Raw genomic sequence first — 54,122 nt, 5'->3', positions numbered from 1 at the left:
ACGGCACCCGGTCGAGCTGTTCGGCGGGGTGCGCTTCCCGGCCGTCGGCGACCTGCCCTACCTGCTGACCCTCGGGGGCCACGGCTTCTACTGGTTCCGATTGCGGCACAACGAGACACGAGAGCACGGTGAGCAGTGATGCGGTTACGCCGCCCTGGTGAACGGGGTCCGAACCCGCCATGGGGGCGCCTCCCAGGCCCTTGAGGTCCTGGGGGAGGCCGCCTCGGTCATCAACTGCGCGCTTGTCGCGTGAGACCTTTCCGAGTGATCGGCAAGGACACGCTCCCGCCTCGGGCTGCGTGAACGCCCATGGTTCCGGCTCCGCATCCGCCGGTGAGGCCTCTGGCCGCCATCAGGGCGGGACGGTTTCCTCCGTCCCGCCCTGGGCACCCTTCACGCAACCCGACGCCCCTCCGCACCCGACGCGGAAAGGACGCGACGCCATGTCGGAAGCCGTCACACGCACCGTCACGACCCCGCCCGGCCTCCTTGCGTCACTGGATCCACTGCTGAGGGAATGGCTGCCGCGACAGCGCTGGTTCGCGGGCAAGGGCCGCCCCGTCACGGGGTTCTCCCTGGTGGCGGCCACCGAACTGCTGCCGCCCACCGCCAAGCTGGGCCTGTACCACCTGCTGGTGCGCGCGCACCAGCCGCTCCAGCCGGGCCACGGCGGCCCCGAACAGCCCGGCGACTGCTACCAGCTGCTCATAGGCGTGCGCGAGGCGTTGCCGCCCCGGCTGGCGCCCGCGCTGATCGGTCATGTGACGCGGGGCCCGCTGGCCGGGCTGACGGTCTACGAGGCCCTGCACGACACCCGGCCCGCCGAACTCCTCCTGGAGGCCCTGCGCACCCAGGCCCGGATCGGCGGGCTTCGCTTCGAGCGGGACCCGCGCCAGGAGATCCGGTCCGGTCTGGTGCCGCGCCTGATGACCGCCGAGCAGTCGAACTCGTCGGTCGTCTACGGAGACACGTTCATCCTGAAGCTGCTGCGCCGGGTGCTGCCCGGGATCAACCCCGATCTGGAGCTGCCGCTGGCGCTGGCCCGCGAGGGCTGCCCCCGGGTGCCCCCGCCGACGGCCTGGCTGGTCGCGGAGCCCGATGAGGCGGCGCCCGGCCCGCCGTCGGCCGAGCCGTACGTCCTGGGGGTGCTCCAGCCGTTCGTGCGGGGCGCGACCGACGGCTGGGAGCTGGCGCTGCGGGGGCTGGCCAAGGGGGAGGACTTCGTCGCCGAGGCGCGGGCCCTCGGGCGGGCCACCGCCGAGGTGCACACCGCGCTGGCCCGCGCGCTGCCCACGGTCACGCTGGGGCACGTCCAGCTCCGCACCATGGTCGTCGGCATGACCGAGCGGCTCGAGGCGGCCGTGCACGCGGTGCCCGCGCTGCGGCCGTACGCGGACGGGCTGCGCTCGGCGTTCACGGCGCTGGACGACCTGGCCGCCGAGGGCCGTGTCTGGACCGCCCAGCGGGTGCACGGCGACCTGCACCTCGGGCAGTGCCTGCGTTCCCCGGCCGGTGACTGGTCGCTGATCGACTTCGAGGGGGAACCGGCCCGGCCGCTGGCCGAGCGGCGGATGCCGCAGCCGGCGGTGCGGGACGTGGCCGGCATGCTGCGGTCCTTCGACTACGCGGCGCGTTCGGTGGTCCCGGCGCAGCCGGACTGGGCCGTGCGGTGCCGGGCGGCGTACTGCTCCGGCTACGCGGAGGCGGCCGGCCGGGACCCGCGCACCGATCCGGTGCTGCTGCGCGCGTACGAGACCGACAAGGCGGTCTACGAGGTGGTCTACGAGGCCCGGCACCGCCCCGAGTGGCTGCCCGTGCCGCTGGCCGCCGTGCACCGGCTCGCCACGACCGATCTGATCTGACCCATCCGTTCCGCGTCCAGGAGGCTTCGCCCGTGACCCCCCGCCCCGAGTCCAGCGGTTCGCATCCGGAGCAGCCGGCCGAGCGACGGCCCGCGGCGGCCGAGCCGGCGAAGAAGGCCGCGAAGAAGACGGCCGCGGCGTCGAAGAAGACCACGGCCGAGAAGACCACGGCCGAGAAGACGGCGGCCAAGAAGACAGCAGTGAAGAAGACAGCGGTGAAGAAGGCGGTGGCCAAGAAAGCCGCGGCCCCGAGGACGGCGGTGAAGAAGGCGGTGGCCAAGAGCCCGGCCGGGGGGTCCCCGGCGGCGAGGAAGGCCGTGCGGGAGGTCGCCGCCCCGCGGTCCGCCCCGCCCGAGAGGGAGATCGCCGTCTCCCCCGCCGTGGACGCCGCCGACCGGGAGCGGCTGCTGAGCGGGACGCACCACGCCCCGCACTCCGTGCTCGGCGCGCATCCGGTGCCCGGCGGGGTCGCCTTCCGGGCGCTGCGGCCGTACGCCCTCGCGGTGACCGTCGTCTCCGGGGACCTCACCGTCGAGCTGCACGACGACGGCGACGGCTTCTTCTCGGGACTGCTGCCGCTGGGCGAGGTGCCGGCGTACCGGCTGCTCGTCACGTACGAGGGGACGGTGCACGAGACGGAGGACGCGTACCGCTTCCTGCCCACGCTGGGCGAGCTCGACCTGCACCTGATCGGCGAGGGCCGGCACGAGGAGCTGTGGACGGTCCTCGGCGCGCACCCGATGACCCACCAGGGCGTCACCGGCACCCGGTTCTCGGTGTGGGCGCCGAACGCGCGCGGGGTGCGGGTGGCCGGCACCTTCAACTTCTGGGACGGCGCCGGCTTCCCCCTGCGCTCGCTGGGCTCGACGGGGGTGTGGGAACTGTTCGTGCCGGGGATCGGCGAGGGCGAGCTGTACAAGTTCGAGATCACCCGCCCCGACGGCTCGAAGACCCTGCGCGCCGACCCGATGGCCCGCCGTACGGAGGTGCCGCCGGCCACGTCGTCGATCGTCACGTCCTCGGCGTACGAGTGGGGCGACTCCGCGTGGCTGGAGCGCCGGGCCGAGGCGCCCGCGCACCGGGCGCCGTTCTCCGTGTACGAGGTGCACCTGCCGTCCTGGCGGCCAGGACTGACGTACCGCCAACTGGCCGAGCAGCTGCCCGCGTACGTCAAGGACCTCGGCTTCACCCACGTCGAGCTGATGCCGGTCGCCGAGCACCCCTTCGGCGGCTCCTGGGGGTACCAGGTCACCGGGTTCTACGCGCCCACGGCCCGCCTGGGCGCCCCGGACGACTTCCGGTACCTGGTCGACGCCCTGCACCGGGCCGGGATCGGCGTGATCATGGACTGGGTGCCGGCGCACTTCCCGCGCGACGAGTGGGCGCTGGCCGAGTTCGACGGGCGTCCGCTGTACGAGCACGAGGATCCGCTGCGGGCCGCGCACCCCGACTGGGGCACCCTGGAGTTCGACTTCGGGCGGCGTGAGGTGCGCAACTTCCTGGTGGCCAACGCCCTGTACTGGTGCGAGGAGTTCCACATCGACGGGCTGCGGGTGGACGCGGTCGCCTCGATGCTCTACCTGGACTACTCGCGCGAGCCGGGCCAGTGGACGCCGAACGAGCACGGCGGCCGGGAGAACCTGGACGCGGTGGCGTTCCTGCAGGAGATGAACGCGACCGTGTACCGCAGGGCGCCGGGGGTCGTGACGATCGCGGAGGAGTCCACGGCCTGGGACGGCGTCACCCGGGCCACCCACCACAAGGGCCCCAGCGGCTTCGGCGGGCTCGGGTTCGGGCTGAAGTGGAACATGGGCTGGATGCACGACTCGCTCCAGTACATGAGCCACGAGCCGGTCCACCGCCGGTACCACCACGGCGAGATGACGTTCTCGATGGTGTACGCCTACAGCGAGAACTACGTGCTGCCGATCTCCCACGACGAGGTGGTGCACGGCAAGCGGTCCCTGGTGTCGAAGATGCCCGGCGACTGGTGGCAGCAGCGCGCCAACCTGCGCGCCTACCTGGGCTTCATGTGGGCCCACCCGGGCAAGCAGCTCCTCTTCATGGGGCAGGAGTTCGCACAGGGCGCCGAGTGGTCGGAGGTGCACGGTCCGGACTGGTGGCTCCTCGACCCGCACTACGGCGCGGAGGCCGACCACCGCGGGGTGCGCGACCTGGTGCGCGACCTCAACACCGTGTACCGGAACACTCCGGCGCTGTGGCGGTGCGACACCGAGCCGTCCGGTTTCCGGTGGGTGACCGGGGACGCGGCCGAGGACAACGTGTTCGCGTTCCTGCGGTACGACGGCGACGGCTCCCCGCTGCTCGCGGTGTCCCACTTCGCGCCCGTGGTCAGGCAGGACTACCGGATCGGCGTCCCCGACGACGTGCCCGCCTGGCACGAGGTGGTGAACACCGACGCCGGCCGCTACGGCGGCGGTGACGTCACCCGCCCGGACCCGGTCAAGCCGGAGCCGCAGGGGCGGCACGGGTTCCCGGCGAGCGTCCGGCTGACCCTGCCGCCCCTGGCGACGGTGTGGCTGCGCCCGGCCTGAACCCCGGGCCCCCGCTCAGTCCAGGGCGTCGGCCAGCGGCTTCGGCAGCGGCTCGGTGTGCAGGACCCCGAGCCGCTGGGTGGCGCGGGTGAGCGCCACGTACAGGTCGCTGGTGCCGTAGCGGGCCGGCTCGACCACGAGGACCGAGTCGAACTCCAGCCCCTTGGCCTGGCGCGGGTCGAGCAGCACGACGTCGTGCGCCAGATCGGGTTCGGCGCCCGCCGTCACCCCGTCGAGGCGGGCGGCCAGGGCGCGGTGCAGCGCGCGCGGTGCGATGACGGCGAGGCGGCCCTCGTGGGGGGTGAGCTCCGCGACGGCCTTGGCGACGGCGCCGGGCAGGTCGTCGGTGACGCGGGCCCAGGGCCGTACGCCCGTGGAGCGCACCGATCCGGGCGGCTCGAAGCCGGGGTGCTCCGCGCGGACCACGGCCGCGGCGACGTCCATGATCTCGGCGGGGGTGCGGTAGTTGACGCCGAGCCGGGTGTGCTCCCAGCGGTCCTCGACGAACGGGGTGAGGATGTCCGCCCAGGAGCCGACACCGCCCGCCTCGGAGGTCTGCGCCGGGTCGCCGACCAGGGTCATCGAGCGGGTGGGGCTGCGTCGCATCAGCAGCCGCCATGCCATGGGGGTGAGTTCCTGCGCCTCGTCGACGATGATGTGCCCGAACGCCCAGGTGCGGTCGGCGGCGGCGCGTTCGGCGGCGCTGCGGTGGTCGTCCTCCTCGTGCCGTTCGGCGAAGCGTTCGGCGTCGATGATGTCGTGCGCGGACAGCACCTCGGAGGAGTCCGGGTCGTCCTCCTCCTTGTCCTCGAACTCGTAGGTGCGGGAGGCGTACGAGACGTCCAGGACGCCCTGCGCGAAGGCGATCTGCGTCTGCCGCTCGCGTTCGGCCCGGGCGCGTGCGAGGCGGTCGTCCTCGCCGAGGAGTTCGGCGGCCTCGTCGAGCAGGGGCACGTCGGAGATCGTCCAGTGCCGGGTGACCGGGCGGCGGACGGCGGCGGCGTCCTCGTCGGGGAGGTACCCCTCGGGGGCGGCGAGGAAGTCGGCGACCAGCCGCTGCGGGGTGATCCGGGGCCACAGCCGGTCGATGGCGGACCAGACCTCGGGGTTGTCTGCGAGTTCGTCGCGGATCTGGGTGATGTCGCTGGGGTCGAGCAGGTTGCTTCCGTCGTAGGGGTCGGTGCCGATGCGTTCGGCGACCATGTCGGTGAGCGCGTTGAGAATGTGGCCCTCGAAGTGCTCGCGGGCCGCGTTGTGCGGCAGCTTCGCGGCGCGGGTGCGTTCGCGGGCGACGTTCACCAGGCCGTCGTCGAGCATGAGGACCTCGCGGTCGTGCTCGATGGCGATCACCGGGTCGGGCAGCGCCTGCCGGTCGCGCACGACGGCGGCGAGGACGTCGGCCATCTCGGCGCGGCCCTTGACGGCGGCGGCCTCGGGGGTGTCGGTCCGGGTGGTCCGTACGCCGGGGTACAGCTCGCCGACGGTCGCCAGGAGCACGCCGGTCTCGCCGAGGCTGGGCAGCACCTCGCCGATGTAGCCGAGGAACGCCGGGTTGGGGCCGACGATCAGGACGGCGCGGCGGGCCAGCAGCTCGCGGTGCTCGTAGAGGAGGTAGGCGGCGCGGTGCAGGGCGACGGCGGTCTTGCCGGTGCCGGGGCCGCCCTCGACGACCATGACCCCGCGGTGCGGGGCGCGGATGATGCGGTCCTGGTCGGCCTGGATGGTGCGCACGATGTCGCCCATGCGGCCGGTGCGCGCGGAGTTCAGGGCGGCGAGCAGCACGGCGTCGCCGGTCGGGTCCTCGTGGCCGGTGCGGGTCTCGTCGCCGAGGTCGAGGACCTCGTCGTGCAGGGCGGTGACCCGGCGGCCCTCGGTGGAGATGTGCCGGCGGCGCCTGAGCCCCATCGTGGTGTGGCCGGTGGCCAGGTAGAACGGGCGGGCCACGTCGGCGCGCCAGTCGATGAGGACGGGCGTGCGTTCGGCGTCGTCGGCGCGCAGGCCGATCCGGCCGATGTGGTGGGTGTCGCCGGAGGCGAGGTCGATCCGGCCGAAGCAGAGGGAGCCGTCCACCGCGTTCAGCGCGGCGAGCAGTCCGGAGCGCTCGGCGACGAGGATGTCCCGCTCCAGCCTGGCCTGCCGGGGGGTGTGGCCCAGGGCGAGCGCCTCCGTGACGGACACCTCGGCGTCGCCGCGCAGGGCGTCCACGCGTGCGTACAGTCCGTCGACGAATTGCTGCTCCTGCCGCAATTCGTCGTCCGGAAATTCGGTGTTTGACAATTCCACTCCCGCCCGGATATACTGTGGTCACTGAACTTCACTGCGACTTCCTTCATGATTTCCTCGAGAATGAAGTCGCGAATCAATGAATATACGCAAAGAAAACCCCCGGGCGCAATTGCCCGGGGGTTTTCTCGTGCCGTATGCCAGGTCGTACGAGGTCAGAGCACGTCCGCCAGCTCCTCGAGCAGCCGCCGCTTGGGCCTGGCCCCCACCATCGACCGCAGCGGCTCCCCGTCGCGGAACACCATGAAGGTCGGCATCGACAGCACCTTGTAGGCGTTGGTCGTCTCCGGATTGGCGTCCACGTTCAGCTGGACGACCTTCAGCCGGCCGTCCTCCTCGGCGGCCAGCGCGCTCAGCACCGGGGCCATCTGCCGGCACGGCGGACACCAGTCGGCCGTGAACTCCACCAGCACCGGCAGCTCCGACCCGATCACCTCCGCCGCGAAGTCCGCGTCGCCCACCTCGGGCACACCTCTCACCGCAGTTCCCCTCCCAGTTCGCACACCGGTTCCGGACCGCCCGGAACCGCCGCCTCGGCGGCCAGCCCGTCCCGCGCCGACTCCGCCCGCGCCAGCTGCGCGCCGACCTTCGCCCGCACCGCTCGCAGCTCGCCGATCAGCGCGTCCAGCTCGTCCAGCTTGCGCCGGTAGACCTGGAGCGAGGCGGGGCAGGAGTCGCCCTCGGGGTGCCCGGCCCGCAGGCACTCCACGAACGGCCGGGTCTCCTCCAGGTCGAACCCGAAGTCCCGGAGCGTGCGGATCTGCCGCAGCAGCCTCAGGTCGCCCTCGTCGTAGGCCCGGTGTCCGTTGGCCGTCCGCCGCGCGGACAGCAGCCCGCGCGACTCGTAGTACCGCAGCGTCCGCGTGGTGGTCCCGGCCCGCGCGGCCAGCTCGCCGATTCGCATGGGGACGAACGTAAGCCTTGACGTCGGCGTCAAGGCAAGGGTGGAGCCGGGACGGAAAAGGGCCGAGCGGCCGGGCTCACGGGGGCGGAGCCTGGCCGCTCGGCGGCTGCGGAGGCCCGGATACGGGTGACGGGCCTCCGGCGACCGGGCGGCTGAGCAACGGGGGGAGTGTCCCAGCCGCCCGGGTCCGTGGGGTGTGCGGCGTCGGCCGTCAGGCCTTGGCCAGCTCCTTCTCGCCGCCCTTCTCGGGCAGCTCGGCGCGGGGGTCGTCGTCGGCGTCGCCGTCGGCGCCGTGGTCGTCCAGCAGCGTCTTCTCGTCGAAGGGGGCGCGGCCGGCCAGGACCTCGTCCACCCGCTCCCGGTCGATCTCCTTGGTCCAGGTGCCGATCAGGACGGTGGCGACGGCGTTGCCCGCGAAGTTGGTGAGGGCGCGGGCCTCGCTCATGAAGCGGTCGATGCCGACGATCAGGCCGATGCCGTCCACCAGGGCCGGCTTGTGCGACTGGAGGCCACCGGCCAGCGTGGCGAGACCGGCGCCGGAGACACCCGCGGCGCCCTTGGAGGCCACCAGGAGGAAGAGCAGCAGCGGGATCTGCTCGCCGATCGACATCGGCGTGCCCATGGCGTCGGCGATGAACAGCGAGGCCATGGTCATGTAGATCATGGTGCCGTCGAGGTTGAAGGAGTAGCCGGTCGGGACGGTGATGCCGACCACCGGCTTGCTGACGCCCAGGTGCTCCATCTTCGCGATGAGGCGCGGCAGCGCCGACTCCGACGAGGAGGTGGAGAGGATCAGCAGGAACTCGCGGCCCAGGTACTTGAAGAGCGAGAAGACGTTCACGCCCGCGATGACGCGCAGCATCGTGCCCAGCACCAGGAAGATGAACAGGACGCAGGTGACGTAGAAGCCGAGCATCAGCACGGCCAGGCTCTTGAGGGCGTCGACGCCGGCCGAGCCGGTGACCGCGGCGATGGCGCCGAAGGCGCCGACCGGGGCCGCCCACATGATCATCGCCAGGACGCGGAAGACCAGCCGCTGGATGTGCTCGATGCCGCGCAGGACCGGCTGGCCGGCGTTGCCCATGGCCTGCAGGGCGAAGCCGCAGAGCAGGGCGACCAGCAGGGTCTGCAGGACCTCGCCGGCGGTGAACGCGGAGACGATCGTGGTCGGGATGATGCCCATCAGGAAGTCGACGGTGCTCTTGGCCTCCGCGTCGACCTGCGCCTGACCGGTCTCCTTGACGGCGTCGGTGACCGCGAGGCCCGTGCCCGGGTCCAGGATGTTGCCGACGACCAGGCCGATGGCCAGCGCGACGACCGACATCACCAGGAAGTAGCCCAGGGCGATGCCGCCGACGGCGCCGACCTTGGCGGCCTTCCGCACGGAGCCGATGCCCAGCACGATGGTGCAGAAGATGATCGGCGAGATCATCATCTTGATCAGGTTCACGAAGCCGGTGCCCAGTGGCTTCAGCTCGGTCGCGAAGTCGGGCGCGAGCAGACCGACGGCGATACCGAGGGCGACCGCGATGATCACCGCGATGTAGAGATAGTGCGTGCGGTCCCGCTTGGCCTTGGGTGCGGCAGGTGCCGTAGCGGATGTGCTGGTCACGGCGGCCCTCCTTGACGACGTCGTCGGCATCACCGGCGTGCGGCTCACGTCCGGGGGATGGGTTTTCGGGGAACGCCGTGACTATGTCGTGCCTTGTGAGCGCGGTCACCCTTCCGTTCATTTAGTTCACCGTGGACCGCGGATGCAGACTGGCGGCATGCGCATCCCCCTCCCCCGGCCCCGCAGCCTCGCGGGCCAGCTCTTCGCCATGCAGGCCGTGCTCATCGCGGTGGTCGTGGCCGGGTACGCGCTGTTCACGTACGTCAGCAACCGCAGCCAGGCCGAGGAGGCGGCGGGCCGCCAGGTCACCGCGGTGGCCCGCTCGGTCGCCGACTCCCCTTCCGTACGGCAGGCGATCCGCTCCTCCGCCCCCTCGGCCCGGCTCCAGCCGTACGCGGTGGAGGTGGTGCGCGACACCGACGTCGACTTCGTCACGATCATGAATCCCCGGGGCATCCGCTGGACCCACCCCAACCCGGACCAGATCGGCCTGGTCTTCCAGGGGAACACGGCCCCGGCGCTCCGGGGCCGCACCTTCACCGAGACCTACACCGGCACCCTCGGCCCGTCGGTCCGGGCGGTCACCCCGGTCCGGGACGGCGACCGGATCGTCGGCCTGGTCAGCGCCGGCATAAGGGTCGAGGAGATCAGCCAGCGCGCCCAGGAACAGCTGACGGCGCTGCTCGCGGTCGCGGCCGGCGCCCTCGGACTCGGCGCGATCGGCACGTACGTCATCAACGCGCGGCTGCGCCGGCACACCCACGGCATGAACGCGACCGAGCTCAGCCACATGCACGACTACCATCAGGCCGCGCTCCACGCCGTGCGCGAAGGGCTGCTGATGCTGGACGGCCAGTACAGGGTGGCGCTGATCAACGACGGCGGCCGGGAGCTGCTGGGCGTGACTCCGGAGGAGGACGTGGTGGGCAGGTCGGTGGCGGAGCTGGGGCTGCCCACACCACTGACGGGCGCGCTGCTGGCCTCCGAGCCCCGGGTGGACGAGGTGCATCTGACGGCGGACCGGGTGCTGGTGGTGAACACCTCACCGGTCACCGGCGGCCAGCGGCACGGCTCGGTGGTGACCCTGCGGGACGTGACCGAGCTCCAGTCGCTGATGGGCGAGCTGGACTCCGAGCGGGGCTTCACCCAGGCGCTCAGGTCGCAGGCGCACGAGGCGGCGAACCGGCTGCACACCGTGGTCTCGCTGATCGAGCTGGGCCGCGCGGAGGAGGCGGTGGACTTCGCGACGGCCGAGCTGGAACTGGCGCAGGCGCTCACCGACCAGGTGGTGGCGGCGGTGAGCGAGCCGGTCCTGGCGGCGCTGCTGCTCGGCAAGACCGCCCAGGCCAACGAACGGGGCGTGGAGCTGGTGGTGTCGGACGACAGCCGCCTGGACGACGGCCTGCTCCCGGACACCCTGCCCGCCCGGGACCTGGTCACCATCCTCGGCAACCTGATCGACAACGCCGTGGACGCGGCACAGGGCGGGGTGCGGCCCCGCGTGACGGTGACGGCACTGACCGAGGAGGACGGGGACGGGGACGGCTCGGAGCTGATCCTGCGGGTCTCCGACACCGGACCCGGCGTGGACCCGGACCACACGGAGGCGGTCTTCCAGCGCGGCTTCACGACCAAACCGGCCGGCCCGGGCGGGCGGGGGCTGGGCCTGGCGCTCGTCCGGCAGGCGGCGGGCCGGCACGGCGGGACGCTGTCGGTGACGTCCGGGGACGAGGGCGGCGCGGTGTTCGAGGCGCGGCTGCCGCTCAGGGACGCCGCGGTCGCGCAGGGTGCGGGAGGCGCCGTATGAGCGGAACGACCGGGGAGCCCATCAGAGTGCTGGTGGTCGAGGACGATCCGGTGGCCGCCGACGCCCATGTGATGTACGTCGGGCGGGTGCCGGGGTTCGTCGCCGTGGGCAAGGCGCACACCGGGGCGGAGGCGCGCCGGGTCCTGGAGCGCACGCCCGTCGACCTGCTCCTCCTCGACCTGCACCTGCCGGACGTGCACGGGCTCCAGCTGGCGCGCTCGCTGCGGGCGGGCGGCCACCACGCCGACGTGATCGCGGTGACGTCGGCGCGGGACCTGGCGGTGGTGCGGGAGGGGGTGTCGCTGGGGGTCGTGCAGTACGTGCTGAAGCCGTTCACGTTCGCGACCCTGCGGGACCGGCTGGTGCGCTACGCCGAGTTCCACGCGGCGGTGGGCGAGGCCAGCGGGCAGGACGAGGTGGACAGGGCACTGGCGGCGCTGCGCGCACCGGGCCCGGCCGCACTGCCGAAGGGGCTGAGCGGGCCGACGCTGGAGCGGGTGACGGGGGCGCTGCGCGAGGTCGAGGACGGGCTGACGGCGGCGGGCGTCGCCGAGGCGGTGGGGATCTCCCGGATCACGGCCCGCCGGTATCTGGAGCACCTGGTGGAGGCGGGGAGGGCGGGGCGGGCGCCGGTGTACGGGCAGGTGGGGAGGCCGGAGCTGGTGTATCGGTGGGTTCGAGGGCTTCAGCAGCGGTGAGAGCCGCGCCGGCTTGAGCGGGGGAACCGGCTCGGGTGAAGGCGTCGGCGGCTCGCAGGTAGGAGGTGCGGGCATCCGCGAGGCGCTGGAGGTGTGTCTGAGCAGCTGCCAGGTTTCTGAGCATGCGACCGGTTTCAAACCAGTTCTCGAATTCGTGCAAGACCTTCAGAGCCTTGCCGTACGCACCGATCGCCTCCTCCGCCCGACCCGCCGCCGCAAGGGCGACGCCCAGGTTGCCCCACGCGGAGGCCTCACCTTGACGGTCACCGGCGGCCCGGTACAGGTCACGGGCACTGATGAGTGCCTCGATCGCCTCTTCCGGCCGACCGGCCTCATCCAAGGAGCAACCCAAGTTGTCCCACGCCTTGGCCTCACCGCGACGGTCCTTGAGGGCCCGGAACAAGTCGCGGGCATACGCGTGCGCGCTGATCGCCTCGTCCATCATGCCCGCCTCCTGCAGGACGAAGCCGAGGTTGTCCCAAGCGGCGGCCTGACCATGATGGTCGCCGACAGCCCGGTACAGGTCACGGGCACTGGTGAGTGCCTCGCTCGCCTCTCTCAGCCGACCCGACTGCATCAGGGCAGCGCCCAGCCCCAGCCACGCCTGCGCCTCACCCGGACGGTTCCCGGCGCGGTGAGCGACCTCCTGCGTGGCACGGTTGATCGTGATCAGATCGTCGAAGTGCCGCCGCCAGCCGAGGTACACCGTCAGCATCCCGGCCAGCTCCAACGCCACGGACGCGTATCGCTCCTCCCGCACCCACAACGTGGCTGCCACCAGCCCCGCCCGCTCATCGTCCAGCCACGCCACAGCCTGCGCACGGTCGGCGAATGGCTGCGGCTCCAACTTCACCGGCAACGCACTGAACCAGACATGGGCTGCGGCAGACCGCAAGGCGTAGAACACCAACACCCGCGCCCGTGCGGTTTCCCCCTCCTCCCGAAGAGCCGCGTGGCCGGCCACCACACCTGCCCCGAATGCCCGCACCAGGTCATGCAACCGCCACCGCCCACTCCCCCTCTCAAGGAGATGCGCACGGACCAATGCCTTCAGTTCCCGCGCCGGAGGCACCTCGGCGCCGACCAACGCGGCAACAACCTGGTCACTCACCTCAGCCCCCGGTGCGAGGGCGAGCAACCGCAGCAGCCGAGCCTGCTCGGACGGCAGTCGACGGTAGGACAACTCAAAGGCGGCACGAACGCTGCGCTCACCGTCGTCGAGGTGGTCGAGACGGTCACGGGACTCGGTCAGTTCCGCCACGAGTTCGTCCACCGGCTTGTCCGGGTCCTCCGCCAGCAGGGCGGCCGCGATCTGCAGGGCCAGCGGAAGGTGCCCGCAGAGGCCGGCGAGGCGCTCGGCCGTGTCGGGGTCGTCGGCCACCCGGCTGTCGTCCGGGGCCGCGATGCGCAGGGCGCGGTCGAGGAGTTCGTACGCCTCCCTCGGACTGAGCTGGTCCAGGGGAACGAGCCGCGCGCCCAATTGGGGCAACCGGTCGCGTGACGTGACCAGGACGTGGTGCCGGGAGTCGCCCGGCAGGAGGGGTCGTACCTGGTCCGGCGAGGAGGCGTTGTCGGCCAGGACCAGCACCGCGCCACGCTCGTCAGCCCGGGTGGCCAGCGTGGAGCGGTAGAGCGCCGCCCGCTCGTCCGTCGTGGTGGGGATGTGCTCCGGCGGGGTGCCGAGGGCGCGCAGCAGGGCCTGGAGGGCACGGTCGGCGGTGACGGGTTCCCGGTCGTAACCGTGCAGGTCGATGAAGAGAACGCCGCCGGGGAACCAGCCCCGTTCACGGGCCAGGTGCGCGGTCTCGACGGCGAGCGCGGTCTTGCCGATGCCGCCGAGACCGGACACGGCGGCGACGAGGGTCGCCGCCGGCTGCGTCCCGGCCGGGTCCAGCGCGCGCAGCAGTTCCTCCGTCTCCTGCTCCCGCCCCGTGAACCCGCCGGGTCTCGGCGGCAGACCGGCCAGCGCCTCCGGGACGGCGGCCCCGCCCTGCTGGATCACGACCTGCACGCCGACCACCTCGCGCAGGAAGACCCCGCCCCGGAAGTCGGTGTGGTCGCCGTCGTACCAGGACGTCCCGCTTCCCGGCGCGGACCGCTCCATGGCCCGCGCGACGGTACCGGCGAGGCCCCGCGGATCGGCGGCGAGCAGGTCGGCCACCGTCTCGCCCCACTCCCGTACGGCCTCCCGCCGTACCGGGTCCTGTGCCGCCTCGGCGATGTCCCGGACGGATGCACCGGTGTCGAGGCCTACCGCCCGCGCCAGCCTCTCCACCGCCCGGCGTCCACCGTCCCCGCCCGCGGCCAGGGCCGCCAACAGTGCCGCCTCCATACGCCGTACCCGCCCCCGTCAAGAACTCACGACAGTGCGTCAAAGGTAGTACGTGAGAGGTGTGTTCATGCCGTCTTCGCGTACCAGACGATCTGTGATGCCAGTCCCGCCACGGCGAGTGCCTCCAGCACCGACAGCGTGACCAGCAGCCCGCCGCCGTCGCCGTTCACCCAGAACACGATCAGGGCGGCCAGCGGCACCGCGCAGAACGCCGTCAGGTCGATCACGGTCTGAACCGTCTTGCGGGACCGGCGCCGGGTGTCGCTCCGGTGGTACGCCTCCCACCCGAACGTCGTGAAGCCGCCCCCGTTCGCCGCGAGGGCGGCCAACCGGGGTCCCAGGTCGTCCCGGACGTAGCGGCCGATGGCCGAGATCTTCTCGTCGTTGACGAGGTAGGTCCATCCGAGGACGACGCACACCGGCGGCAGCGCCAGGAGCATCGAGGGCTGCTTCGCCTGGGCCGCGGCGGCGATGGCGGCGGCCACGACGGCCAGCGTCACGTAGAGGAGGTTGTCCCGGAACCCGATCCTCGCCTTCTGCTCGTCCTTCACGGTCTGGTACTCGGCGAGCAGCAACTGCCCGACGGTGAGGTCCTGTTCCGGCACTCGATCCCCTTCCCCCGGTTGTAACTTAGGACTATGCAGGAGACCCGGTCCACTGTTCTGGTCCTGACCGCACTCCCCCTCGAATACACCGCCGTCCGCGCGCACGTCGAGGAGCGGGAGGAACTGGTGCACCGCGACGGGACCCGGGTCGAGAAGGGCCGGCTCCCCGGCGCCTCCTGGCACGTCGCCCTCGCCGAACTGGGCATGGGCGCCGAGCGGGCCGCCGCCCTCACCACCCAGCTCATCACCTGGCTGCGCCCCGAGGCCGTGTTCTTCGTCGGCGTCGCCGGCAGTCTGAAGGAGGACGTCGGGATCGGTGACGTCGTCGTGGGCACGAAGGTGTACGAAATCCACGGCGGCAAGCAGACGCCGGAGGGTTTCCTGGTCCGGCCGAACGCCCTGCCGGGCTCGCACGCACTCGAACAGGCGGCCCGTTCCGCCGTGCGGGACATGCCCGACGTACGGGCGCACTTCCTGCCGATCGCCACGGGCGACGTCGTCCTGGCGGACGCCGAGTCCGAGATCGCCCGCCACCTCCGTAGGAATTACAACGACGCGGGCGCGATCGAGATGGAGGGCTCCGGCGCACTCCAGGCGGCCCACCTGAACGGCCAGGTGAACGCCCTGGTGATCCGGGGCATCAGCGACCGCGCCGACGCCGGGAAGCACAAGGCCGACGCCTCGGGTTCCCAGAAGCACGCCGCCGAGCAGGCCGCGTCGGTGACGGTGGCCGTGCTGCACAAGCACCGGCCCCGAGAGGGTTCCTCCGACTCCGAGGAGCGTCCCCATCGGCACGGGGACGGCGGAGCGACGTACGGCGGAGACCACATCGACTTCCGGGGCGGCACCTTCCACGGCCCCGTCACCGGCAAGCAGAGCGGAGGGCAGCGGTAGGGAGACCGTCCACGGGCCTGTCCCGCGAGCAACCGCCACCCTCCCGCCCCGCCCGCTGGGCTTCACCGGCCGGTCGGCGGAGCTGGACCGCCTGCTCCCGCACCTCTCCCCCAGTGAGGACGACACGGCCGCACTGCCGCTCCTCGTCTTCGCCGTCACGGGGATGGGCGGCATCGGCAAGACCGCACTGGCGGTGGAGGCGGCGCACCGGGCCCGTGCGCGGGGCTGGTTCCCTGGCGGGACGCTCTTCGTGGACCTGCGCGGGTACGACGACGATCCGGTCACGGCTGACCAGGCGGTCCTGGCGCTGCTCGACGCGCTCGGCGTACGGGACGGGGACCTGCCGCCGACGGCGGACCGCCGGTACGACACGTACCGCGCGCTCCTCGCCGAGCGACGGGACAGGATGTTGCTGATCCTGGACAACGCCTCGGATCCCGCCCAGTACCTGCCGCTCCTGCCCGGCACGGACCACCACCGGGTGCTCATCACCTCCCGGGACCGCCCCGACTCCCTTCCGGTACGCCTGATCGACCTGGAAACACTCGCCCCGGACGACTCCGTCGCCCTCGTGACCCGCGCCCTGCACGACACCGACGAACGGGACGGACGCCCGGCGCGTGAACCCGGCGCGCTGCGCGAACTGACTCACCTTTGCGGTCATTTGCCCCTGGCCCTCCAGATCGCAGCGGGGATGCTGCGTCGGCGTCGCCACCGGGACATCGCCTCTCTGGTGGCCGAGATCCGGGACGCGGGGGACCCGGCCACCGTCCTCGACCGTGGCAGCCCCGGAACGGACCTGTATGGACGCTCCCTGGTCCTGCGTCCCGTGCTGGAGGCTTCGTACCGTCGGCTGCCGCCCGACCAGGCCCGGCTGTTACGCCTGCTCTGCCTCGCACCAGGCGCGGAGACCGGGACGGAGGCGATCGCCGCCCTCGCCGATCTCGACACGAAGTTCGTGGTGTCGCTCCTGGAGGACCTGGCCGCCAGGTACCTCGTCACGCCGGTGCGGAGCGACAACGGGACGGCTTTCGCCATGCGGTGGCGGTTGCACGACTTGGTGCGGGTGTTCGGGGCGGGTGTGGTGGCGGGGGATGCAGGGTTGCGGGAGGAGGGGGAGGCGGCGCGGGAGCGGGTGCTGGAGTTATACGCGCGGTGGGTGGAAGCGGCTGATGGCCGGTTGCGGTGGCTGCCGGGGAAGAGGGAGCCGGAGCGGTTCGGTGACCGAGGACAGGCGTTGGCGTGGCTGGATGCGGAGCGGTCCGGTCTGGTCGCGGCGGTGGAGTGGGGGCGGGAGGAGCGGTTCGCGGGTGCGGTAGTGCGCCTGGCCTTGTGCCTGGCCGAGTACCTGATCTGGCGGCGGTATTTCGACGACTGGATCGCCGTCGCAGAAGCTGCGCGGGAGGCCGCCCGCCGGTCCGAGAACCGACTGGGCGAGGCCAACGCGTGGGGCAACCTGGGCAGCGCCCTACAGGAGACCGGACGGACGGGAGAGGCGATCGACGCCCATACCCGCGCCCGCGACCTGTTCCAAGCCGTCGGAAACCGCCGCGGCGAGGCCCTCGCATGGAACAACCTCGGCCTCGCCCTGCAGTACGCCGACCGAGCAGAGGACGCGATCGACGCTCACACCCGCGCCCGCGACCTGTACCAGGCCGGCAGGAACCGCCACCTTGAGGCCATTGCGTGGAACAACCTCGGCCTCGCCCTGAGGACGGCAGGCAGGGCGGGGGAGGCGATCGACGCCCACACTCGCGCCCGCGACCTGTTCCAAGCCGTCGGGAACCGCCACCGCGAGGCCATTGCGTGGAACAACCTCGGCCTCGCCCTGGTGCAGACGGGCCGGATGGAGGAGGCGATCGAGGCGTACGGTAAGTGCCTGAAAATCTACTGGGAGTTCGAAGACTCGTACGGTGCGGGGCAGACCCTCAGTAACCTAGCCCTCGCCCACGAGGCCGCCCGTCGCCCCGTCGAAGCCCGCACCGCCTGGCTCCGGTCCGCTGACGCCTACACCCGCGCCAACGCCCCTGCCGAAGCTGTCCAAGCCTGCGCCCGGGCCGACGAGCAAACGGAATAGCTCTCCCCCGGACCCACCCCCGCATACCTCCGGGTGTACTCGGCCGCGCTGAAGAACTGGTCACACACCGCATATGGAGGAGCGGCCCCCGACCGCGGAAGAGGTACCCGCAGTCGGGGGCATTACCCGTCCCGTCGGGGGAAGCCGGACGGGGGTCACACGTTGCTGCCCTTGTGCCTCACAGTGCCCGGGAAACGGCAGCCGTCCGGTGTGGTGCAGGGGCGCACTCAGGCGCCTCGGGCGTCAAGCTCCCGGTAGGGGTTGCCCTCCGCCGGAGTCACCCGCCAATAGGTCTCGACCATGGCCTTGTACTGCCGATGGGCCGGATTCAGGCCCGTGTGTTTCAGCGCCCAGATCTCCACATGCTCAGGGGAGTCGTCCGACGCCGGCGCCTCTGCCCCGCACGTCATGCACAGGGCGGAATAGACGGCCTGCGGATCACCCTCGCCGGCTTCCGGCCCCAGTGCCCATTCAGCCGCTTTGCCGATCGAACGCGTCACGCTTCCCCCCGGCTCCGCCTGTTCACTTCCGCTACCCGGGCGCGCAGCCTCGCATCCGTCCTCGTCCGGCAACGTGGGCAGGCGCAGGGCGGGAACCTGTCGAAGAGTTCCGGTACGTCGGCAGGCTTGACGGTCCACAACGGCCGTACCTGGGTGCGGACACCTGTCCGCGGGTTGATCCGGTAGACCTCAATGGTCATCGTCACCGGGCATCCCCCCAGGAATTCACCCAGGGCCCCGCCCATGCCTGAGCGCCCGTACGGTTGGTCCTGGGCGAGGCGCCCAGATGTGCCACGTAGGGTCGGACGAGCGCGCCTGTCGGCTCCCAGGCTTCTTCCGCCTCCCCATCGCGGAGCAGCCGCGTCCGCGGAGACGTCGGGCACCCCTTCGTACGAAGCCGGTGCACAGTGACCAGCCGGGCACCAAAAACACATGGTGCTGGAGGGAACTGCACCCTTCGAGGTGCTACGGCGGTCGCTGCGTGCCGACTGTGCCTGCCAGGGGTACGCGGTCCGAACAGGACCGCCCTCAGCCAGTCGAGCAGCTGCGTGATAAGCATGGGTTGTCGACGCTCCTCGTAAGCGTTGGCCACGACCTGGGGCCGTTCGCGCGGTCGCCGGGGTCCTTGCGTCTCACCAGGCTGACGCACCCTCAAGGAGCTTTCGGTGCAGTTCCGACGACGCTTGGGACGTTTCAGCGGTAGCGTGAAAAAACGCCCAAAAGTCCTCGGGGGAAGTATTGAACAGCGCACTGAGATCGGCTATGCGGTCGGCCAACCTGTCGCCCAGGCAGTTGGCGGTACGGGTAGGCGTCTCCGACAAGACAGTGGAACGGTGGGTGGCGGACGCTGAATTGATCCCGCACGCCAGAAACCGGGAAGACGCCTGCAGAACGCTGGGAGTTGACGAAGAGATGCTGTGGCCGAAAGCGGTGAAGGACCGAATCAAGTCCGGTGGGGACCGCGAGATCATCCATTCCTACCCCTACCGGTCCTCCTGTCCCTCGACGGTCTGGGCCGAACTCGTCGAGAAGTCCACGACGGACATCCTCTTCGCGGGGTACACGAACTACTTCCTCTGGATCGACCAGCCCGCGTTCGTGTCGACCCTGCGCCGGAAACTCGACGGTGGGTGCCGCGTGCGTTTCCTACTGGGCGACCCTGACGGCGAGACAACGCGCAACCGCGAGCAGATCGAAGACGTGGCCCTCACCGTTTCCACGCGCATCCGGATCACTCTTGAGCACCTGGGCAAACTCGGTACGCACGAGGGTCTGGAAGCACGTTTCTCCGCGGCGAGCGACGCGACCAGTCACGTCTCACTGTCGGTCTTCCGTTTCGACGACGAGGCGCTCGTCACGCCTCATCTGGCCCGCCTGGTCGGGCACGACTCGCCTCTGCTGCACCTGCGGAAGCTCGGCGGCACCGGAATGTTCGCCCGGTTCACCGACCATGCCGAAGAGTTGTGGTCGAGAGGAATCCCGATGGGTTCTCAGGGCTAGGGCGCAGAACGGCCCGGGGCCGACCGCGTGTGCGCGGTCGGCCCCGGGCCGTCGTGGTCCGCCGAGGGCGGAGGGGCCGCTACTTGAGGTAGACGATGCCGTCCGTGGTGATGGCCGGACGGCCGCTCGTGCCGACGACCACGATCTTGATCGTGTGCTTGGCGCTGCCGCTCCAGGTCTTGGTCCAGATCGCGTCACGGTACTTGGTGGTGGAGGACTTCAGGTCCACGGTGGCGGTCTTCTTGCCGTCCACGTAGATGTGGGCCTGGCCGGAGGTGGTGGCGCGGGAGACGGTCCAGGCGACGGAGCGGCCGGTGAAGGTCCAGCTCAGTGAGGCGTTCTTGGAGGAGCTGGAGTACGACTTGCCACCGAGGTAGCTGGAGGAGGACTTGGTCGTCCACGTCCCGGACTTGGTGGCGGAGCTCTCCTGGAGGATGACCGGGGTGCCGGCGACCGAGGCGGTGGCGGTGTTGCCGGCCCGGTCGTAGGCCTTCATCGACCAGGTGGTGGCGGCACCGGACTTGGCGGTGTGGCCGGCGCTGGTGGTCGTGGGCCCGTAGGTCTTGGCGGTCGGGGCGGTGAGCCGGACCTCCTTCAGCGCGACGCCGTCGGTGGCCTTCCACTTCAGCGTCAGCGGGACGGCGGCGGTGTTGACGGTGCCGGTGCGCAGGGCCAGGTTCGGCTTGGTGGTGAAGGCGGGGGCGGTGGTCTCGGCGACGACGGTCGCGGCCGCCGTGGTGGTCGTCCTGCCGGACTGGTGGACGGCGCGGACGGCCACCTGGTGGGTGCCGGCGGTCAGGGTGGCCTTGGCGGAGGCGGCGGTGCCGGCGGTGGTGGCCACGGTCTTGCCGTCCACCAGGAGTTCGTACTTCGCGATGAGCGCGGCCGGGGTGGTGGCCGACCAGTTCACGGTGACGGCGGCCTTGGTGTAGGTGGTGGCGCCGGAGGTGCTGTTGCCGGTGACGGACTTCAGGGTGAGGCCGGAGACCGGTCCGCCCGCCCAGGTGCGGACGGTGGCGAGCTTGTTGTAGAAGGCGTCGCCGGGGCACTGGGTGTTGTAGCCGTCGCGGTGACCGTGGATCGCGGGCAGGGTGAGTTGGTCGCCCTTGGCCCAGGTCTTCCCGGTGTAGCTGCGGCCGCTGTCGCCCGCGGTGAGGGTGGCGGTGGAGGTGGGGTCGACGCCGTACTGGCCGAGCTTCCACGCGGCGATCCGGGCGACGGAGGTCATGGCGGCCGTGGAGGGCGCGGTGGAGGTGTAGGTGCCCAGCACGGATATGCCGGTGGTCTCGCTGTTGAAGCCGTAGGCGTGGGCGCCCATCACCGGCCGGTCGACTCCGCCCTTGCGGCCCTCGTAGACCGTGCCGCACTTGTCGACCAGGAAGTTGTAGCCCAGGTCTTTCCAGCCCAGCTGCTTCACGTGGTACGCGTAGATGCCGCGCACCACGGCCGGGGCCTGCTCGCAGGTGTAGTCGTTGGACTCGGCGGTGTGGTGCACCACGACCGCCTTGATCTTCTCGTCGGGCAGATAGCCCGGCTCCTCCGGGCTGATCGACTCGTCCGCGCCCCAGGCGGCGCGGGAGGTGATCGGCGGGCGCGGCGCGGTGGACGGCGGCGCGGGCGGGACGCTCACCGAAGGGGTGGGGGAGGCGGTGGGCGAGGAGGTGTCCGGGGCGGACGGCGTGACGGGGACCGACGGCTCGGTCGTCGAGGGCTCCGGCGCCGAGGGCTCGGAGGGGGACGGCTCGGGCGGCGTCTCGGAGGCGGGGGTCTCCGTGAGGGTGGCGTCCGGCTGCGGCTCGGTACCGGTGCCGGTGTCCGGCTCGGTGGTCGAGGGGGTGGGCTCCTCGCTCTCCTCGGCCCCTTCGGCCACGTACGCCGCCGGTTCCAGCGCGGTGACCTCGCCGCTGCCGGGGTCGACCATGTCCAGGCGCAGGCCCTTCGGCAGCCTGGCCGAGTCCTTTCCGTCGACCCGTACCTCGACGCCGTCGGACGGACCCACCCAGGCCGGCTCGGTACCACCGCGCTCGGCACCGCTCTCCCCCTGGCCGCTGTCGCCGTCCAGGGTGAGCCACCGCGACCAGTTCCGCGTACCGGCGGACCGGGTGCGGACCTCGACCGTGCCGCCGACGCGGGCGGACGGGTCGGACCAGGTCACGCCGAGCATGCTGAACGGCCCGGTGTCCCGCTTGCCCAGGGCGGCGGAGGTCCCGTCCCCGGAGACCCTCAGCTCGGTGGTCTCCGCCTTGCTGGTGACGGGCCCCGGCGCACCGCCGGCGCGGGAGCCGCCGCCCTCCTGTCCCGTCATGGCCTGCAGGACGAGTGCCCCGGACAGGCCGGCCGCGACGACCGCGGACGCCTTCCAGAAATGCCGTGGTGTGCGCATGTCGGTTCGCGAGGTCCTTCTGCGTGAAGAGGGAGAACGGAGCGGGAAACCCGCCGCCCGGACGGGCGTCACGCAGGAGACTCACACGAAGGGGTGAAGGTTGTACGACAGCATTGACTCCCTGGGGCAAGAAGATCGGAAACCGGTCACGCACCGTAAAGGAACCGACACTCCAGCGTGACGAAGATCACTGCAACCCTCCGGCGGAACTGGTTCCACTTGCGGGCTTCTGTCGCGATTACCTCGTCTTTCTCCTCCCTATAGCTTCACAAAGGCATCACGGATGTGATGCAGATGAACTCAAAAGACCGAGGAATCATGACGGTTCACATACCCGCGCCCCACGAGCGCGGGCGGCCCTGGAGCGGGGGGAGCCTGCGGCACATCGCGGGAAGCCTCTCCCTGGTGCTGGCCTTAGGTTTGGTCAGCGGCGTCTCGACAGCGGCGGCGGCACCGGAGACCCCCCGCACGGCGGCGGACAAGCCGACGGTCACCCAGGCGGTGGACATCCCGTCCGCGCGCGTGGCCGCCCGTCTGTCCGGCAAGCGCGTCGAGGCCCTGTCCGAGCGCACCGAGACCTCCACCACCTGGGCGAACGAGGACGGTTCGCTCACCACCGAACTGACCGCCGGACCGATCCGCTTCGAGGACGGTGACACCGGCGAATGGCGCAAGGTCGACCTCGACCTGCGGCAGGACACGGACGGCTCGGTCGCGCCCGAGGCGCACCCGCGCGGCCTGCGGCTGGCGGGCAGGTCCGGGAAGCCGGCGGCCTCCCTGAAGGCCGCACGCGAGGCCGAGGCCGTCGACCTGGTCACCCTCGGCGAGGGCGACCGGCAGATCACCCTCCAGTGGAAGGGCGGGCTGCCCGAGCCCGAACTCGACGGCACCCGGGCCGTCTACCCCGAGGCCGTTCCCGACGCGGACGTCGTCGTGGAGGCCACCCGGACCGGTTTCGAGCAGTTCGTCGAGATCAAGAAGCGCCCCACCACGGACGGCTACACCTACACGCTGCCGTTGAAGGCCAAGGGCCTGAAGGCCAAGCAGCTCGCCGACGGCAGCGTCCGGTTCACCGACAAGAAGGGCAAGAAGCAGGCGGTCATGCCCGCGCCGGTGATGTGGGACTCCACCGTCGACGAGCGGTCCGGTGAGCACACCCGCCAGGCCGAGGTCGGCATGAAGGTGGTGCAGAAGGGCTCCTCCGTCGACCTGGTGATCACCCCCGACGCGAAGTTCCTCGCCGATCCGAAGACGAAGTACCCGGTGACGGTCGACCCCTCGACCTCCTCGCTGGGCAACGTCTTCGACACCTACGTCCAGCAGGGCACCACCGTCGACTGGTCCACCGACGTCGAACTGGACTTCGGCAACCCGGGCACCACCAACGCCGACGGCACCCCCCGAACAGCGCAGTCCTTCATCTCCTGGAACACCGCGCCGGTCCAGGACGCCCTGGTGCTGGACGCGAAGCTGAGCCTGTGGAACTTCCACTCCGGCAACAACCTGGACTGCAAGGCGTATCCGTGGGAGGTGTGGTCCTCCGGCGCCGCCTCCACCTCCAGCCGGTGGGCCAACCGTCCCGCCATGACGGCGAAGAAGGCCACCTCCACCGAGACCCGCGGCAACACCTCGTGCACCGCCCAGCCCGACGGCTGGATCAACGCCGACGTGACCACGCTGGTGCAGGAGTGGGCCTCGGCCAAGGCCACCCGCGGCCACATGGGCGTCCGCGCGAGCGACGAGAACGTGGTGGCACAGTGGAAGCGGGTCAACTCCGCCAACGCCGCCACCAACCCGCCCAAGCTGGTGGTGAACTACAACTACCGGCCGCGCACCGGCACCAAGCAGGAGGCCGGCCCGCCGTACTTCTCCTACGGCGGCGAGTACGTGGTGAACACCACCACGCCCACGCTGCGCGACACCTTCGTCGACGCCGACGGTGACAAGGTCAACGGCACCTTCCAGATCTTCGACAACGCCACCAACACCCAGGTCGGCGACGTCATCGTCTCCAAGTACGTGCCCTCCGGGCAGGTCGCCCCGGTGACCGTCCCGGCCGGTGTGCTGGCCAACGGCAGGACGTACAAGTTCCGCACCTCGCCCTACGACGGCAGCCACTACAACAACGGCTGGTCGGCCTGGAAGACCTTCCGCGTCGACACCACCGCGCCCTCCGCCCCCACCTCGATCACCTCCACGGACTACCCGTCCACCGCGTGGGTCAAGAACGCAGGGCAGGCCGGCACCTTCACCGTCATCCCCAACGGCACCGACCACAACTGGCTGGAGTGGTCGCTGGACGGCGTGACCTGGACCAAGGTCGCCACGGGCGGTTCCACCGCCGCCAAGGCCATCGGCATCACCCCGCCCAAGAACGGCACCCACACCCTTCAGGTGCGGCAGGTCGACAAGGCGGACAACAAGTCCGAGGCCGTCGACTACACCTTCCACGCGGGCCCGGGCGGCTTCGTCCGGCCCGACGAGGGCGAACGCACCGCCCGGCGCCTCCCGCTCGTCGCGGAGGCCGACGGGGCGAAGTACGACAAGGTGTCGTTCTCCTGGCGCCGCTCCGAAGCCGACCCGTGGGTGCGGATCCCCGCAGGCCACGTCACCTCGGCCGGCACCCCGCTGACCGCCTGGCCGGTCGCTCTCACGGCGGGCAGGAACGACCAACTGGTGTGGGACGCGACCACCACGGTCGACCCGGACGGCACCGTCCAGATCAAGGCCGACTTCACCGGACCCGGCAACGCGTCGGGCAGTACGGAGCCGCTGAGCGTGGTCGTCGACCGCACCGCCTCCGGTGCCGCGACCGACGAGATCGGCCCGGGCTCGCTGAACCTGCTGACCGGTGACTACACCCTGTCCGCCACCGACACCACGCACTTCGACCTGTCGGTGACCCGCACCGCGTCCTCCCGCAAGCCGGAGGCCGGGGCACAGCAGGCCGGTCAGGTGGCCATCTTCGGCAAGGAGTGGGTGTCGGGCACGGCCGCCGAGGCCACCGACTCCGACTACTCGCACCTGCAGCGGATCTCCGACACGGCCGTGGCCGTGGTGGACCTGGAGGGCGAGGAGATCTCCTTCACCGCGAACGCGGCGAAGACCGGCTGGATACCGGAGCCCGGGTCCGAGGAGCTGACCCTCACCGGCAGTGTGACCGGCAGCTTCACCCTCTCCGACACCGAGGGCACGGTCACGCAGTTCACCAAGCCGGGTCCGGCCGCGACGTCCTGGCAGGTGTCCAGCGCGCTGATGGACGGCCTGGCCCAGACCACGACGACCGTGGTCTCCGAGACCGTGACGGTGGACGGCAAGACGCTGGCCCGCCCCAAGCGCGTCATCGCGCCGACGTCGGCCGCGTCCGCCGCGACGTGCACGGCCACGCCGGCCACGAAGGGCTGCCGCGCACTGGAGTTCGTGTACGCGACGACCACTACGGCGAACGCCACCACGCCCGGTGACTTCACCGGCCAGGTGAAGGAGCTCCGTCTCTGGTCGACCGAGCCCGGTGCCGCCTCGGCGACCGCCAAGACCGTGCAGACCTACCGGTACGACGCCGCCGGCCGGCTCACCGAGACGTGGAACCCGCTGATCAGCCCCGCGCTGAAGACGCAGTACGGCTATGACACCGCGGGCCGTGTCACCCGGGTCACCCCGCCCGGTCAGCTGCCGTGGACGTTCACCTACGGCAAGGCCGGCTCCAGCAGCGCGGCCGGTGACGGCATGCTGCTGAAGGCGTCGCGGCCCGCACTGCGGCAGGGCACCCTCGACGTGGTCGAGGGGGACGCCGCCACCGGCGTCGTCTACGACGTGCCGCTGACCGGCACCGCCGCCCCCTACAAGATGGGCGCCACCGATGTGAAGGCGTGGGGCCAGACGGACGCGCCGACCGACGCGACCGCCGTGTTCCCCGCCGACGCCGTCCCGGCGTCGAACGCGGGCGGCTCCCTGACCGCCACGTCCTACAAGCGCGCGGACGTCACCTACATGGGCGCCTCGGGCCGTGCGGTGAACTCCGTCGTTCCCGGCGGGCACATCACGACGACCGAGTACGACCGCTTCGGCAACACCGTCCGTGAGCTGACGGCGGCCAACCGGGCCGTGGCGCTCGGCACGACCGCCGCGGACCGTACCGCGCAGGCCGAGCTGGGCATCACCTCGCTGGCCCCGTCCGAGCGCGCCGGCCTGCTCGCCACCAAGTCCGTCTACAACGACAACGGCACCCGGGAGCTGGAGGAGTTCGGCCCGCTGCGGCGCGTCGACCTCACCGCGGACCTGAAGTCCGGCACGACCACCCTGGTGGGGGCCGGCTCGCCCGTCACGGCCCGGAGCTGGACGGTCAACGAGTACGACGCGGGCCGGCCGACCGACGGCACCGCCACGGTGAAGGACCAGGTCACCCGGGTCACCACCGGCGCCCAGGTCCGTGAGCACCCCGGCGTGCACGGAGAGACCCGGGTTGTGCAGACCGTGTACGACTGGGCCAAGGGCCTGCCGGTGAAGTCGATCCAGGACCCGGCCGGCCTGGCGATCACCACCACGACCGAGTACGACGCGCTGGGCCGTGTGGTCAAGACGTACAACACGGGCAGCACAGGCGCCGACGCGGGCACCGTGGTGACCACGTACTGGTCCGCGACCGGCACCGGCGCGTGCGCCGGCCGCCCGGAGTGGGCCGACCTGGTGTGCTCCACCGGACCCGGTGGCGCCATCACCGGCGGCGGCGGCAACCCGACGCAACTGCCCACCACGGAAACCCAGTACGACTGGTGGGGCAACGCCACGGTCGGCACCGACACCGCCAACGGCGTCACGCGGACCACGACCACCAGCTACGACGCGGCGGGGCGCCCCGAGACCGTGAAGGTCACCGGCGGCGTCGGCCAGGCCGTCCCGGAGACCACCACCGAGTACGACCCGGCCACCGGAGAGGAGATCCGCACGACGTCGCCGACCGGCGGCGCCATCACCCGGGTCTACGACAAGCTCGGCAGAATCGCCTCGTACACGGACGCCGACGGCGGCAGGACCACGACCGAGTACGACCTGCTGGACCGCCCGGTCAAGGTCGGCGACACCGTTCCGTCCACCGTCACCTTCAGCTACGACCACACCGTCGAACCGCGTGGCCTGGCCACGAAGACGACGGACTCGGTCGCGGGTGTCTTCCAGGCGACCTATGACGCGGACGGCTCGGTCGCCACGGAGAAGCTGCCCGGCGGCTACACCCTCACCCAGACCGAGGACACCACCGGCGCTCCGGTCGACCGCACCTACACCCGTGACAGCGACGGCACCGTGGTGATGTCCGACGCGGTCACCGAGTCCGTGCAGGGCCAGACGACCGGCCACGCCGGCTGGTCGGACCAGACCTACCGCTACGACGCCGTCGGCCGCCTCGTCCAGGTCGACGACACGGTGGAGACGGTCTGCACCCGGCGCACCTACGGGTTCGACAAGCACGCCAACCGCACGTCCCTGACCACGGCCGCCTCGGCGCCCGGCGCGGACTGCCCGACCACCGGAGGAACCAGCAGGACCTCGACGTTCGACAGCGCCGACCGCATCACCGACGCCGGCTACGGCTACGACGCGTTCGGCCGCACCAGCTCCCTGCCGGGCGGCGTGAGCGTCGGCTACTACACCAACGACCTCGCCTATCAGCAGACCAGCGGCACCAAGCGGCAGACCTGGTCCCTCGACGCCGCACTGCGCTTCCGCGCGTGGACGGTGGAGACCAGCAACGGCGGGACCTGGTCGCCGACCGAGAACAAGCTCAACCACTACGACGGCGACAACGACAACCCGCGCTGGATCGTCGAGAACACCGCCACCGGCACCCTGACCCGCAACGTGGACTCCTTGTCCGGGAACCTCGGCGCGGTCACCAGCGCGACCGGCGACACGGTGCTCCAGTTCACCGACATCCACGGCGACGTGGCGCTCCAGCTCCCGCTCAACGCGGGCGAGGCGCCGATCGTCCTCGACACCGACGAGTACGGCAACCCGCGCGACAAGCAGCAGGCCGTGCGCTACGGCTGGCTGGGCGGAAAGCAGCGCTCCAGCGAGACGGTGGCCGGCTACACCCTCATGGGCGTACGCCAGTACAACCCCGCCACCGGCCGCTTCCTGTCGGTCGACCCCCAGCGCGGCGGCAACGCCAACGCCTACGAGTACTGCTCCGCCGACCCGGTCAACTGCTTCGACCTCGACGGCAAGTGGGGCTGGAAGAAGATCTTCAAGAAGGCCAAGCGCTGGGCCTGGCGCAACAAGTGGGACATCGCGCTCACCGCGGCCGGCTTCGTCCCCGGCCTCGGTGCCGCCGCCTGGGGCTACCGCGCCTACCGTGGCTACCGCGCCCTGCGGGCGGCCCGCACCATCGCCCGCAGCTGCCGCCGGAACTCCTTCCTGCCCCAGACCCCGGTCGTCATGGCCGACGGCAACACCAAGCCGATCAGCCAGGTGGAGGTCGGCGACCTGGTCCGGGCGGTGGACGAGACCACCGGTGAGACCACGGTCTCCCCGGTCTCCGACGTGATCACCGGTCACGGCACCAAGGATCTCGTCACCCTGTCCGTGGACGCGGACGGCGACGGCAGGTCGAAGAAGATCACCGCGACCGCCAACCACCCGTTCTTCGTCCAGGGCCGCGGCTGGGTCGACGCGGTCCGGCTGACGCCGGGCTCGCGCCTGTCGAACCCGAGCGGGATCGCGCCGGAGGTCACGGCCACCAACCGCACGCAGGCGGTCCGCACCGTCTTCAACCTGACCGTCGCCGGCAGCCACACCTACTTCGTGGTCACCGACGGCCGGTCGGCGCTGGTCCACAACTGCGCCCGGTACATCCCCAAGAAGCGCAACGTACTGAACTGGTGGCACCCCACCCGGTTCAGCAGCAAGGCCGCCGCGGTCCGCCACGCCAAGCAGGTGGCGCGGACCGGAGGCCGCTGCCGGTACCGGGGCCCGTGCGGCTCCGGCAACCACGTGCACGTCGACTTCATCAACCGGTTCGGACGGATCTTCCGCACGAACCACTACCGCTGGTGAACCCCGCGGCCGGGAAACGGGAGAGGTGACATGATCCTCGGGGCGGTCAGGACTTCCTGACCGCCCCGGCTCGTGCCCTCACCACCGCGTCAGCAGAATTCCTCGACGTACAGCAGGACCCGGCCGTCCCCGGAGCGGAAGTCGAACGCCCGGAACCGCCCCGATTCGGGCGTGTCCAGCCCTTCCTTGATCAGGGCCCAGGCCTCCTCACGCCCGTCGGCCGGCACGGGCCGCAGCACCTCTCCGGCACCCTCCCCGATGATCATCTCGTCCGCGCCCCTCACCAGCCGCCTGGTCAGCCGAGCGTCCAGCGGTCCCCTGTTCTTCGTCCACAGACGGCCCTGCCGGTCGACGAGTTCACCCGCGCTCGCGGGGGAGAGCCGGCCGGCGGCCGGATCGGTCCCCTCCTCGGGCTCCACGGAGGCCATCACCTCGGCGAAACTCTTGTCGGACGTTCGCTTCTTCGCCATGCGTCCAGTCTGACAGTCGCACCGCCCGCCGGCGGCCCGAATCCGTCGTCGGCACCCGCCCGCCGGAGCCACGCCCGGCCCGCGTGCCGGTGGAGTCGTGCGGCCGGACGCGCTTCACCCCGACGAGCACACACGGCGCGGACGGGACACTGCTCGACCGGGTGCACCGGGATCCCGCGCATCGCCCTCGCCCCCGCAGGGCCGGTCCGACGACTTGCCGCCCCCGTCGCGCTCCTCATCCGTCCGCGCAGGTCTCCCGTACGTAGCCGGGACTCCCCTTCGTCACGAGGTCCAGGTCACGGCGGACGACGCCGATGTCGTCGCCCCAGCCGTCGCAGGCCGCTCGCAGCCCTCGCTCGCTGTACTCGACGACCACGACGTGGGGGCCGAACGCGCTGACGTAGTCACCGCACTCCTCGTACATCCCGCACTCCTCCACCACGGCGAAGTCGAGACCCACCTCCTTGCGCGCCGGGGCCAGTTCGGCGGTGTTCTTCTGGCCGATGGCCAGGCCCTTCTCATGCGCGTGCGAGGCGAGCAGCGTGAGGAAGGCCTTGGCGTCGTCCGCGCTCAGCAGGTTGCCCGGGGCCCGCGTGTAGCTGTCGTAGTTGTCGGGCTCGACGGCCTGGAACCCCTTGGACGCGCACTGGTCGATCCAGCCGTTCACCTTCTCGGCGATCCGTTCACGCTTGGCGGCGGTGCCGATGTCGAGCATCGCCTCGCCCCACTCCTCGTCCATGACCACTGTGCCGGCGCCGTCGCGCAACAGGAGGTCGGGGTCCCAGCTCTTGTCCTCCCCGGGCTGGGCCTGGAAGGCGTTGACGTAGCAGATGTTGTAGGCGTCGGGCGCGGGGGACGCCGTGTGGTCGCGGGCAACGATGTCCACCCCGTCCGGCGGTGTGTAGGCGCCGCCGAGCTGGTAGTCGAATCCGGCGTGCACAGGCGGCAGGACGGGCCTGCCCGCGCCCTGGCCGTCGCCGGGGGTGCCGCCCGTGCACGCCGTGACCAGGAAGGGGAGGAGAACGGCCGCTACCGCGAGCGGCGACGGGAGGCGGCGGGCGGGGGGCCGGCTGGTGCGCATGGCTGACGGGCTCCGTGGGGGAACACTCCCGCCCCGGACCTGGCGGCGGAATGGCGACTCGGGGGCGGGCTTGCCGTGGTGGAGCGGTTCCACCGGCTGGGCGTGTCCGTGGGCCAAAGGCTCGCCGGCAGCCACTCGGAAAGCTAGACGATCACGAAACCGCACGTCCAGCCGGGTGCCCGGACACCGGCAGCCGCCGGGGCCGGTTCGTGTCCGTCGGGAGTCCACAGCGGCACGCGGGTCTCGGCGCCCGGTCCTGGACACGGGTGGTGCGGATGCGGAGCCGCTCCACCTCGACGAGCCCCGGCGGTGACGGGGCCGCGGTACCCGTCCCGTTGCCGCGGGACGGCCGCTGCCCGGCCTCACCGGGTGCTCGCGTCCGGGCCGTTCCGAGGCCGGCGGCCAGGATCTGCGGGGGCATGCCCGGCCGCCCGTTTACCGGCAGGCACATGACATTCAGTCCGGCCGTCCCCCGGCCCCTTCCCCCATCACCACGACAAAGAGTCCGGCCCCGCCGCTTCACGCGGCGGGGCCGGAACCCCAGGATCCTCACGAGTCCTCTAGAAGACCGACTCCGCCTCGTCCATCCGGTCCCCCGGGACCGTCTTCAGTTCGGTGACCGCCTCCGCCAGCGGCACCATCACGATGTCGGTCCCCCGCAGCGACGTCATCCTGCCGAAGTCGCCCCGGTGCGCCGCCTCCACCGCGTGCCAGCCGAAGCGGGTGGCGAGGACGCGGTCGTACGCCGTCGGGGTGCCGCCGCGCTGGACGTGGCCGAGGATGACCGGCTTGGACTCCTTGCCGAGCCGGCGCTCCAGCTCGTACGCCAGGGCCGTGCCGATGCCCTGGAAGCGCTCGTGGCCGAACTTGTCGATCTCGCCCTTGCCGTAGTCCATGGTGCCCTCGGCCGGGTGTGCGCCCTCGGCGACGCAGATCACCGCGAACTTCTTGCCGCGGGCGAAGCGTTCCTCGACCATCTTGACCAACTGGGCCGGATCGAAAGGACGTTCGGGCAGGCAGATGCCGTGGGCGCCGGCGGCCATGCCGGACTCCAGGGCGATCCAGCCCGCGTGCCGGCCCATGACCTCGACGACCATCACGCGCTGGTGGGACTCGGCGGTGGTCTTGAGGCGGTCCATCGCCTCGGTCGCGACGCCGACCGCCGTGTCGAAGCCGAAGGTGCGGTCGGTGGAGGAGATGTCGTTGTCGATGGTCTTCGGGACGCCGACCACCGGCAGACCCGCGTCGGACAGCATGCGGGCCGCGGTGAGCGTGCCCTCGCCGCCGATCGGGATCAGCGCGTCGATGCCGAAGTCGCGGATCATGTCGGAGGCGTTCTCGCAGGCCTCGCGGAGGCGGTCGCGCTCCAGCCGGGAGGAGCCCAGTATGGTGCCGCCGCGGGCCAGGATGCCGCTGACCGCGTTGAGGTCGAGCGGGCGGTAGCGGCCGTCCAGCAGACCGGAGTAGCCGTCCTCGAAGCCGATGACCTCGTCGCCGTAGTTGTCGACCGCCCGGTGCACGACCGACCGGATCACTGCGTTCAGTCCAGGGCAGTCGCCGCCTGCGGTGAGTACTCCTATGCGCATCGTGCCGTGTCTCCTGGTCGCTGTCGATACCGGTGAGCCAGTCCCGATTGTTTCACGTCCCCCCGGGCGCCGCCGACGCCGTACGGGCGGGCGTCCTAGCCAGCGTCGGAGGTACTGTCAAGAGGGGCCCGCTCGCCTGGGTGGGCGATTTTTGTGGCCCCGCCGAAGACCCTTGCGGCCTCGACGAAACGGAGAGCGCGCGTGACCCGCAGCGTGTACGTGACCGGTATCGACCGCGGTGACGGCCGCCAGGTCGTCGAACTCGGGGTCATGGAGCTCCTGACCCGGCAGGTCGACCGGGTGGGCGTCTTCCGTCCCCTGGTGCACGACGGGCCCGACCGCCTCTTCGAACTGCTGCGGGCGCGGTACCGGCTCACGCAGGACCCCACGACCGTGTACGGCATGGACTACGAGGAGGCGTCCGCCCTCCAGGCCGAGCAGGGCACGGACGAGCTGGTGTCCACCCTCGTCGAGCGGTTCCACCGGGTGGCACGCGACTACGACGTGGTCCTGGTCCTCGGCACCGACTACGCCGACACCCAGTTCCCGGACGAGCTGAGCCTGAACGCCCGGCTCGCCAACGAGTTCGGCGCCTCGGTGATCCCGGTCGTCGGCGGCCGCAGGCAGACCGCCGAGTCGGTGCGCGCCGAGACCCGCAACGCCTACCGCGCCTACGACACCCTGGGCTGCGACGTGCTCGCCATGGTGGTCAACCGGGTCGCGGTCGAGGAACGGGACGAGATCGCCGAGCGGCTCGCCACCCGGCTGCCGGTGCCCTGCTACGTGCTGCCCGACGAGCCGGCGCTGTCCGCCCCGACCGTCTCCCAGATCGTCCACACCCTCGGCGCGAAGGTGGTGCTCGGCGACGACTCGGGGCTCGCCCGCGACGCCCTGGACTTCGTGTTCGGCGGCGCCATGCTGCCGAACCTCCTCGCCGCCCTGACCCCGGGCTGCCTGGTCGTCACGCCGGGCGACCGCGCCGACCTGGTCATCGGTTCGCTGGCCGCGCACAGCGCCGGCACCCCGCCGATAGCCGGGGTGCTGCTGACCCTGGACGAGGTGCCCGGCAAGCGCATCCTCACCCTCGCCGACCGTCTCGCGCCCGGCACGCCGGTGCTCTCGGTGCCGGGCAACAGCTTCCCCACCGCCGAGCAGCTGTTCTCCCTGGAGGGGAAGCTGAACGCGGCCACCCCGCGCAAGGCGGAGCGGGCGCTCGGCCTCTTCGAGCGGTACGCCGACACCGCGGACCTCACCAAGCGGGTCTCCGCGCCCAGCAGCGACCGCGTCACCCCGATGATGTTCGAGCACAAGCTGCTGGAGCAGGCCCGCTCGGACCTGCGCCGGGTCGTGCTCCCCGAGGGCGGCGAGGAGCGGGTGCTGCACGCGGCCGAGGTGCTGCTGCGCCGGGGCGTGTGCGAGCTGACGCTGCTCGGCGACGTGGACCAGATCCGCAAGAAGGCCGCCGACCTCGGCGTCGACCTCGGCGACAGCCGGCTGATCGACCCGGCCACCTCCGAGCTGCGCGACTCCTTCGCCGAGAAGTACGCGGCCCTGCGCGCCCACCGGGGCGTCACCGTGGAGCTGGCCTACGACGTCGTCTCCGACGTCAACTACTTCGGCACGCTGATGGTGGAGGAGGGGCTCGCCGACGGCATGGTGTCCGGTTCGGTGCACTCCACGGCGGCGACCATCCGGCCGGCCTTCGAGATCATCAAGACCAAGCCGGACGCGGACATCGTCTCCTCCGTCTTCTTCATGTGCCTGGCCGACAAGGTGCTGGTCTACGGCGACTGCGCGGTCAACCCCGACCCGGACGCCGAGCAGCTCGCCGACATCGCCCTGCAGTCGGCGGTCACGGCCGCGCGGTTCGGGGTGGAGCCGCGGATCGCGATGCTGTCGTACTCGACCGGTACGTCCGGCACGGGCGCCGACGTCGACAAGGTGCGCGCCGCCACCGAGCTGGTGCGCGCGCGCCGGCCCGAGCTGCGGGTCGAGGGGCCGATCCAGTACGACGCGGCCGTGGAGCCGTCGGTCGCGGCGACCAAGCTGCCGGGCTCGGAGGTGGCCGGCCAGGCGACCGTGCTGATCTTCCCCGACCTGAACACCGGCAACAACACCTACAAGGCCGTGCAGCGCTCGGCCGGCGCCATCGCCGTCGGGCCGGTGCTGCAGGGGCTGCGCAAGCCGGTCAACGACCTGTCCCGGGGCGCCCTGGTCCAGGACATCGTGAACACCGTCGCCATCACGGCGATCCAGGCCCAGTCCCCGGCCCCCTCCCCGGCCCCGAGCGAGAAGGCAGCCGCCCAGTGAGTTCCGCCCGCCCGTCTCCCGCCACCACCCCGTCCGACGAGCTGCGCTCGACCCCTCCCACTCGTGTCCTCGTCCTCAACTCCGGCTCCTCGTCGGTGAAGTACCAGCTGCTGGACATGCGCGACAGCAGCCGGCTGGCCGCCGGACTGGTCGAGCGGATCGGCGAGCGGACCTCCCTCGTGCGGCACACCCCGCTCGCGTCGGGCGGGGAGACCCGGGAGCGCACCGGGCAGGTCGTCGACCACGGAGCCGCCCTGAAGGCGATGGCCGAGGAGCTGGCCGTCGACGGTCTCGGCCTCGACTCCCCCGAGCTGGCCGCGATCGGCCACCGGGTGGTGCACGGCGGCAAGCGCTTCACCGAGCCGACGGTGATCGACGACCGGGTGCTGGCGGAGGTCGAGCGGCTGATCCCGGTGGCGCCGCTGCACAACCCGGCCAACCTCACCGGCATCCGCACCGCCATGGCGCTGCGCCCGGACCTGCCGCAGGTCGCCGTCTTCGACACCGCCTTCCACACCACGATGCCGGAGTCGGCGGCCCGCTACGCGATCGACGTCGAGACCGCCGACGCGCACCGCATCCGCCGCTACGGCTTCCACGGCACCTCGCACGCGTACGTCTCGCGGGAGACCGCGAAGCTGCTGGGGAAGGCGCCCGAGGAGGTGAACGTCATCGTGCTGCACCTGGGCAACGGCGCGTCCGCCTCGGCCGTGCGGGGCGGACGCTGCGTGGACACCTCCATGGGGCTGACACCCTTGGAGGGGCTCGTGATGGGTACGCGGTCCGGAGACATGGACCCGGCCGTCATCTTCCATTTGATGCGTGTTGGCGGAATGTCCGCCGACGAGATCGACACTCTCCTCAACAAGAAGAGCGGTCTGGTCGGTCTGTGCGGCGACAACGACATGCGGGAGATCCGGCGCCGGATCGACGAGGGCGACGAACGGGCGGAGCTCGCGTTCGACATCTACATTCACCGTCTGAAGAAGTACATCGGCGCCTATTACGCCGTTCTCGGGCGCGTGGACGCGGTGGTCTTCACCGCCGGGGTCGGCGAGAACGCCGCCCCGGTGCGGGAGGCGGCCGTGGCGGGCCTGGAAGGGCTGGGCCTGGCGGTGGACGGCGGGCGCAACGCCGTGCGCGGCGGCGGGCCCCGGCTGATCTCGCCCGAGGGCGCGCGGGTCGCGGTCGCGGTGGTGCCGACGGACGAGGAAATGGAGATCGCCCAGCAGACATACGCACTGGTCGGAAAGCACAACTGAGCAGACGGAGCCTCACTTGTATTTCCCGCCGGCCGGAATATTCCGCTGCGAAACAAACCGATAGGATCGCCCCATGCGCCGTTCGAAAATCGTCTGTACTCTCGGCCCCGCGGTCGACTCCCACGAGCAGCTTGTCGCCCTGATCGAAGCCGGCATGAACGTGGCCCGCTTCAACTTCAGCCACGGTTCGCACGCCGAGCACCAGGGCCGGTACGACCGGGTCCGTGCCGCCGCCAAGGAGACGGGCAGGGCCATCGGCGTCCTCGCCGACCTCCAGGGCCCGAAGATCCGCCTGGAGACCTTCGCCGAGGGGCCCGTCGAGCTGGTGCGCGGTGACGAGTTCACCATCACCACCGAGGACGTCCCGGGTGACAAGACGATCTGCGGCACGACCTACAAGGGCCTGCCGGGCGACGTCTCGCGCGGCGACCAGATCCTCATCAACGACGGCAACGTCGAGCTGAAGGTCCTGGACGTCGAGGGCCCGCGGGTGAAGTCGATCGTCATCGAGGGCGGCGTCATCTCCGACCACAAGGGCATCAACCTGCCCGGCACGGCGGTGAACGTCCCCGCGCTGTCCGAGAAGGACATCGAGGACCTGCGGTTCGCCCTGCGGATGGGCTGCGACCTGGTCGCGCTCTCCTTCGTCCGGGACGCCAAGGACGTCGCCGACGTCCACCGCGTGATGGACGAGGAGGGACGCCGCGTCCCGGTCATCGCCAAGGTGGAGAAGCCGCAGGCGGTGGAGAACATGGAGGGCGTCGTGGCGGCCTTCGACGCCGTCATGGTCGCGCGCGGCGACCTGGCCGTCGAGTACCCGCTCGAGAAGGTCCCCATGGTGCAGAAGCGCCTGATCGAGCTGTGCCGGCGCAACGCCAAGCCGGTGATCGTGGCGACCCAGATGATGGAGTCGATGATCACCAACTCGCGTCCGACCCGCGCCGAGGCCTCCGACGTGGCCAACGCGATCCTGGACGGCGCCGACGCGGTCATGCTGTCGGCCGAGTCGAGCGTGGGCGCGTACCCGATCGAGACCGTGCGGACGATGTCGAAGATCGTCCAGGCGGCCGAGCAGGAGCTGCTCTCCAAGGGCCTGCAGCCGCTGGTGCCGGGCAAGAAGCCGCGCACCCAGGGCGGTTCGGTGGCCCGCGCCGCCTGCGAGATCGCCGACTTCCTCGGCGGCAAGGGCCTGGTGGCCTTCACCCAGTCCGGTGACACGGCCCGGCGGCTGAGCCGCTACCGCGCCGCCCAGCCGATCCTGGCGTTCACCACGGACGAGTCGACCCGCAACCAGCTGGCGCTCAGCTGGGGCGTGGAGCCGTACGTCGCGCCGTTCGTGAACAGCACCGACGAGATGGTCGAGCTGGTGGAGCAGGAGCTGCTCAAGCTGCACCGCTTCAACGAGGGCGACACCGTGATCATCACGGCCGGCTCGCCCCCCGGCGTCCCCGGCACCACCAACATGGTCCGCGTCCACCACCTGGGCGAGGCGACCGGCTGACCGTAAGGATCCACCCGTACGGCACCGAGGGCGCCCCCTGTGACAGGGGGCGCCCTCGGTGGTGCGGCTCCCGGGGGGGGGCCGAAGGCGTTCAGCCGGTGGTGATGTACTGCCGCAGCCCGGGGATGTGCAGGGTGCCGCCGAACTGGCCGGCCTGCTTCACCGTCACCTTGGTGAAGTGGATCCACGGGATGTCCAGCGGGGGCGGGTGCTCCGGGTCGAACGTGATCGGGATCAGGCCGAGCAGGTTGCCGGAGATGCTCTCGGTGTACATCACGGTGTCGCCGTCGGTGATGGTGGACTTCGACCCCTTGGCCGCCTGCACGTGGTGGGTCACGCCGGTCCGCTTGTCCGTGACCGTCTGGTGCAGGTCCACGATGTCGGTGCCGCCTGAGATGACGTACTTCAGCACCCTCTTGGTGGCGCCGCCGGCGGTCCGCACCTCGACGATGCCCTTGTACGAGGCGTCATTCAGCGTCAGCGCACTGGCGTTGAGGGTCCAGGGGTCGTCGGGCAGCAGGAGCTCGTTGTCGACGCCGCCTTCGGCGTCGGTGGCGACCGGGCAGTCCTCGGGGTCGACCGTGGCCGACGCGGAAGGGCTGGGAGAGGCGGTGGCCTCGGGGGCCGCCGCTTCCTCGGTGGCCTCCTCCCCGGCGGTTTCCCCGACCGTCTCCTCGGCGTCCCCGGTGGTCTCCGAGGCCTTGTCGCCGACGTCCTCGGCAGTGTCCTCGACCGCTTCGGTGGCCTTCTCGGTGGTCTCCCCGGCGGTGCCGGCCGTCCCCTCGGCCTTCTCCTGCGTCTCCTCCTCGGTGGCGGAGGCGGACGGGGCGGGGCTCGCCGCGGCCTCCTTCTCCTTCGGGGTGAAGACGTCCTCGAGGGCGTCCCCGAGGCCCTCCAGGAGGTTGCGGTCGGTCTTCGAGGGGGTGGGCTCGGGCTCGGCCGTGTCCTCGGTGGCGGAGGGGGCGGGCGCCGGCTCGTCCTTGTCGTCGGAACCTGAATCCGGCGAAGAGGAGGTGCCCTTGCCCGCGTCCGTGTCCTTGCCCGCGTCCATGCCCTGGTCCGCCTCCGGGGCCTGCTGCCCGGGGGTCTCCGCCGAGGGCTCCGCCTCCGGGGAGGCGCTCGCGCTCGCCGACGCGGACGGCGTGGGCGACGCGGAGGCGTCGTCCTTCTCCGCGCCCTCGATGACCTCCAGGCAGGCCTGGTACTCCTCGAGGGTCAGGCTGTTCGCCGGCAGCTTCCCGTCGTTGCCGTCGGCGAGGGCCAGCGTCGGCGTGAACCCCATCCCCATGAGGACCGCCGTGGGCATCGCCGCCAGGGCGATCGCCTTGCCGCCCGGCACGTGGAATCTGGTGAACAGCGGCTTCCTCGGGGCCGCGTGACGCGGCCCGCGCACCTCGTCAGCCGACACGGTGCCCCCCTGTGACCCTGGCGCCGTCCGCCTCTCCGTCCTCCCCCTTCTCCAGGGAAGCGGCCGGGAACCGCGGTGCCACGGCGGGGTCGTGGAGCGTGTCGTCCGGCGCCGCCTCCCCCGTGGGCGCGTCGGCGCCGTGACGCTCCCCCTCCGCCTCGACCGGCGGCTCGCCCGGCGCCCAGGAGAGGGCGAGGGCGCCGCCGACCAGCGCGAGCAGGAAGCCGATCAGGAAGCCGCCTATGTTGGAGACCACCAGGGACACCAGGGCCAGCAGGATCGTCGCGACACCGGCGAAGACCCGGGTGGCGGACTGGAACCACATGGTCAGGCCCAGCGTGACCAGCAGCACGCCGATGATCAGCGACCCCGCGCCGGCCGTCGTCGCCATGGCGAGCGACATGTGGCCCAACTTGAGCGTGGCGTAGGGGAAGTACGCGATGGGGATGCCGCCCAGCAGCGTGAACAGACCGGCCCAGAACGGCCGGGTGCCCCGCCAGTCGCGGAATCGCAGACGCAGCCGGGTGAAGGTACCGGCGCTCTGGACCGGAGTCTCGGCACTCATGGAAAAAGCTCCCTGGGTCCGGTGGAAGTACGTACCGGCTCGGCCGTGGGCGCGTAGAAGCCGGAAGTGTGGGTCTGTGAGGGTGGCCCGGCACGCGGACCTGCCGGGCGGCGGGGCGGCGGGGCGGAGAAGCGATGACTTCTCCGCCCCCCGGGGCAGCTCAGCTGCCCCGGGTCATCCCGGTGACGGAGCCGTCAGTAGCACTCCATCTTCGGGTCCATACCGAGACGCATCGACAGGCCGTTCAGCGTGAACGTGCCGGCCGTGGTCGCCCACGCCGTCTGCTCGACGCCGTAGAGATGGGCCTCTCTCGCCTGCTGGGCGAAGCCGCCCTTCATCACGTTCTCGCCCTCCTTGACGGCGGGACCGCGGCTCTTGTTCTGGACCGCAACACCGATGTCGATGTCCTCGAACCTCGCGTCGGCGTCGAGCTGGGCGACGTCGATGTAGAGGTTCTTGGCCGTGACCGGCTTTTCCTTGCCCGCATCGAGACGGAGGTAGACCGTCTTGCCGATGAGAGGGACCTTCGTCGCCACCGACTGGCACATCTTGGTGATCTCTGCGGTGTCGAACGACGAGATGGCGACCGGGACCGGCTTCTTCCCTCCTTCACCGTCGGCTGACTTGTAGACGGTGTCGATACCGCCGTACTGGGCGAACCCCTCGCCCTTCAGATAGTCGGCCTTCACCTTGAACTGCTGGCCGGACACGCTGAACGACGCCGCGAGCGCACCCTGCGCCAGGCCGACACCCACCGCCGCCGTCGCGAGCACGCTGGGCACCATGACCACAGCGAACCGCTTCCATCTGGTCCCGCCACGCACCTGGGACTCCATATTTCCTCCTTCTCGGACGTACATCTCCTGCTCCGGCCCGTCGCCGTGAACGGCGGCTCGGCCGGGCAGGGATGGGAGAAGTGCTACGTCCTCGGGAAGGAGAGCGCCGCGCTCGACGGCACGTACGACGCACCCGAATCACCGGCGATCACCCCCGAGCGACAACCACTGGTCGCGCCTGACACGCATCACGCACAACCCTGCGGACAGGCTTCGCCGGGTGGGCGAAGACCCCCCTGTCCAAGGACCGGCGTCACTGCCGCCGGCCCTGCTCGGTGGGGACCCAGGAGTTCCCGCGGCCCGACCGGCTGTCGGGGTACGGGTAATGGACCGAGCGTCGCCGATCGTGGTGCATTCTCGCCGTCGACACAAGGGGGTTCGTTACTGGCTAGTAACGACCGGATAACCGCGCGGCGGCCCGCCGATGTCGCGCAGCGACGCTGGGTACACCGAAAGTGCCGTACAAAACAGTTGATCCGCGGACGGAACCAGACAGACCCTCACCCGCGACTTACTGCCAGTAACAGCGGCCGCGATTGCCAAGATTTGGCAAAGCACGGCCGCATCGGTATCCGTCATCCGTTCGGCAACTCGAACCCCACGCACCCGAACCCCCGGCAGATCAACCGGAATCGGGCAACGGCGCCCGGTGGCTCAGAACAGGGCCCGCGCCAGCGCCCGGCGCGCGGCGATCACGCGCGGATCGTCGGCGCCGACCACCTCGAACAGCTCCAGCAGCCGCACCCGTACGGCGTCGCGGTCGTCGCCCGCGGTGCGTCCCACCGTCTCGATGAGCCGGCCGAAGGCGTCCTCAACGTGACCGCCCACCAGATCCAGGTCGGCGGCGGCGATCTGCGCGGTGGCGTCCCCCGGCTTCTCGGCGGCCTCCTTGCGCACCTGCTGCGGGTCCAGGCCCTGCACCCGCTGGAGCAGTTCGGCCTGGGCGAGGCCCAGCGTGGCCTCGGGGTTGGTCGGGTCGTCGGCGAGCACGTTCTTGTACGCCTGGACGGCGCCGGCGAGGTCACCGCCGTCCAGGGCCTGGACGGCGGCCTCCAGCAGGGCGTCGTACGGGCCGGCGGCCTCGGCCGGAGCGGCCTGCGCACCGCCGCCCGGCTCGGCGTCGGGGTCGACGGCGAGGCCGGTCAGGCCGAAGCGCTCCTCGCCGACCTGCACCAGCTGGTCCAGGGTCTGGCGGATCTGCGCCTCGCCCGCGGCCCCCTGGAAGAGCGGCAGCGCCTGTCCGGCCACCACCGCGAAGACCGCCGGGATCCCCTGGATCCCGAACTGCTGCATCAGCATCTGGTTGGCGTCGACGTCGATCTTGGCGAGGAGGACGCGCCCGTTGTACTCGACGGTGAGCCGCTCAAGGAGCGGGCTCAGCTGCTTGCAGGGCTCGCACCACTCGGCCCAGAAGTCGATGACGACCGGGACCTCGGTGGACCGCTGCAGGACGTCGCGCTCGAAGCCGGCCTCGTCGACGTCGATGACGAGATCGGCCGGGGAGATCGCGCCCCCGCCGCCCTGCCGGGCCGCTTCCGCGCGCGCCTGCTCCGCCTTCGCCTTGGCCTCCTGGGCCGCCTTCACCGCGGCGAGGTCGACGACTCCGCTCATGGACATGTTCCGTGGCTGCATGCGCCTATCCTCCCCCGTACACCGCGCGTGCGTGAAAACGCCCGGGAAAGCCAGGCGTACGTGTGCTTCTGGCGCCGGGTCCCCACCCCACGCCGGTGGTCGTCGCTCGGGCACGCCGGTCGCACGTGCTTTCGCTACGGGTCGTAGCGTAATGCCGACCGGTCCCCGCTGAACAGGGCGCCTCGGTGATCTCCCTCACGTAGGGGCGCGCGGAATCCGCCGTTATCGTCGTGCCATGCAGAGCCGCACCCCAGCCGGTCGCACCGGGCGTCCGCGCAACGCCGCCGCGGACGCCGCGATCCTGGCCGCGACCCGTGCCGCTCTGGTCGAACTGGGGTGGTCCAAGCTCACCCTGGGGGACGTGGCGCTGCGCGCCGGGGTCGCGAAGACCACCCTCTACCGGCGCTGGGCGGGCAAGAACGAGCTGGTCGTGGACGCGGTCGCGGAACTCTTCGACGAGCTGACCCTGCCCGACCGCGGCTCGCTGGCCGCCGACATCGAGGGCGTGGTGCTCCAGTTCGCCACGATCCTGACCCGCCCGGAGGCCCGGAACGGCCTGATGGCGGTGGTGGCGGAGGCCGCCCGCGACGACGCCCTGCGCGAGCGCATCCGCGCCTCGATCGTGGACCGGCAGAAACGTCTCGTCCTCGCCGGCCGGGCGCGAGCGCAGGCGCGGGGCGAGCTGCCGCCGGCGCCCGACACCGGCGAGGCGGCCCGCACCGTCGACCTGATCTTCGACATGGTGGCCGGCGCGGTGGTGCACCGCACCCTGGTGAGCGCGGAACCGGCCGACGAGGAGTGGGTGCACGGCTTCACCCGGGTCCTGCTGTCGGGCCTCGCCGCCGCAGGACCCTGAACCGGCCACGGTCGGCCGGTAGTCGCCTGTCACCGCCCCCGGTGCGCTGCGAGGATCGTGATCATCCCGCACCGGGACGCACGGAACGCACGGGACGCCGAGCAGCCAGGGAGGCGCGCATGACCGGGACCGGACCCGCCACCGCACGGATCGACACCTCCAGGCCGCACCCGGCCCGGGTCTACGACTGGTTCCTCGGCGGCAAGGACAACTACCCGGTCGACGAGGAACTGGGCCGGCAGATCATGGGCGTCGACGGCACGGCCCAGTACGTCGCCCGCACCAACCGCTGGTTCATGCAGCGGGTCACCCGGTGGCTGGCCGGCGAGGCGGGGATCCGCCAGTACCTGGACATCGGCACCGGCATCCCCACCGAACCCAATCTGCACCAGGTGGCCCAGGGCATCGCGCCCGAGTCCCGCGTCGTCTACACCGACAACGACCCCATCGTGCTGAAGCACGCCGAGGCGCTGCTGCGCAGCACCCCCGAGGGCGTCACCGACTACGTGCAGGCCGATGTGCGCGAGCCCGAACTCATTCTGGAACAGGCCCGCGAGAAGCTGGACTTCGACCGGCCGGTGGCGCTGTCCCTCGTCGCGCTGACGCACTTCCTCGGCGACGAGGACGACCCGTACGGCCTGGTGGCGCGGCTCGTCGGGGCGCTGCCCTCCGGCAGCCATCTGGTCCTGTCGCAGCTCACCGCGGACTTCGACCCCGAGGCGGTCGGACGCGGCGTCGAGATGTACCGGGCGGGCGGCGTCACGCTCGCGCCGCGCAGCCGCGCGGAGATCGCCCGCTTCTTCGAGGGGCTGGAGCCGGTGGCGCCGGGCCTGGTCCAGCTGACCGAGTGGCACCCCGAGCTCGCGCACGGCGAGACCACCGACGAGCACGCGGTGATCTCGCTGTACGGCGCGGTGGCCCGCAAGCCGTGACACGGCCGCGCGGCGAGCCGCTGATACGGGGTTCCGAATTCCCGGCTCCGCGCCGCGCGCCTTCCGCTCCGGTCGTCCAGCCGGTGTGCCGCCGTGATTCAAGGGGCTCCGCCCCGCAGAATCCTGGCGGACGGCGCCCCGCGCCGTCCCCTCCGGTCGTCCAACCGGTGTGCCGACGTGATGCATGGGACACAGAAGGGCACTACCTTGCGCATACTCAGACGGGCGCTGGGCACCACGCTCACCGCCGCCCTCGGCTCGCTGCTGCTGACCGTTCCGGGAGCTTCCCCGGCGTTCGCGGCGGACGGCGTGCCGGTGCCGTTGTACTCCCTCGCCGACATGGAGGTCGACGGGAGCAACCGGCAGGTCTTCCTCAGCTCGCCCGCGGGAGCGGACGGCCGGGTCGTGGTGACGGACTACGACGGCGGGAGCAGCACCTGGCTGAGCGGCCTGCCGGGCGCCGGCGGGCTGGCCCTGTCGCCCGACTCCCGGACCCTCTACGTGGCCGCGCGGGACATCGACACCATCGTCGCGTACGACACCGCGACGCTGACGGAGACCGCACGGTACTTCGTGGGCGAGGGCACCGCCCCGTGGAGCCTGGCTTTCGCGGGCGGGAAGCTGTGGTTCGGATACGGCGTCACCGGGGACCTCGGGTCGGTCGACGTGTCCGGTGCCGAGCCGGTGATCGAGCTCGGTCTGGACGCTTCACTGGACTGGGGGGCGGAACTCGTCGCCTCCCCCGCCGACCCCGACGTGCTGGTGGCCGGCACGGGCAACCCCAACGTCAACACCCTCACGGTGTACGACGTGGGCGGCGGATCACCCGAGGTGACCGCCCGGCGGGTCTTCTCCGGGACCGAGATGAACGGCCTGCGGGACCTGGCCGTGACACCCGACGGCCGGAGCGTCGTCGTGGCCGCCCTCATATCGCCCGGCTACCAGGCCTTCCGCCTCGACGACCTCTCGGACCGGGGAACCCCCGCGGCCTCGCCCTCTCCCCTGGCCGTCGCCGTCGCACCCGACGGCACGGTGGCCGGAGGAACCTCCAACAACAGCGTCGGCGTGCCGGACCTGTCCTTCTACGCGCCGGGCGCTCCCGCTCCGCTGACCACGGTCGAGCTGGGCGGTGACACCGAGAGGCTGGTGGACGAGGGGCTCGCCTGGGCGCCGGACGGGAGCCGGGTCTTCGCCGTGACCCAGCAGACCGGCGTCATGGGGCTCCGGTTCCATGCGCGGCAGGTCGCCACCACCGTGCAGACCACCCTTGCCCTCGAGGCGCCTCCGACCAGCAGGAGGTACCGGGAACTGACCGTCACCGGCACCCTGGCTCCGGCGGCCGGCTTCGCTCCCGGCACCACCGTCGCGGTGAAGCGCTACGACGCCGCCGCCCCGGAAGGCACCTCGCTGGGCACCGTCACCGTGTCGGCCGACGGCACCTTCACCGTGACCGACACGCCGAGAAGGGTCGGTCAGGCGAGGTACGGCGTGACGTACGCCGGTGACCCCTGGCACACCGCGGCCTCCGCCGAGGTGACCGTGGAGATCACCCGCCGCTGAGACGGCCTCCGGCACGGACGTCGCCGTGGCCCGGATCAGGACCGCGGGCCACGGCGATCTCCCCTCCGCGCGGTCATGGGGCAGGGCACCGGCTCCCCGCCCGGAACACCTCCGAGCGGCGGCGCGTCCAGGGCGGCGCGACGGCGGGGGCAGCCGCGTCGGCGGATGCTCCCGCCGCCCCGGCCGAGCGGCGTCGGGTCTAGAACCCGGCGGGCTCGGTGTACACGCCCCACTCGTCGCGCAGGACGCCGCAGATCTCGCCGAGGGTCGCCTCCGCGCGTACGGCGTCGAGCATCGGCCCGATCATGTTGGCGCCGGAGCGGGCGGCCCCGACCATGGCGTCGAGCGCGCCGCGCACCTTCGCGTCGTCGCGGGCGGACTTGCGCTCGCCGAGGAGCCGCACCTGCTCGCGCTCCACCTCGTGGCTGACCCGCAGGATCTCCAGGTCGCCGGTGACCGACCCGGTGTGGACGTTGACGCCGACGACCCGCTTGTCGCCCTTCTCCAGCGCCTGCTGGTAGCGGAACGCCGACTCGGCGATCTCGCCGGTGAACCAGCCGTCCTCGATGCCGCGCAGGATGCCGGAGGTGATCGGCCCGATCGGGTGCCGCCCGTCCGGGTGGGCGCGCAGGCCCCGCTCCTTGATCTGCTCGAAGATCTTCTCGGCGTCCGCCTCGATGCGGTCGGTGAGCTGCTCGACGTACCAGGAACCGCCCAGCGGGTCGGCGACGTTGCCGACGCCGGTCTCCTCCATCAGCACCTGCTGGGTGCGCAGGGCGATCTCGGCGGCCTGCTCGCTGGGCAGTGCGAGGGTCTCGTCGAGGGCGTTGGTGTGCAGGGAGTTGGTCCCGCCGAGCACCGCCGCCAGCGCCTCCACGGCGGTCCGTACGACGTTGTTGTACGGCTGCTGCGCGGTCAGCGAGACACCGGCGGTCTGGGTGTGGAACCGCAGCCACTGCGCCTTGTCGCTCTTCGCGCCGTAGACGTCCCGCATCCAGCGGGCCCAGATCCTCCTGGCCGCACGGAACTTGGCGATCTCCTCGAAGAAGTCGACGTGCGCGTCGAAGAAGAAGGAGAGGCCGGGGGCGAAGACGTCGACGTCGAGGCCGCGGCTGAGCCCCAGCTCCACGTACCCGAAGCCGTCCGCGAGCGTGTACGCCAGCTCCTGCGCGGCCGTCGCGCCGGCCTCGCGGATGTGGTAGCCGGAGACGGAGAGCGGCTTGTAGGCGGGGATGCCGGCCGCGCAGTGCTCCATCAGGTCGCCGATCAGGCGCAGATGGGGCTCGGGCTGGAAGAGCCACTCCTTCTGCGCGATGTACTCCTTGAAGATGTCCGTCTGCAGCGTGCCGTTGAGCACGGCAGGGTCGACGCCCTGGCGCTCGGCGGCGACGAGGTACATGCAGAAGACGGGCACGGCGGGCCCGCTGATCGTCATGGAGGTCGTCACGTCCCCGAGCGGGATGTCCCGGAACAGGACCTCCATGTCGGCGGCCGAGTCGATCGCCACCCCGCAGTGGCCGACCTCGCCCAGGGAGCGCGGGTCGTCGGAGTCGCGGCCCATGAGCGTCGGCATGTCGAAGGCGACGGAGAGGCCGCCCCCGCCGTTGCCGAGGATCATCTTGTAGCGCTCGTTGGTCTGCTCGGCGTTCCCGAACCCGGCGAACTGCCGGATGGTCCACGTCCGCCCCCGGTAGCCGGTCGGATACAGCCCGCGGGTGAAGGGGTACTCCCCCGGCCAGCCGATCCGCTCGAACCCCTCGTAGGTGTCCCCGGTCCGGGGCCCGTACACCGGCTCCACGGGATCGCCGGAGAGCGTGGTGAAATCCGCGTCGCGTTTGCGAGCGGCGTCGTACCGGGCCTGCCAGCGTCGGCGGCCCTCCTCGATGGCGTCAGCGTCCATGCCTTCGAATTTACTAGGACGTCCTAGTAAATGTCGATGGGAGACCGCCGCACGCTGCTCCGTACGGCGGTGAGACGCGTTACGCGACCGCGGGGGCCTCGTCCGCGACCTCGCCCTCCAGCTCGCGGCTGATCCGGCGCTCCACGAAGAACGCGGCGGTGGGGACGGTGCCGGCGAGCAGCACCCACAGCTGCTTCTTCACCGGCCACTTCAGCTTGGACCCCAGGTCGAAGGCGAAGATCAGGTAGACCACGTAGAGCCAGCCGTGGGCGATGCTGACCACCTGCGTGAAGTCGGCCGCGCCACCCATGTCGAGCACGTACTTGCCGATCATGCCGAAGGTCAGCGCGACGAGGAGGACACCGGTGACGTAGGCCATGATCCGGTAGCGGGTGAACACGCTCTTCTTCATGGAGTCGAGCGTAACGACCCGTTCCGGGAGATCTTGTCCCGGGTCAGTCCTCCGCGAAGTCCCCCGCCGCCAGCCGCAGCGGACGGAGCATGGCGAAGAGTTCGCCGCACTCCTCGGCGTCGTAGGCGCTCAGGCCGAAGTCCATGGCCATCAGGTCGCGGGTGGCGGACTCGACCACCTCGCGGCCCCTGTCGGTGATGGTCGCGAGGGTGCCGCGGCCGTCGTTGGGGTTGGGGCGCTTGGCGACCAGACCCGAGCGGACCAGGCGGTCCACGGTGTTCGTCACCGACGTGGGGTGCACCATGAGCCGCTCGCCGATCTTGGACATCGGCAGCTCGCCCGACTTGGAGAAGGTCAGCAGCACCAGGGCCTCGTACCGCGCGAACGTGAGCCCGTACGGTTTGACGACCGCGTCCACCTCGGCCAGCAGGATCTGTTGCGCCCGCATGATCGAGGTGATCGCGGCCATCGACGGCACACTTCCCCAGCGCTGCTTCCAGAGCTCGTCGGCGCGGGCGATGGGATCGAACGAGAGACTGAGCGGCTTCGGCACGGACCAGACCCTACCGGCCGGTCATATGCCGGTCAGCCCCGTCTCACTCATCGGTCCGCGGCCGTCCGTCACCGTGCGCCAGATGTCGCTCGACGGTCTCCACCTTGGAGGTGAGTCCGTCCTCCACTCCCGGGCGGATGTCCGCCTTGAGGACCAGGGAGACGCGCGGCGCGCGTGCCTCCACCGCGGCCACGGCGCGCTTCACCACGTCCATGACCTCGTCCCAGTCACCCTCGATCGAGGTGAACATGGCGTCGGTGCGGTTCGGCAGGCCGGATGCGCGGACCACCCGCACGGCGTCGGCGACGTACTCCCCCACGTCCTCGCCGACGCCCAGCGGCGTCACGGAGAAGGCGACGATCACGCGTTCACCACGCCCTCGGTGCGGGCGCGGGAGGCGATCACCGCGTCCTCGGCCTCGCGCTTGAGCCGGCGCTCGGCGAAGAAGCCGCCGGCCGGCAGGACCGACATCAGGAAGTAGAAGGCGGCGGTCTTCAGCGGCCACTTGGCGCGGTTCCAGGCGTCGGCCCAGAAGAGCACGTAGAGGACGAAGAGGAAGCCGTGGACCGCGCCCATCACCGGGACGGCGTTGAAGTCGGTCGTCCGCTTCAGGACCGAGCAGACGAGCAGCAGCAGGAACGAGATCGCTTCGGGGCCCGAGACCAGGCGGAGGCGGCGGAGGGCGGAGGCGGTCTTGATGTCCACGAGTCACCTTCGGTGGGAGAGACGTCGGCGTCGACGGGTCGGACGGCTTGTGAACGCACGCACAAGCGTCACGCCATTGTGGCAAACGGCGTCCCGCGATCACCGGAGGGGGTCCCGTCCGGCCGGTCGGCCCCTAAGGGTCCGTTCAGGGACCGACTCCCCCTTCGGGATCTGTCGGCGGGGGCGGCGGTGCGGATACCGTCACGGGTGTGGCGATGTTCCGACTTCAGAGCAGCAAGGTGCTCGCCGTCGACATGACTGGGGACGCCGTGAAGGCGAAGAACGGCTCCATGGTCGCGTACGACGGCGAGATGGCCTTCAAGAAGCTCAGCGGTGGCGGTGAGGGCCTCCGGGGGATGGTGACCCGGCGGCTCACGGGCGAGCAGATGACGCTGATGGAGGTGAAAGGGCACGGGACCTGCTTCTTCGCGGACCGTGCCTCCGAGATCAATCTGGTGGGCCTGCGGGGCGACAAGCTGTACGTGGAGTCCAGCAACCTGCTGGCGACCGACGGCGGCCTGCGCACCGGGACGAGTTTCACGGGGACGCGCGGGGCCTCGCAGGGAAACGGGCTGTTCACGACCACGATCGAGGGACACGGCCAGGCCGCGATCATGTCGGACGGGCCGGCCGTGCTGCTCCGGGTCAGCCCGCAGTACCCGCTGACGGTCGACCCCGGCGCCTATGTGGCCCACCAGGGGAACCTGCGGCAGTCCTTCCAGTCGGGTGTGACCTTCCGCACGCTGATGGGAGAGGGCGGCGGCGAGGCCTTCCAGATCCGGTTCGAGGGCGACGGGCTGGTCTACGTGCAGCCCAGTGAGCGGAACACGATCGCGGGGGACGTGTGACATGGGCTTCCGGGAGATCAACTCGAAGATGATCGAGGCGACGGTGTCGCCGGGTCAGCGGCTGTTCAGTCAGCGCGGCGCGATGCTCGCGTACCGGGGCGAGGTCGGCTTCACCCCGAACCTGCGCGGCGGGCAGGGCGGGGTGATGTCGATGATCGGGCGGCGCGTGGCGAACGAGGACACGCCCCTGATGACCGTCGAGGGCAGCGGCACCGTCCTGTTCGGGCACGGCGGCCACCACATCCAGGTGATCAACCTCGCCGGGGACACGCTGTACGTCGAGGCCGACCGGCTGCTGGCCTTCGAGGGCACGCTGGAGCAGGGCACGGTGTTCCTCGGCTCGCAGGGCGGGGTGATGGGCATGGTCCGGGGGCAGGTCTCCGGGCAGGGCCTCTTCACGACCTCGCTCAAGGGGCACGGCGCGGTCGCCGTGATGGCCCACGGAGGGGTGATCGAGCTCCCGATCACCCCGCAGCGGCCGGTGCGCGTCGACCCTCAGGCCTACGTCGCCCACCACGGCGACGTCCGCAACAAGCTGTCCACGGCCCTCGGCTGGCGGGACATGGTGGGCCGGGGCTCCGGCGAGGCCTTCCAGCTGGAGCTGAGCGGCAGCGGCGCCGTCTACGTCCAGGCATCGGAGGAGAAGCTGTGAGCAGCACCGTCCACGACCCGATGACGCTGCCGTCCGACGACAACGTCGATCCCTACACCTTCTGCGTGGAGCTCAAGGGCACCCAGTGGTTCATGCAGAAGGGGAAGATGATCGCCTACTACGGTTCGATCGATTTCAACGGCATCGGGCACGGGCGGCTCGACCGGCTCGTCCGTACGTCGTTCCATTCGCCTCTGCACGCGAGCGACTGGGTCGTGGCGGAGGGCTCGGGCAAGATGCTCCTCGCCGACCGGGCCTTCGACGTGAACTCGTACGACCTCGAGGACGGCAACCTGACCATTCGCTCAGGCAACGTGCTGGCTTTTCAGCCAAGTCTGTCGCTGAAGCAGTCGATCGTGCCGGGTTTCCTGACGCTGATCGGAACCGGGAAGTTCGTGGCCGCCTCCAACGGTCCGGTGGTGTTCATGGAACCCCCCATCCGGGTGGACCCGCAGGCGCTGGTCGGGTGGGCGGACTGCCCCTCCCCGTGCCACCACTACGACCACGGCTACATGACCGGTGTGATGGGCGGTCTACGTGCGATGACGGGCCTCGGCGGGGCCTCCGGCGAGGAGCACCAGTTCGAGTTCGTGGGGGCGGGCACGGTGCTCCTCCAGTCGTCCGAGGCGTTGATGGCGGAGCAGGCCACGGGGGTGACCCCGCACGAGCCCGGGGTGCCCGGGAGCGGGGTTCCGGGTGGCCACGGGCAGGGCGCGGGCGCACCGCGTCTTCCCGGACAGCTGGGAGACCTCCAGCGTCGCTTCGGGCTGTGAGCGGTAATGTGCGGGGTGTGACATCGAACGCCTGCGCACGACGTCACACGGAAGCCTTATTAGTTCGCCATTCAACTTCCTTAGGTAGACTTCATTCATGGAGACCGAGACGGCCACCCGCTGGCTGACCAATGCGGAGCAGTGCGCCTGGCGCACCCACCTGGAGGTCAACAAGCTGTTGACGTACCAGCTCGAGAAGGATCTGCAGCCGTTCGGCCTGACGATGAACGACTACGAGATCCTGGTGAACCTGTCCGAGTCGGAGGACCGGCGGATGCGGATGAGCGACCTCGCCTCCGCGACCATGCAGTCCAAGAGCCGCCTCTCGCACCAGATCACCCGCATGGAGAACGCGGACCTGGTGCGGCGGGAGAACTGCGAGTCCGACCGCCGCGGGCTCTACGCGGTCCTCACCGACCACGGTCTGGAGACCATGCGGAAGGTCGCGCCCCATCACGTGGCGTCCGTGCGCCGGCACTTCATCGACCTGCTCTCCCCCGAGGCCCTCATCGAGCTCGACAAGGCCCTCAAGCCCATCGCGGAGCACCTGCGGGGGCAGCGGGGACGCCACTGACGTCCCTCAGCGGGCTAGCGGCAGACGGAGTTCGAACAAGGCTCCGCCGGTCGGCGCCGCGCCCGCCGTGAGCGTCCCGCCGTGCCGTACGGCGACGTCCCTCGCGATCGCCAGCCCCAGCCCCGCGCCGCCGTCGTCGCGGCTGCGGGCGGCGTCCAGCCGTACGAACCGCTGGAAGATCCGCTCCCGGTCGGCCTCGGCCACCCCGTCGCCGTCGTCGGCCACCCCCAGGACCGCCCAGCCGCCCTCCCGCCGCACGGTCACGGTGACCCGCTCACGGGCGTGCCGCCCGCCGTTGTCCAGCAGATTGGCGAGCACGCGCCCCAGCTGCCCCCGTGATCCGGTCACCTCCGCCGGCTCCGCGTCCACCGTCACACCCGCGCGTCCCGCGGCCTCCTCGCCGGCCAGCGCGGCCAGGTCGACCCGGGCGTCGGCGGGCCGCTCCCCCGCGTCCAGCCGGGCGAGCAGCAGCAGATCGGCGGCGAGGCGCTGGAGCCGCACGGTGTCCTCGACGGCGCCGTCCAGGTCGAGCAGCTCGGGGTGGGCGGCGGCCACCTCCAGCTGGGTGCGCAGGGACGCGATCGGGCTGCGCAGCTCGTGCGAGGCGTCGGCGACGAACCGCCGCTGCCGCTCCACGGACGCCTCCAGGGCGGCGAGCGTCTCGTTGGTGGTGCGGGCGAGACGGGCGATCTCGTCGTGGGTCGCCGGTTCGGGGACGCGGCGCGCGAGGTCCTCGGAGGCGGTGATCGCGGCCATCTCGCTCCGGATGCCCTCCACCGGGCGCAGGGCACGGCCGGTGACCAGCCAGGTCACCGCGGCGACGACCACCAGGAGCAGGGGGAAGCCGATGAGCATCACGGTCAGCGCGGTCCGTACGGCGCCGTGCTCGGCGGCGAGCGGGGCGCCCGCGTGGACGGTGAGGCGGCCGTGGTCGGGGGTCTCCACCTCCAGGGCGGCGAAACGGTAGTCCTCGGTGTCGCCGTCGACGGTGGCGGAGCCGTTGGTGAAGGTGGTCTCGTCGGCGATCTCGCCGGGGGCGAACGACTCGTCGGAGCCGTCCGAGTCGTCCGAGCCGTCGCCGGAGGCGTCGTCCTCGTCCGGCTTCGGGGACTGCGGCGTCACGTCGGTCGTCGCGGTGCCGGTGATCCGCTCCAGGTCCTCGCTCGCCGCGACCAGCCGTCCGTCCTCGTCGAGGATCTGCACCGGGCGGTCCTCCCCGTCCAGCCCCGACAGTCTGTCGTACGGCGTCCGGGCGGCGAGTTCGGAGGCGACCGCCCGCGCGGCGCGCTCCGCCTGGGTGCCCGCCTCGCCGATCAGGTTGGAACGCAGGGACAGCAGTACGGCGGTGCCGGCCGCGACGAGGGCGACCGCGACCACGAGGGTGGCGCCGAGCGTCGCCCGCGCGCGGACCGAGCCGAACAGGCGGCTCACGGCGCCGTCTCCAGACGGTAGCCGGCGCCGCGCACGGTCCGGATGAGACCGGCGCGCAGCTTGCGGCGCAGGGCGCTGATGTAGACCTCGACGATGTTGGGGTCCCCGTCGTAGGCGAAGTCCCAGACGTGTTCGAGGATGTCGGCCTTGGAGACCACCTCGCCGGCCCGCAGCACCAGATGCTCGAGGACCGAGAACTCCTTGGTGGTCAGGGTCACCTCCTCCTCGTCCAGGAAGACCCGGCGGGCGGCGGTGTCCACCGTGAGGTCGCCGTGCACATGGACCGGGGAGGCCCCGGCGGCCGGCCGGCGGCGCAGCAGCGCCTTGATCCTGGCGACGAGGACGACGTACGAGAACGGCTTGGTGAGGTAGTCGTCGGCGCCGGTGTCCAGGCCCTCGGCCTCGTCGTACTCCCCGTCCTTCGCCGTGAGCATCAGGATCGGCACGTCGTGGCCGGCGGCGCGCAGGGCCGCGCAGACGCGGTAGCCGTTCAGACCGGGCAGCATGATGTCGAGGATCAGGAGGTCGTACGTCCCCTCCGTGGCCCGGTGCAGCCCCTCCCGGCCGTCGTGGACGACGTCCACGGCGTGGCCCTCGGCGGTGAGGCCCCTGGCGAGGGAGAGGGCGAGGCGTTTCTCGTCCTCCACGATCAGGAGTCGGAAGGGGCGGCGCGCAGCGCCTCCGGCGGGGTGGTGGTGGGTGACGGGCGGGCGCATGCCGCAAGGGTCGCAAAACGAAGCTGAAGATCCCTTCAGGCGGTTTCAGGTTCCCCTCAGCGTCGGTCGGCGAGATTGATGTCGTACAGCACGAAACGCAGCGACTCGGGAGGAATCCATATGAAGCGCAACATCGTGATCGCCGTCGTCACGGCCGCGGCCCTGGTCGGAGGCGGTACGGCGACGGCCCTCGCGGTCGCGGGGGACGACGACGGGGCGGCGTCGGTGGCGCGGGCGGAGAACCGGGCGGGGGACGACGACCGGCGGGACGACGAGGGCCGTGAGGACGACCGGGGTGACGACGACCGGGATGACGACGACCGGGGTGACGACCGCGACGGGCGTGCCGTCTCCGGTGGCGTGACCGCCGCCGACGCCATCGCCGCCGCGCTGAAGCACACGCCGGGCACGGCCGTCTCCGCCGAGCTGGACGACGAGGCCTGGGAGGTCGACGTCCTCGGCGGCGGCGACACCTGGCACAGCGTGCGCGTCGACCC

The 54,122-nt window shown here is 71.3% G+C and carries 41 protein-coding genes and 1 pseudogene (1 of these 42 only partly in view); 20 read left to right on the top strand and 22 right to left on the bottom strand.

Features of this window, described 5'->3' with window-relative positions; all coding sequences use genetic code 11:
• The 3 genes from ADK41_RS39250 to glgB all read left to right on the top strand — a co-directional run.
• Positions 1-139, top strand: a 139-nt coding sequence (locus tag ADK41_RS39250) for an alpha-glucosidase C-terminal domain-containing protein (RefSeq protein ID WP_209438646.1), incomplete at its 5' end; no start/stop codon positions are given.
• 304 nt (positions 140-443) lie between these two features.
• The gene (locus ADK41_RS14255) at positions 444-1,862 is read left to right on the top strand and encodes a maltokinase N-terminal cap-like domain-containing protein (protein WP_030829072.1); all 1,419 of its coding nucleotides are present in this window, start codon (positions 444-446) and stop codon (positions 1,860-1,862) included.
• Positions 1,863-1,894: 32 nt separating this feature from the next.
• Positions 1,895-4,417 carry a 1,4-alpha-glucan branching enzyme gene (gene glgB / locus ADK41_RS14250; protein WP_078662014.1) on the top strand — a complete coding sequence of 841 codons (2,523 nt, stop codon included), beginning with the start codon at positions 1,895-1,897 and terminating at the stop codon, positions 4,415-4,417.
• A gap of 15 nt (positions 4,418-4,432) precedes the next feature.
• Here the strand turns inward: glgB and ADK41_RS14245 are convergent, their stop codons facing one another.
• The 4 genes from ADK41_RS14245 to ADK41_RS14230 all read right to left on the bottom strand — a co-directional run bounded on the left by ADK41_RS14245 (position 4,433) and on the right by ADK41_RS14230 (position 9,216).
• A complete protein-coding gene (locus ADK41_RS14245; RefSeq protein ID WP_030829066.1) occupies positions 4,433-6,664 on the bottom strand; it encodes a HelD family protein in 2,232 nt (743 codons plus the stop codon).
• A gap of 191 nt (positions 6,665-6,855) precedes the next feature.
• The gene (locus tag ADK41_RS14240; RefSeq protein WP_030829063.1) at positions 6,856-7,170 is read right to left on the bottom strand and encodes a thioredoxin family protein; all 315 of its coding nucleotides are present in this window, start codon (positions 7,168-7,170) and stop codon (positions 6,856-6,858) included.
• A 5-nt stretch (positions 7,171-7,175) separates the two neighbouring features.
• A complete protein-coding gene (locus ADK41_RS14235; RefSeq protein ID WP_030829060.1) occupies positions 7,176-7,604 on the bottom strand; it encodes a MerR family transcriptional regulator in 429 nt (142 codons plus the stop codon).
• Between the two features lie 211 nt (positions 7,605-7,815).
• Positions 7,816-9,216: a cation:dicarboxylate symporter family transporter gene (locus ADK41_RS14230; protein WP_030829057.1), complete on the bottom strand. Its 1,401-nt coding sequence runs from the start codon at positions 9,214-9,216 to the stop codon at positions 7,816-7,818.
• A gap of 157 nt (positions 9,217-9,373) precedes the next feature.
• Between ADK41_RS14230 and ADK41_RS14225 the strand changes: the two genes are divergently transcribed.
• Together ADK41_RS14225 and ADK41_RS39245 are read left to right on the top strand one after the other, a co-directional pair.
• Positions 9,374-11,023 carry a sensor histidine kinase gene (locus ADK41_RS14225; protein WP_030829054.1) on the top strand — a complete coding sequence of 550 codons (1,650 nt, stop codon included), beginning with the start codon at positions 9,374-9,376 and terminating at the stop codon, positions 11,021-11,023.
• On the top strand, positions 11,020-11,721 hold the full coding sequence (locus ADK41_RS39245) for a response regulator (RefSeq protein WP_078662012.1): 702 nt from the start codon (positions 11,020-11,022) through the stop codon (positions 11,719-11,721). Before ADK41_RS14225 ends, ADK41_RS39245 begins: the two co-directional genes overlap by 4 nt.
• Before the next feature lie 49 nt (positions 11,722-11,770).
• On the opposite strand, the pseudogene ADK41_RS14215 reads toward ADK41_RS39245, so the two are convergent.
• A pseudogene (locus ADK41_RS14215) lies at positions 11,771-13,825 on the bottom strand (tetratricopeptide repeat protein); the annotation flags it as partial.
• 293 nt (positions 13,826-14,118) lie between these two features.
• On the bottom strand, positions 14,119-14,658 hold the full coding sequence (locus ADK41_RS14210) for a hypothetical protein (RefSeq protein WP_030829046.1): 540 nt from the start codon (positions 14,656-14,658) through the stop codon (positions 14,119-14,121).
• A 33-nt stretch (positions 14,659-14,691) separates the two neighbouring features.
• On the opposite strand from ADK41_RS14210, the gene ADK41_RS14205 reads away from it, so the two are divergent.
• Positions 14,692-15,552 (top strand): 5'-methylthioadenosine/S-adenosylhomocysteine nucleosidase, encoded by an 861-nt coding sequence (locus tag ADK41_RS14205; protein ID WP_030829043.1) that lies wholly within the window; start codon positions 14,692-14,694, stop codon positions 15,550-15,552.
• Positions 15,553-15,685: 133 nt separating this feature from the next.
• Positions 15,686-17,629: a tetratricopeptide repeat protein gene (locus ADK41_RS14200; RefSeq protein WP_234318865.1), complete on the top strand. Its 1,944-nt coding sequence runs from the start codon at positions 15,686-15,688 to the stop codon at positions 17,627-17,629.
• A gap of 227 nt (positions 17,630-17,856) precedes the next feature.
• On the opposite strand, the gene ADK41_RS14195 is transcribed toward ADK41_RS14200, so the two are convergent.
• A complete protein-coding gene (locus ADK41_RS14195; protein ID WP_051843232.1) occupies positions 17,857-18,129 on the bottom strand; it encodes a hypothetical protein in 273 nt (90 codons plus the stop codon).
• A gap of 837 nt (positions 18,130-18,966) precedes the next feature.
• Between ADK41_RS14195 and ADK41_RS14190 the strand changes: the two genes are divergently transcribed.
• Positions 18,967-19,629 carry an XRE family transcriptional regulator gene (locus tag ADK41_RS14190; RefSeq protein WP_324604897.1) on the top strand — a complete coding sequence of 221 codons (663 nt, stop codon included), beginning with the start codon at positions 18,967-18,969 and terminating at the stop codon, positions 19,627-19,629.
• A gap of 79 nt (positions 19,630-19,708) precedes the next feature.
• Here ADK41_RS14190 and ADK41_RS14185 read toward each other — a convergent pair whose 3' ends face one another.
• Positions 19,709-22,012: a peptidoglycan recognition protein family protein gene (locus tag ADK41_RS14185; protein ID WP_030829032.1), complete on the bottom strand. Its 2,304-nt coding sequence runs from the start codon at positions 22,010-22,012 to the stop codon at positions 19,709-19,711.
• Positions 22,013-22,330: 318 nt separating this feature from the next.
• Between ADK41_RS14185 and ADK41_RS14180 the strand changes: the two genes are divergently transcribed.
• Positions 22,331-29,062 carry a polymorphic toxin-type HINT domain-containing protein gene (locus ADK41_RS14180; RefSeq protein ID WP_078662011.1) on the top strand — a complete coding sequence of 2,244 codons (6,732 nt, stop codon included), beginning with the start codon at positions 22,331-22,333 and terminating at the stop codon, positions 29,060-29,062.
• Between the two features lie 89 nt (positions 29,063-29,151).
• Here ADK41_RS14180 and ADK41_RS14175 read toward each other — a convergent pair whose 3' ends face one another.
• From ADK41_RS14175 to ADK41_RS14165, 3 genes are all read right to left on the bottom strand, one after another.
• Positions 29,152-29,532 carry a hypothetical protein gene (locus ADK41_RS14175; protein WP_030829027.1) on the bottom strand — a complete coding sequence of 127 codons (381 nt, stop codon included), beginning with the start codon at positions 29,530-29,532 and terminating at the stop codon, positions 29,152-29,154.
• A gap of 235 nt (positions 29,533-29,767) precedes the next feature.
• A complete protein-coding gene (locus ADK41_RS14170) occupies positions 29,768-30,613 on the bottom strand; it encodes an endo alpha-1,4 polygalactosaminidase (RefSeq protein WP_030829025.1) in 846 nt (281 codons plus the stop codon).
• Between the two features lie 560 nt (positions 30,614-31,173).
• On the bottom strand, positions 31,174-32,199 hold the full coding sequence (locus ADK41_RS14165; protein WP_030829023.1) for an ATP-dependent 6-phosphofructokinase: 1,026 nt from the start codon (positions 32,197-32,199) through the stop codon (positions 31,174-31,176).
• Positions 32,200-32,400: 201 nt separating this feature from the next.
• Between ADK41_RS14165 and pta the strand changes: the two genes are divergently transcribed.
• The 3 genes from pta (at position 32,401) to pyk (ending at position 37,272) form a co-directional block, all read left to right on the top strand.
• Positions 32,401-34,509 (top strand): phosphate acetyltransferase, encoded by a 2,109-nt coding sequence (gene pta, locus ADK41_RS14160; RefSeq protein WP_030829021.1) that lies wholly within the window; start codon positions 32,401-32,403, stop codon positions 34,507-34,509.
• A 41-nt stretch (positions 34,510-34,550) separates the two neighbouring features.
• On the top strand, positions 34,551-35,771 hold the full coding sequence (locus ADK41_RS14155; RefSeq protein WP_030829019.1) for an acetate kinase: 1,221 nt from the start codon (positions 34,551-34,553) through the stop codon (positions 35,769-35,771).
• Between the two features lie 73 nt (positions 35,772-35,844).
• A complete protein-coding gene (gene pyk, locus ADK41_RS14150) occupies positions 35,845-37,272 on the top strand; it encodes a pyruvate kinase (protein ID WP_030829016.1) in 1,428 nt (475 codons plus the stop codon).
• Positions 37,273-37,363: 91 nt separating this feature from the next.
• On the opposite strand, the gene ADK41_RS14145 is transcribed toward pyk, so the two are convergent.
• From ADK41_RS14145 to ADK41_RS14130, 4 genes are all read right to left on the bottom strand, one after another.
• Positions 37,364-38,680 carry a hypothetical protein gene (locus ADK41_RS14145; protein WP_030829012.1) on the bottom strand — a complete coding sequence of 439 codons (1,317 nt, stop codon included), beginning with the start codon at positions 38,678-38,680 and terminating at the stop codon, positions 37,364-37,366.
• Positions 38,670-39,245: a DUF6114 domain-containing protein gene (locus ADK41_RS14140; protein ID WP_030829009.1), complete on the bottom strand. Its 576-nt coding sequence runs from the start codon at positions 39,243-39,245 to the stop codon at positions 38,670-38,672. The genes ADK41_RS14145 and ADK41_RS14140 overlap by 11 nt, the downstream gene beginning before the upstream one ends.
• A 194-nt stretch (positions 39,246-39,439) precedes the next feature.
• Positions 39,440-40,081: a DUF6230 family protein gene (locus tag ADK41_RS14135; protein WP_030829006.1), complete on the bottom strand. Its 642-nt coding sequence runs from the start codon at positions 40,079-40,081 to the stop codon at positions 39,440-39,442.
• A 654-nt stretch (positions 40,082-40,735) separates the two neighbouring features.
• Positions 40,736-41,713, bottom strand: coding sequence for a tetratricopeptide repeat protein (locus tag ADK41_RS14130; protein ID WP_030829004.1), 978 nt, complete (start codon positions 41,711-41,713; stop codon positions 40,736-40,738).
• A 235-nt stretch (positions 41,714-41,948) separates the two neighbouring features.
• On the opposite strand from ADK41_RS14130, the gene ADK41_RS14125 reads away from it, so the two are divergent.
• The 3 genes from ADK41_RS14125 to ADK41_RS14115 all read left to right on the top strand — a co-directional run bounded on the left by ADK41_RS14125 (position 41,949) and on the right by ADK41_RS14115 (position 45,061).
• A complete protein-coding gene (locus ADK41_RS14125) occupies positions 41,949-42,569 on the top strand; it encodes a TetR/AcrR family transcriptional regulator (protein ID WP_030829002.1) in 621 nt (206 codons plus the stop codon).
• Between the two features lie 119 nt (positions 42,570-42,688).
• Entirely contained in the window at positions 42,689-43,501 is an 813-nt protein-coding gene (locus tag ADK41_RS14120) for an SAM-dependent methyltransferase (protein WP_030829000.1), read from the top strand.
• A 207-nt stretch (positions 43,502-43,708) separates the two neighbouring features.
• Complete coding sequence (locus tag ADK41_RS14115; protein WP_051843231.1) at positions 43,709-45,061, top strand: hypothetical protein; 1,353 nt, start codon at positions 43,709-43,711, stop codon at positions 45,059-45,061.
• Positions 45,062-45,260: 199 nt separating this feature from the next.
• Here the strand turns inward: ADK41_RS14115 and ADK41_RS14110 are convergent, their stop codons facing one another.
• The 5 genes from ADK41_RS14110 to ADK41_RS14090 all read right to left on the bottom strand — a co-directional run bounded on the left by ADK41_RS14110 (position 45,261) and on the right by ADK41_RS14090 (position 48,631).
• Positions 45,261-46,961, bottom strand: a complete 1,701-nt coding sequence (locus ADK41_RS14110) for an acyl-CoA mutase large subunit family protein (RefSeq protein ID WP_030828995.1) — start codon at positions 46,959-46,961, stop codon at positions 45,261-45,263.
• Between the two features lie 79 nt (positions 46,962-47,040).
• A complete protein-coding gene (locus tag ADK41_RS14105; protein ID WP_030828991.1) occupies positions 47,041-47,373 on the bottom strand; it encodes a DUF3817 domain-containing protein in 333 nt (110 codons plus the stop codon).
• Positions 47,374-47,416: 43 nt separating this feature from the next.
• Positions 47,417-47,926 carry a MarR family winged helix-turn-helix transcriptional regulator gene (locus ADK41_RS14100; RefSeq protein WP_030828989.1) on the bottom strand — a complete coding sequence of 170 codons (510 nt, stop codon included), beginning with the start codon at positions 47,924-47,926 and terminating at the stop codon, positions 47,417-47,419.
• 43 nt (positions 47,927-47,969) lie between these two features.
• Positions 47,970-48,290: an MTH1187 family thiamine-binding protein gene (locus ADK41_RS14095; protein ID WP_030828986.1), complete on the bottom strand. Its 321-nt coding sequence runs from the start codon at positions 48,288-48,290 to the stop codon at positions 47,970-47,972.
• The gene (locus ADK41_RS14090) at positions 48,287-48,631 is read right to left on the bottom strand and encodes a DUF3817 domain-containing protein (protein WP_030828983.1); all 345 of its coding nucleotides are present in this window, start codon (positions 48,629-48,631) and stop codon (positions 48,287-48,289) included. The genes ADK41_RS14095 and ADK41_RS14090 overlap by 4 nt, the downstream gene beginning before the upstream one ends.
• A gap of 215 nt (positions 48,632-48,846) precedes the next feature.
• Here ADK41_RS14090 and ADK41_RS14085 point away from each other — a divergent pair, with 215 nt between their 5' ends.
• The 4 genes from ADK41_RS14085 to ADK41_RS14070 all read left to right on the top strand — a co-directional run bounded on the left by ADK41_RS14085 (position 48,847) and on the right by ADK41_RS14070 (position 51,478).
• The gene (locus ADK41_RS14085) at positions 48,847-49,479 is read left to right on the top strand and encodes an AIM24 family protein (protein WP_030828980.1); all 633 of its coding nucleotides are present in this window, start codon (positions 48,847-48,849) and stop codon (positions 49,477-49,479) included.
• A 1-nt stretch (position 49,480) separates the two neighbouring features.
• Positions 49,481-50,131 carry an AIM24 family protein gene (locus tag ADK41_RS14080; protein WP_030828977.1) on the top strand — a complete coding sequence of 217 codons (651 nt, stop codon included), beginning with the start codon at positions 49,481-49,483 and terminating at the stop codon, positions 50,129-50,131.
• Positions 50,132-50,151: 20 nt separating this feature from the next.
• Positions 50,152-50,904, top strand: coding sequence for an AIM24 family protein (locus ADK41_RS14075; RefSeq protein ID WP_051843234.1), 753 nt, complete (start codon positions 50,152-50,154; stop codon positions 50,902-50,904).
• Between the two features lie 97 nt (positions 50,905-51,001).
• Positions 51,002-51,478, top strand: a complete 477-nt coding sequence (locus ADK41_RS14070) for a MarR family winged helix-turn-helix transcriptional regulator (RefSeq protein ID WP_030828971.1) — start codon at positions 51,002-51,004, stop codon at positions 51,476-51,478.
• A 6-nt stretch (positions 51,479-51,484) separates the two neighbouring features.
• Here ADK41_RS14070 and ADK41_RS14065 read toward each other — a convergent pair whose 3' ends face one another.
• On the bottom strand, positions 51,485-52,909 hold the full coding sequence (locus tag ADK41_RS14065; RefSeq protein WP_030828968.1) for a sensor histidine kinase: 1,425 nt from the start codon (positions 52,907-52,909) through the stop codon (positions 51,485-51,487).
• On the bottom strand, positions 52,906-53,625 hold the full coding sequence (locus ADK41_RS14060; RefSeq protein ID WP_051843230.1) for a response regulator transcription factor: 720 nt from the start codon (positions 53,623-53,625) through the stop codon (positions 52,906-52,908). The genes ADK41_RS14065 and ADK41_RS14060 overlap by 4 nt, the downstream gene beginning before the upstream one ends.
• Positions 53,626-53,745: 120 nt before the next feature.
• Here ADK41_RS14060 and ADK41_RS14055 point away from each other — a divergent pair, with 120 nt between their 5' ends.
• Positions 53,746-54,122: the 5' portion of a PepSY domain-containing protein gene (locus tag ADK41_RS14055; protein WP_030828963.1), read on the top strand. It continues 268 nt past the right edge of the window; 377 of the gene's 645 nt are visible here — the first part of the coding sequence; its start codon is at positions 53,746-53,748; the stop codon falls past the right edge of the window.

Origin of the sequence: Streptomyces caelestis (assembly GCF_001279005.1) — a bacterium.
In the GTDB taxonomy this organism is placed as follows: domain Bacteria; phylum Actinomycetota; class Actinomycetes; order Streptomycetales; family Streptomycetaceae; genus Streptomyces; species Streptomyces heliomycini.
Note: the sequence above shows the minus strand (reverse complement) of the source record. Positions and strands in the feature narration are given on the sequence as shown.

What these genes read in the sequence shown, in the direction of transcription:
- ADK41_RS14110 (WP_030828995.1), bottom strand. Translation starts at nt 46,961, where the DNA reads ATGGACGCTGACGCCATCGAGGAGGGCCGCCGACGCTGGCAGGCCCGG.
- ADK41_RS14205 (WP_030829043.1), top strand. Translation starts at nt 14,692, where the DNA reads ATGCAGGAGACCCGGTCCACTGTTCTGGTCCTGACCGCACTCCCCCTC.
- ADK41_RS14175 (WP_030829027.1), bottom strand. Translation starts at nt 29,532, where the DNA reads ATGGCGAAGAAGCGAACGTCCGACAAGAGTTTCGCCGAGGTGATGGCC.
- ADK41_RS14180 (WP_078662011.1), top strand. Translation starts at nt 22,331, where the DNA reads ATGACGGTTCACATACCCGCGCCCCACGAGCGCGGGCGGCCCTGGAGC.
- ADK41_RS14080 (WP_030828977.1), top strand. Translation starts at nt 49,481, where the DNA reads ATGGGCTTCCGGGAGATCAACTCGAAGATGATCGAGGCGACGGTGTCG.
- ADK41_RS14070 (WP_030828971.1), top strand. Translation starts at nt 51,002, where the DNA reads ATGGAGACCGAGACGGCCACCCGCTGGCTGACCAATGCGGAGCAGTGC.
- ADK41_RS14125 (WP_030829002.1), top strand. Translation starts at nt 41,949, where the DNA reads ATGCAGAGCCGCACCCCAGCCGGTCGCACCGGGCGTCCGCGCAACGCC.
- ADK41_RS14255 (WP_030829072.1), top strand. Translation starts at nt 444, where the DNA reads ATGTCGGAAGCCGTCACACGCACCGTCACGACCCCGCCCGGCCTCCTT.
- ADK41_RS14170 (WP_030829025.1), bottom strand. Translation starts at nt 30,613, where the DNA reads ATGCGCACCAGCCGGCCCCCCGCCCGCCGCCTCCCGTCGCCGCTCGCG.
- ADK41_RS14105 (WP_030828991.1), bottom strand. Translation starts at nt 47,373, where the DNA reads ATGAAGAAGAGCGTGTTCACCCGCTACCGGATCATGGCCTACGTCACC.
- ADK41_RS14225 (WP_030829054.1), top strand. Translation starts at nt 9,374, where the DNA reads ATGCGCATCCCCCTCCCCCGGCCCCGCAGCCTCGCGGGCCAGCTCTTC.
- ADK41_RS14085 (WP_030828980.1), top strand. Translation starts at nt 48,847, where the DNA reads ATGTTCCGACTTCAGAGCAGCAAGGTGCTCGCCGTCGACATGACTGGG.
- ADK41_RS39245 (WP_078662012.1), top strand. Translation starts at nt 11,020, where the DNA reads ATGAGCGGAACGACCGGGGAGCCCATCAGAGTGCTGGTGGTCGAGGAC.
- ADK41_RS14140 (WP_030829009.1), bottom strand. Translation starts at nt 39,245, where the DNA reads ATGAGTGCCGAGACTCCGGTCCAGAGCGCCGGTACCTTCACCCGGCTG.
- ADK41_RS14075 (WP_051843234.1), top strand. Translation starts at nt 50,152, where the DNA reads ATGACGCTGCCGTCCGACGACAACGTCGATCCCTACACCTTCTGCGTG.
- ADK41_RS14185 (WP_030829032.1), bottom strand. Translation starts at nt 22,012, where the DNA reads ATGCGCACACCACGGCATTTCTGGAAGGCGTCCGCGGTCGTCGCGGCC.
- ADK41_RS14135 (WP_030829006.1), bottom strand. Translation starts at nt 40,081, where the DNA reads ATGGAGTCCCAGGTGCGTGGCGGGACCAGATGGAAGCGGTTCGCTGTG.
- pyk (WP_030829016.1), top strand. Translation starts at nt 35,845, where the DNA reads ATGCGCCGTTCGAAAATCGTCTGTACTCTCGGCCCCGCGGTCGACTCC.
- ADK41_RS14130 (WP_030829004.1), bottom strand. Translation starts at nt 41,713, where the DNA reads ATGCAGCCACGGAACATGTCCATGAGCGGAGTCGTCGACCTCGCCGCG.
- ADK41_RS14235 (WP_030829060.1), bottom strand. Translation starts at nt 7,604, where the DNA reads ATGCGAATCGGCGAGCTGGCCGCGCGGGCCGGGACCACCACGCGGACG.
- ADK41_RS14060 (WP_051843230.1), bottom strand. Translation starts at nt 53,625, where the DNA reads ATGCGCCCGCCCGTCACCCACCACCACCCCGCCGGAGGCGCTGCGCGC.
- ADK41_RS14165 (WP_030829023.1), bottom strand. Translation starts at nt 32,199, where the DNA reads ATGCGCATAGGAGTACTCACCGCAGGCGGCGACTGCCCTGGACTGAAC.
- ADK41_RS14120 (WP_030829000.1), top strand. Translation starts at nt 42,689, where the DNA reads ATGACCGGGACCGGACCCGCCACCGCACGGATCGACACCTCCAGGCCG.